Origin of the sequence: Amycolatopsis sp. NPDC051373, assembly GCF_040689465.1 — a bacterium.
GTDB lineage: Bacteria > Actinomycetota > Actinomycetes > Mycobacteriales > Pseudonocardiaceae > Amycolatopsis.
The window spans coordinates 44,348-99,409 of sequence record NZ_JBFBAE010000028.1 but is presented as its reverse complement, the minus strand read 5'-3'; the positions used below and the strand labels follow the sequence as shown (position 1 = coordinate 99,409).

At 71.2% G+C, this 55,062-nt stretch carries 59 protein-coding genes and 2 pseudogenes (1 of these 61 running past the window's edge); 31 read left to right on the top strand and 30 right to left on the bottom strand.

What is annotated here, in order from left to right; translation table 11 throughout:
• Together AB0383_RS39175 and AB0383_RS39170 are read left to right on the top strand one after the other, a co-directional pair.
• On the top strand, positions 1-474 hold the 3' portion of the coding sequence (locus AB0383_RS39175; RefSeq protein WP_366189978.1) for a DUF4041 domain-containing protein. 426 nt of this gene lie to the left of the window's left edge; 474 of the gene's 900 nt are visible here — the last part of the coding sequence; the start codon falls outside the window, past its left edge; it ends in the stop codon at positions 472-474.
• 57 nt (positions 475-531) lie between these two features.
• A complete protein-coding gene (locus AB0383_RS39170; protein WP_366189977.1) occupies positions 532-888 on the top strand; it encodes a GIY-YIG nuclease family protein in 357 nt (118 codons plus the stop codon).
• A gap of 125 nt (positions 889-1,013) precedes the next feature.
• Here the strand turns inward: AB0383_RS39170 and helR are convergent, their stop codons facing one another.
• Positions 1,014-3,218 (bottom strand): RNA polymerase recycling motor ATPase HelR, encoded by a 2,205-nt coding sequence (gene helR / locus AB0383_RS39165; protein ID WP_366189976.1) that lies wholly within the window; start codon positions 3,216-3,218, stop codon positions 1,014-1,016.
• Between the two features lie 417 nt (positions 3,219-3,635).
• On the opposite strand from helR, the gene AB0383_RS39160 reads away from it, so the two are divergent.
• The gene (locus AB0383_RS39160; protein WP_366189975.1) at positions 3,636-3,863 is read left to right on the top strand and encodes a hypothetical protein; all 228 of its coding nucleotides are present in this window, start codon (positions 3,636-3,638) and stop codon (positions 3,861-3,863) included.
• Between the two features lie 385 nt (positions 3,864-4,248).
• Here the strand turns inward: AB0383_RS39160 and AB0383_RS39155 are convergent, their stop codons facing one another.
• Both AB0383_RS39155 and AB0383_RS39150 read right to left on the bottom strand, forming a co-directional pair.
• Positions 4,249-5,637, bottom strand: coding sequence for a lysine 2,3-aminomutase (locus AB0383_RS39155; RefSeq protein WP_364180111.1), 1,389 nt, complete (start codon positions 5,635-5,637; stop codon positions 4,249-4,251).
• A 135-nt stretch (positions 5,638-5,772) separates the two neighbouring features.
• The gene (locus AB0383_RS39150; RefSeq protein WP_364180113.1) at positions 5,773-7,191 is read right to left on the bottom strand and encodes an FAD-binding oxidoreductase; all 1,419 of its coding nucleotides are present in this window, start codon (positions 7,189-7,191) and stop codon (positions 5,773-5,775) included.
• 214 nt (positions 7,192-7,405) lie between these two features.
• Here AB0383_RS39150 and AB0383_RS39145 point away from each other — a divergent pair, with 214 nt between their 5' ends.
• The 4 genes from AB0383_RS39145 (at position 7,406) to AB0383_RS39130 (ending at position 11,739) form a co-directional block, all read left to right on the top strand.
• A complete protein-coding gene (locus tag AB0383_RS39145) occupies positions 7,406-9,022 on the top strand; it encodes an amidohydrolase (protein WP_366189974.1) in 1,617 nt (538 codons plus the stop codon).
• A 10-nt stretch (positions 9,023-9,032) separates the two neighbouring features.
• A complete protein-coding gene (gene lnt, locus AB0383_RS39140; protein ID WP_364180116.1) occupies positions 9,033-10,658 on the top strand; it encodes an apolipoprotein N-acyltransferase in 1,626 nt (541 codons plus the stop codon).
• Positions 10,659-10,681: 23 nt separating this feature from the next.
• The gene (locus AB0383_RS39135; RefSeq protein WP_364180118.1) at positions 10,682-11,449 is read left to right on the top strand and encodes a polyprenol monophosphomannose synthase; all 768 of its coding nucleotides are present in this window, start codon (positions 10,682-10,684) and stop codon (positions 11,447-11,449) included.
• Between the two features lie 74 nt (positions 11,450-11,523).
• Positions 11,524-11,739 carry a hypothetical protein gene (locus AB0383_RS39130; RefSeq protein WP_366189973.1) on the top strand — a complete coding sequence of 72 codons (216 nt, stop codon included), beginning with the start codon at positions 11,524-11,526 and terminating at the stop codon, positions 11,737-11,739.
• An 89-nt stretch (positions 11,740-11,828) separates the two neighbouring features.
• On the opposite strand, the gene AB0383_RS39125 is transcribed toward AB0383_RS39130, so the two are convergent.
• The 3 genes from AB0383_RS39125 to AB0383_RS39115 all read right to left on the bottom strand — a co-directional run bounded on the left by AB0383_RS39125 (position 11,829) and on the right by AB0383_RS39115 (position 14,584).
• Positions 11,829-12,176, bottom strand: a complete 348-nt coding sequence (locus AB0383_RS39125) for an RNA polymerase-binding protein RbpA (protein WP_091613651.1) — start codon at positions 12,174-12,176, stop codon at positions 11,829-11,831.
• 226 nt (positions 12,177-12,402) lie between these two features.
• Complete coding sequence (locus AB0383_RS39120) at positions 12,403-13,149, bottom strand: thymidine kinase (protein WP_364180122.1); 747 nt, start codon at positions 13,147-13,149, stop codon at positions 12,403-12,405.
• Between the two features lie 34 nt (positions 13,150-13,183).
• Positions 13,184-14,584, bottom strand: coding sequence for an MFS transporter (locus AB0383_RS39115; RefSeq protein WP_364180124.1), 1,401 nt, complete (start codon positions 14,582-14,584; stop codon positions 13,184-13,186).
• Between the two features lie 247 nt (positions 14,585-14,831).
• On the opposite strand from AB0383_RS39115, the gene AB0383_RS39110 reads away from it, so the two are divergent.
• The gene (locus tag AB0383_RS39110; protein ID WP_364180126.1) at positions 14,832-15,533 is read left to right on the top strand and encodes a transglycosylase family protein; all 702 of its coding nucleotides are present in this window, start codon (positions 14,832-14,834) and stop codon (positions 15,531-15,533) included.
• 9 nt (positions 15,534-15,542) lie between these two features.
• On the opposite strand, the gene AB0383_RS39105 is transcribed toward AB0383_RS39110, so the two are convergent.
• The gene (locus AB0383_RS39105) at positions 15,543-16,328 is read right to left on the bottom strand and encodes a glycerophosphodiester phosphodiesterase (protein ID WP_366189972.1); all 786 of its coding nucleotides are present in this window, start codon (positions 16,326-16,328) and stop codon (positions 15,543-15,545) included.
• Positions 16,329-16,418: 90 nt separating this feature from the next.
• Between AB0383_RS39105 and AB0383_RS39100 the strand changes: the two genes are divergently transcribed.
• Together AB0383_RS39100 and AB0383_RS39095 are read left to right on the top strand one after the other, a co-directional pair.
• On the top strand, positions 16,419-16,775 hold the full coding sequence (locus tag AB0383_RS39100; protein ID WP_364180209.1) for a hypothetical protein: 357 nt from the start codon (positions 16,419-16,421) through the stop codon (positions 16,773-16,775).
• Between the two features lie 126 nt (positions 16,776-16,901).
• Positions 16,902-18,494 carry an AMP-binding protein gene (locus AB0383_RS39095; protein WP_366189971.1) on the top strand — a complete coding sequence of 531 codons (1,593 nt, stop codon included), beginning with the start codon at positions 16,902-16,904 and terminating at the stop codon, positions 18,492-18,494.
• 4 nt (positions 18,495-18,498) lie between these two features.
• On the opposite strand, the pseudogene AB0383_RS39090 reads toward AB0383_RS39095, so the two are convergent.
• The 3 genes and pseudogenes from AB0383_RS39090 to AB0383_RS39080 all read right to left on the bottom strand — a co-directional run bounded on the left by AB0383_RS39090 (position 18,499) and on the right by AB0383_RS39080 (position 20,931).
• Positions 18,499-19,493, bottom strand: a pseudogene (locus AB0383_RS39090) (tyrosine-type recombinase/integrase).
• A gap of 574 nt (positions 19,494-20,067) precedes the next feature.
• Positions 20,068-20,328: a hypothetical protein gene (locus tag AB0383_RS39085; RefSeq protein ID WP_366189970.1), complete on the bottom strand. Its 261-nt coding sequence runs from the start codon at positions 20,326-20,328 to the stop codon at positions 20,068-20,070.
• Between the two features lie 225 nt (positions 20,329-20,553).
• Positions 20,554-20,931, bottom strand: a complete 378-nt coding sequence (locus AB0383_RS39080) for a VOC family protein (protein WP_366189969.1) — start codon at positions 20,929-20,931, stop codon at positions 20,554-20,556.
• Positions 20,932-21,064: 133 nt separating this feature from the next.
• Between AB0383_RS39080 and AB0383_RS39075 the strand changes: the two genes are divergently transcribed.
• The 3 genes from AB0383_RS39075 to AB0383_RS39065 are packed head-to-tail and all read left to right on the top strand — an operon-like array spanning position 21,065 to position 23,969.
• Positions 21,065-21,670 carry a TetR/AcrR family transcriptional regulator gene (locus tag AB0383_RS39075; RefSeq protein WP_366189968.1) on the top strand — a complete coding sequence of 202 codons (606 nt, stop codon included), beginning with the start codon at positions 21,065-21,067 and terminating at the stop codon, positions 21,668-21,670.
• Positions 21,654-23,270: an acyl-CoA dehydrogenase family protein gene (locus AB0383_RS39070; protein ID WP_366189967.1), complete on the top strand. Its 1,617-nt coding sequence runs from the start codon at positions 21,654-21,656 to the stop codon at positions 23,268-23,270. The genes AB0383_RS39075 and AB0383_RS39070 overlap by 17 nt, the downstream gene beginning before the upstream one ends.
• A gap of 51 nt (positions 23,271-23,321) precedes the next feature.
• A complete protein-coding gene (locus tag AB0383_RS39065) occupies positions 23,322-23,969 on the top strand; it encodes a class I SAM-dependent methyltransferase (protein WP_366189966.1) in 648 nt (215 codons plus the stop codon).
• 1 nt (position 23,970) lies between these two features.
• Here the strand turns inward: AB0383_RS39065 and AB0383_RS39060 are convergent, their stop codons facing one another.
• Positions 23,971-24,648, bottom strand: coding sequence for an NAD(P)-binding domain-containing protein (locus AB0383_RS39060; protein WP_366189965.1), 678 nt, complete (start codon positions 24,646-24,648; stop codon positions 23,971-23,973).
• 52 nt (positions 24,649-24,700) lie between these two features.
• On the opposite strand from AB0383_RS39060, the gene AB0383_RS39055 reads away from it, so the two are divergent.
• Positions 24,701-25,276, top strand: a complete 576-nt coding sequence (locus tag AB0383_RS39055; protein ID WP_366190011.1) for a DUF4865 family protein — start codon at positions 24,701-24,703, stop codon at positions 25,274-25,276.
• Positions 25,277-25,330: 54 nt separating this feature from the next.
• The gene (locus AB0383_RS39050; RefSeq protein WP_220240729.1) at positions 25,331-26,113 is read left to right on the top strand and encodes an SDR family oxidoreductase; all 783 of its coding nucleotides are present in this window, start codon (positions 25,331-25,333) and stop codon (positions 26,111-26,113) included.
• On the opposite strand, the gene AB0383_RS39045 is transcribed toward AB0383_RS39050, so the two are convergent.
• Positions 26,110-26,754, bottom strand: a complete 645-nt coding sequence (locus AB0383_RS39045) for an SWIM zinc finger family protein (protein ID WP_366189964.1) — start codon at positions 26,752-26,754, stop codon at positions 26,110-26,112. The two genes, AB0383_RS39050 and AB0383_RS39045, sit on opposite strands and share 4 nt — an antisense overlap.
• Complete coding sequence (locus tag AB0383_RS39040) at positions 26,751-29,273, bottom strand: DEAD/DEAH box helicase (RefSeq protein ID WP_366189963.1); 2,523 nt, start codon at positions 29,271-29,273, stop codon at positions 26,751-26,753. The genes AB0383_RS39045 and AB0383_RS39040 overlap by 4 nt, the downstream gene beginning before the upstream one ends.
• Before the next feature lie 82 nt (positions 29,274-29,355).
• On the opposite strand from AB0383_RS39040, the gene AB0383_RS39035 reads away from it, so the two are divergent.
• The 5 genes from AB0383_RS39035 (at position 29,356) to AB0383_RS39015 (ending at position 33,213) form a co-directional block, all read left to right on the top strand.
• Entirely contained in the window at positions 29,356-30,126 is a 771-nt protein-coding gene (locus tag AB0383_RS39035; RefSeq protein ID WP_366189962.1) for a TetR/AcrR family transcriptional regulator, read from the top strand.
• Positions 30,127-30,235: 109 nt separating this feature from the next.
• Entirely contained in the window at positions 30,236-31,570 is a 1,335-nt protein-coding gene (locus AB0383_RS39030; RefSeq protein WP_366189961.1) for an RNA polymerase sigma factor, read from the top strand.
• Positions 31,567-32,373, top strand: coding sequence for an alpha/beta hydrolase (locus AB0383_RS39025; protein ID WP_364180156.1), 807 nt, complete (start codon positions 31,567-31,569; stop codon positions 32,371-32,373). Before AB0383_RS39030 ends, AB0383_RS39025 begins: the two co-directional genes overlap by 4 nt.
• A gap of 10 nt (positions 32,374-32,383) precedes the next feature.
• Positions 32,384-32,704, top strand: coding sequence for a YciI family protein (locus AB0383_RS39020; protein ID WP_366189960.1), 321 nt, complete (start codon positions 32,384-32,386; stop codon positions 32,702-32,704).
• 20 nt (positions 32,705-32,724) lie between these two features.
• Positions 32,725-33,213 (top strand): GyrI-like domain-containing protein, encoded by a 489-nt coding sequence (locus AB0383_RS39015; protein ID WP_366189959.1) that lies wholly within the window; start codon positions 32,725-32,727, stop codon positions 33,211-33,213.
• A gap of 33 nt (positions 33,214-33,246) precedes the next feature.
• On the opposite strand, the gene AB0383_RS39010 is transcribed toward AB0383_RS39015, so the two are convergent.
• Complete coding sequence (locus AB0383_RS39010) at positions 33,247-33,726, bottom strand: anthrone oxygenase family protein (protein WP_366189958.1); 480 nt, start codon at positions 33,724-33,726, stop codon at positions 33,247-33,249.
• Positions 33,727-33,888: 162 nt separating this feature from the next.
• A complete protein-coding gene (locus AB0383_RS39005; protein ID WP_366189957.1) occupies positions 33,889-34,134 on the bottom strand; it encodes a hypothetical protein in 246 nt (81 codons plus the stop codon).
• 253 nt (positions 34,135-34,387) lie between these two features.
• Here AB0383_RS39005 and AB0383_RS39000 point away from each other — a divergent pair, with 253 nt between their 5' ends.
• Positions 34,388-35,329, top strand: coding sequence for an AraC family transcriptional regulator (locus AB0383_RS39000; protein ID WP_366189956.1), 942 nt, complete (start codon positions 34,388-34,390; stop codon positions 35,327-35,329).
• A 45-nt stretch (positions 35,330-35,374) separates the two neighbouring features.
• Here AB0383_RS39000 and AB0383_RS38995 read toward each other — a convergent pair whose 3' ends face one another.
• Positions 35,375-35,971, bottom strand: coding sequence for an ATP-dependent Clp protease proteolytic subunit (locus AB0383_RS38995; RefSeq protein ID WP_364180162.1), 597 nt, complete (start codon positions 35,969-35,971; stop codon positions 35,375-35,377).
• Between the two features lie 178 nt (positions 35,972-36,149).
• On the opposite strand from AB0383_RS38995, the gene AB0383_RS38990 reads away from it, so the two are divergent.
• On the top strand, positions 36,150-36,635 hold the full coding sequence (locus tag AB0383_RS38990; protein ID WP_364180163.1) for a MarR family winged helix-turn-helix transcriptional regulator: 486 nt from the start codon (positions 36,150-36,152) through the stop codon (positions 36,633-36,635).
• Between the two features lie 98 nt (positions 36,636-36,733).
• Complete coding sequence (locus AB0383_RS38985) at positions 36,734-37,576, top strand: TIGR03621 family F420-dependent LLM class oxidoreductase (RefSeq protein WP_364180165.1); 843 nt, start codon at positions 36,734-36,736, stop codon at positions 37,574-37,576.
• Here AB0383_RS38985 and AB0383_RS38980 read toward each other — a convergent pair.
• Both AB0383_RS38980 and AB0383_RS38975 read right to left on the bottom strand, forming a co-directional pair.
• Positions 37,560-38,099 (bottom strand): FAD-dependent monooxygenase, encoded by a 540-nt coding sequence (locus tag AB0383_RS38980; RefSeq protein ID WP_366189955.1) that lies wholly within the window; start codon positions 38,097-38,099, stop codon positions 37,560-37,562. The genes AB0383_RS38985 and AB0383_RS38980 overlap by 17 nt on opposite strands.
• Positions 38,030-38,326 (bottom strand): hypothetical protein, encoded by a 297-nt coding sequence (locus AB0383_RS38975; protein WP_366189954.1) that lies wholly within the window; start codon positions 38,324-38,326, stop codon positions 38,030-38,032. Before AB0383_RS38975 ends, AB0383_RS38980 begins: the two co-directional genes overlap by 70 nt.
• Positions 38,327-38,769: 443 nt before the next feature.
• On the opposite strand from AB0383_RS38975, the gene AB0383_RS38970 reads away from it, so the two are divergent.
• Positions 38,770-39,462: a TetR/AcrR family transcriptional regulator C-terminal domain-containing protein gene (locus AB0383_RS38970; RefSeq protein ID WP_366189953.1), complete on the top strand. Its 693-nt coding sequence runs from the start codon at positions 38,770-38,772 to the stop codon at positions 39,460-39,462.
• Positions 39,463-39,478: 16 nt separating this feature from the next.
• Positions 39,479-40,228 (top strand): hypothetical protein, encoded by a 750-nt coding sequence (locus tag AB0383_RS38965; RefSeq protein ID WP_366189952.1) that lies wholly within the window; start codon positions 39,479-39,481, stop codon positions 40,226-40,228.
• Between the two features lie 32 nt (positions 40,229-40,260).
• Here AB0383_RS38965 and AB0383_RS38960 read toward each other — a convergent pair whose 3' ends face one another.
• Together AB0383_RS38960 and AB0383_RS38955 are read right to left on the bottom strand one after the other, a co-directional pair.
• On the bottom strand, positions 40,261-41,682 hold the full coding sequence (locus AB0383_RS38960) for a selenium-binding protein SBP56-related protein (RefSeq protein WP_366189951.1): 1,422 nt from the start codon (positions 41,680-41,682) through the stop codon (positions 40,261-40,263).
• A 281-nt stretch (positions 41,683-41,963) separates the two neighbouring features.
• Complete coding sequence (locus AB0383_RS38955) at positions 41,964-43,055, bottom strand: response regulator receiver protein (RefSeq protein WP_366189950.1); 1,092 nt, start codon at positions 43,053-43,055, stop codon at positions 41,964-41,966.
• 148 nt (positions 43,056-43,203) lie between these two features.
• On the opposite strand from AB0383_RS38955, the gene AB0383_RS38950 reads away from it, so the two are divergent.
• A complete protein-coding gene (locus AB0383_RS38950) occupies positions 43,204-44,454 on the top strand; it encodes a tyrosine-type recombinase/integrase (RefSeq protein WP_366189949.1) in 1,251 nt (416 codons plus the stop codon).
• A 26-nt stretch (positions 44,455-44,480) separates the two neighbouring features.
• Here AB0383_RS38950 and AB0383_RS38945 read toward each other — a convergent pair whose 3' ends face one another.
• The gene (locus tag AB0383_RS38945; protein ID WP_366189948.1) at positions 44,481-45,068 is read right to left on the bottom strand and encodes an SRPBCC family protein; all 588 of its coding nucleotides are present in this window, start codon (positions 45,066-45,068) and stop codon (positions 44,481-44,483) included.
• 272 nt (positions 45,069-45,340) lie between these two features.
• On the opposite strand from AB0383_RS38945, the gene AB0383_RS38940 reads away from it, so the two are divergent.
• The 3 genes from AB0383_RS38940 (at position 45,341) to AB0383_RS38930 (ending at position 47,164) form a co-directional block, all read left to right on the top strand.
• A complete protein-coding gene (locus AB0383_RS38940) occupies positions 45,341-45,526 on the top strand; it encodes a hypothetical protein (protein ID WP_364180178.1) in 186 nt (61 codons plus the stop codon).
• A gap of 124 nt (positions 45,527-45,650) precedes the next feature.
• Positions 45,651-46,454, top strand: coding sequence for a pentapeptide repeat-containing protein (locus tag AB0383_RS38935; RefSeq protein ID WP_364180180.1), 804 nt, complete (start codon positions 45,651-45,653; stop codon positions 46,452-46,454).
• A gap of 185 nt (positions 46,455-46,639) precedes the next feature.
• Positions 46,640-47,164: a CGNR zinc finger domain-containing protein gene (locus AB0383_RS38930; protein WP_366189947.1), complete on the top strand. Its 525-nt coding sequence runs from the start codon at positions 46,640-46,642 to the stop codon at positions 47,162-47,164.
• A gap of 1 nt (position 47,165) precedes the next feature.
• Here the strand turns inward: AB0383_RS38930 and AB0383_RS38925 are convergent, their stop codons facing one another.
• Complete coding sequence (locus AB0383_RS38925) at positions 47,166-48,053, bottom strand: trypsin-like serine protease (RefSeq protein ID WP_366189946.1); 888 nt, start codon at positions 48,051-48,053, stop codon at positions 47,166-47,168.
• 125 nt (positions 48,054-48,178) lie between these two features.
• On the opposite strand from AB0383_RS38925, the gene AB0383_RS38920 reads away from it, so the two are divergent.
• Positions 48,179-48,997, top strand: coding sequence for an SGNH/GDSL hydrolase family protein (locus AB0383_RS38920; RefSeq protein ID WP_366189945.1), 819 nt, complete (start codon positions 48,179-48,181; stop codon positions 48,995-48,997).
• Here the strand turns inward: AB0383_RS38920 and AB0383_RS38915 are convergent.
• The 8 genes and pseudogenes from AB0383_RS38915 to AB0383_RS38880 form a co-directional block, all read right to left on the bottom strand.
• A complete protein-coding gene (locus AB0383_RS38915) occupies positions 48,965-49,570 on the bottom strand; it encodes a TetR/AcrR family transcriptional regulator (RefSeq protein WP_366189944.1) in 606 nt (201 codons plus the stop codon). The genes AB0383_RS38920 and AB0383_RS38915 overlap by 33 nt on opposite strands.
• Before the next feature lie 21 nt (positions 49,571-49,591).
• The gene (locus AB0383_RS38910; protein WP_366189943.1) at positions 49,592-50,044 is read right to left on the bottom strand and encodes an SRPBCC domain-containing protein; all 453 of its coding nucleotides are present in this window, start codon (positions 50,042-50,044) and stop codon (positions 49,592-49,594) included.
• The gene (locus AB0383_RS38905; RefSeq protein WP_366190010.1) at positions 50,041-50,358 is read right to left on the bottom strand and encodes a metalloregulator ArsR/SmtB family transcription factor; all 318 of its coding nucleotides are present in this window, start codon (positions 50,356-50,358) and stop codon (positions 50,041-50,043) included. The genes AB0383_RS38910 and AB0383_RS38905 overlap by 4 nt, the downstream gene beginning before the upstream one ends.
• Positions 50,359-50,363: 5 nt before the next feature.
• Positions 50,364-50,750, bottom strand: coding sequence for a VOC family protein (locus AB0383_RS38900; protein ID WP_366189942.1), 387 nt, complete (start codon positions 50,748-50,750; stop codon positions 50,364-50,366).
• Positions 50,751-50,874: 124 nt separating this feature from the next.
• Positions 50,875-51,132 (bottom strand): annotated as a pseudogene (locus AB0383_RS38895) (DNA polymerase III subunit beta); the annotation flags it as partial.
• Between the two features lie 94 nt (positions 51,133-51,226).
• Positions 51,227-52,384, bottom strand: coding sequence for a sigma-70 family RNA polymerase sigma factor (locus AB0383_RS38890; RefSeq protein ID WP_364180192.1), 1,158 nt, complete (start codon positions 52,382-52,384; stop codon positions 51,227-51,229).
• Entirely contained in the window at positions 52,381-52,788 is a 408-nt protein-coding gene (locus tag AB0383_RS38885; RefSeq protein WP_364180194.1) for a YciI family protein, read from the bottom strand. Before AB0383_RS38885 ends, AB0383_RS38890 begins: the two co-directional genes overlap by 4 nt.
• Positions 52,789-52,898: 110 nt before the next feature.
• Complete coding sequence (locus tag AB0383_RS38880; protein ID WP_364180196.1) at positions 52,899-53,396, bottom strand: pyridoxamine 5'-phosphate oxidase family protein; 498 nt, start codon at positions 53,394-53,396, stop codon at positions 52,899-52,901.
• Between the two features lie 254 nt (positions 53,397-53,650).
• Here AB0383_RS38880 and AB0383_RS38875 point away from each other — a divergent pair, with 254 nt between their 5' ends.
• A complete protein-coding gene (locus AB0383_RS38875; protein WP_364180198.1) occupies positions 53,651-54,997 on the top strand; it encodes an MFS transporter in 1,347 nt (448 codons plus the stop codon).
• Positions 54,998-55,062: the final 65 nt, after the last annotated feature.

The following is a 55,062-nucleotide window of genomic DNA, read 5'->3' as shown; positions in this document are numbered from 1 at the left end:
GAAGCATCGAACAGCTTCCACTACAACAACTCGCTGTCCCAGGGACGCAAGTTCGTCGGAGATCTGTCGAAGCTCATGGTCCGCGCGTACAACGCGGAAGCCGAGAACTGCGTGCGCGTGCTCAAAGCCGGCAATCTCGCGTCCGCCGTCAAGCGGCTGGAGACCGCTGTCCGGACGATCGAGAAGCTCGGGGCGATGGCGTCGATCCGGGTCAACCCCGCCTACCACGCGATGCAGATCCGGGAACTCGAGCTCACCGCCGATTACTTGGCGAAGAAGCAGCAGGAGAAGGAAGACGAACGCGAGCGACGTGCGGCTCTGAGGGAAGAGCAGAAGGCGTTGCAGGAATACCGTCGCGAGCAGGAACGGCTGCTCAAGGAGCAGCGGCACTACCGCAACGCCATCGCGGCCCTGCGGGCGAAGGGAGATCTGCAGGGGATGGCCGATCTCGAGCGCAAGCTTGCCGAAATCTAGGCCGCGCTGAGTGGCATCGAGGAACGGCAGGCCAACATTCGCGCGGGCTACGTCTACGTGATCAGCAACATCGGCTCGTTCGGCCCTGACGTCGTCAAGATCGGGATGACCCGCCGGCTCGAGCCGATGGACCGAGTGCGCGAGCTCGGCGACGCGTCGGTGCCCTTCCGCTTCGACGTGCACGCGCTGTTCTTCTCCCACGACGAGGTGGGGATCGAGCAGCAGCTCCACGCCAAGCTGGAGGCCCGGCGGCTCAACCGGGTCAACCGGCGGCGGGAGTACTTCCGGTGCACCCCGGCGGAGGTCAAGGCACTCCTGCACGACCTCGCCGGGAACCTGCGCGACTACCGGGACGAACCCGAGGCGTTCGAATACCGCCAGAGCCTGGGTGAGATCGCCTCGCCCGCCGCATGAGGCGAGGTCGTCGACCGCTGAGGGGGCTGGTGGGCCGCACCGGTGACGGTGTGGTGCACCAGCCCCCTCAGCAGTGCTTCGCCGAGGTCTCGCATTTCCGCGTCAGACTCTTCGAACATCCACCGTCAACGCCCGGCCGTGGCAGGCGTCGCCGTTTCGGTGAGCCCCGTCAGCGCCGCCGGCAACGGGCCGCGGTGTAGGACGCCGAGGCGCTGCGTCGCGCGCGTGAGCGCCACATACAGCTCGGCAGCGCCACGGGGGCCGTCCTCGAGGATGCGAGCCGGGTCCACAACGAGCACGGCGTCGAACTCCAGCCCCTTGGTCTCCGCGGCCGGCACCGCGCCGGGTACGTCCGCGGGCCCGATGACGACGCTGGTGCCTTCGCGTCCGGCTTCGTCACGTACGAAATCCTCCACCGCGGCGGGCAGTTCGGCCTCGGTGACGTGCCGGGACCACGGCTGGACCCCGTTGGCGCGGACCGACTCCGGCGGGCGGATCCCCGGGGCGAACCCGGCGAGCACGGCGGCCGCGACGCTCATGATCTCCGCCGGCGTGCGGTAGTTGACCGTGAGGGAGCGGTAGGCCCAGCGGTCGCTCACGTAGCGGTCCAGCATAAAGGCCCACGACGTCGCCCCGGCTGCCGACCGGCGTTGCGCGAGGTCGCCGACGACGGTGAAGGAGCGGCCCGGGCAGCGGCGCATCAGCACGCGCCAGTCCATTTCGGACAGTTCCTGGGCCTCGTCGACCACCACGTGCCGGTAGGTCCAGTCGCGGTCGGAGGTGGCGCGTTCGACGAGGTCGCGGGTGTCGCGCGCCACGAACCGGTCGGCGAGGTCCTCGGCGTAGAGCAGGTCCTTGGCGAGCAGGCCGACGTCGTCGTTGAGGTCCTCGCGTTCGATGAGCGAGTCGAGCACGTCGGCGGCGTAGGCGGCCTGGTTCTTGCGCTCCCGCTCGGCCGCCTGCTCGGCCCGGGCGTCGGCGGCCTTGTCGCGGCCTAGCAGGTCGACGAGTTCGTCGAGCAGCGGCACGTCCGACACCGTCCATGCTTCGCCGTCTTCGCGCAGCAGTCCCGCGTCGGCGCCGGCCGCGCGCAGCCGTTCCGGTGACTCGTACAGTGACGCGAGCAGGCCCTGTGGGGTGAGGATGGGCCACAGCTCGTCGACGGCGGCGACGAACCGGGGGTTGCCGGCGAGGTCTTTGAGGAGGGTGCGCTTGAGGTCATCGCGCGCCTCGCGGTCGTCGCGGCCCAGCCAGCCGTGGCCGATGCGGGTGATCGCGCGCTCGGTGAGCACGTAGGTGACGATCTCGGTGAACACGCCGCGCGCCTCGTTGTGCGGCAGCCCGCTCGCGCGCGCCTCCTCGATGGCCCACTGCGCGGTCTCGGCGTCGATCCGCACGGTGACGTCGCCGACCGTGACCGGCACCGGCTCCTGCGGCGTCCGCTGCCGGTCGGCGATCGCGGCCGCGAGCACGTCGAGGATCTTCAGCTCGCCCTTCAGCCGCGCCGCCTCCGGCCAGTCCTCGGCGGTCACGTGCAGGCCGGGCACGAAGCCGCCGGTGGTCGTGAACACCACGTCGGTCTCGCCCAGTGACGGCAGCACGCGCCCGATGTGGTGCAGAAACGCCGGGTTCGGCCCGACGACGAGCGCGCCATGACGTTCCATCCGCTCCCGCTGCGTGTAGAGCAGATAGGCGACGCGGTGCAGCGCCACCACCGTCTTCCCGGTGCCCGGGCCGCCTTCGATCACCAGCACGCCCGGGTGGTCGAGACGGATGATCTCGTCCTGCTCGGCCTGGATCGTCGCCACGATGTCGCGCATGCCCTCACCGCGCGGCGCGTTGACGGCCGCCAGCAGCGCCGCGTCGGCGTCACCGTGCTCGCCGGCGGTGGGCCGGCCGAGCACCTCGTCGGTGAACTCGGGGACCCGCCGCCCGCGCGTGTGGAACTGGCGGCGCCGGCGCACGTTCTCCGGGTTCGCCCCGGTCGCGGTGTAGAACGGGCGCGCCGCCGGCGCCCGCCAGTCCAGCAGCACGGGCCGGTACTCGTCCTCCTCGTCGAACAATCCGATGCGGCCGATGTAGGACACGTCGTCGTCGAGCGTGTCCAGCCGGCCGAAACACAGGCCGTTGTCCACCACGTCCAGCCGCCGCACCTCCCTGCTCAGCGCACGCACGCGCACGTCGCGCTCCATCGGCGTTCCGCCGTTTTCCCCCAGCGCCGCTTCGTACTCGCCCTTCACCCGCGCTCGCTCCCCGTCGAGGCGCGTGTAAAGCGCGGCGATGTGGGCGCGCTCGGACCGCAATTCCTGTTCGTACCCCTCAGCTGACACAGGTCCCCTTCACCGCTCTCGCCGCCACCTCGTTTTCGCAGGTCGCGGCTTCAGGGTGGTGATTGTGCGGCATCACCCGGGTCTTGCCACAAGCCCTGGGGTGCGTTATACGTTGATAGTGGCGGGGGAGCGTGTGCTTTTTTCCCGCCTTTCCCGGCCTCGAGAACTTCTCGAACAGGTGAGCCGGATCTTCCTCTTCGTGTTCACGCCCTGCCCGGCGTCCACGGCGTCTACTACGACCCCACCACCCGCCTGCTCTGGGCCGCCGGCAACTGCGACCTCGCCGGCCTCGACGTCGGCGGCACCCCGGCGGCGCCGAAGCTCCGGAAGATCGCGGACACGCCCCTGCCCGTCCGCCCCACCTCCTACGGCCACGACGTCCACCCGGTCCGCGGCAACGTGGCTCGATCCGCGTCCGTGCCCGCCAGCGTGGTCGGTGAATGGGGGACGGGCGAGGGGGCCGACGTAGTGGTCGACGTGAGCGCGGCGCGCCACATCCTCCCTGACGGCGGCTGGCCCTCGGTGTACGTCCAGGTGCGCCACGCCGGGACCGCGGCAGCGTCCGGGGTGCGGTTCAGCGGGACGTTGCCACCCGAGCTGCAGGAGACCGGCAGCATGACCACGAACCAGTGGGACTGCTGGTGAGGGGCGCGCACCACCACGTGTGCGTTCGTCGGCGACCTCGCCGCCGGTGCGGAGCCCTACGGGCTGAGCCTGTTCGACGGGAAGTACTCCGAGCAGGTCCCGGCGAAGGAGTACTACGCGGAGGTCGAGGTCCAGACCAGCCGGTGGCGCTTCACCACGCCGGACGCCGGGGACGACCGCGTCGACTCGGACTTCACGCCGAACGGCGAGAACCAGTACTACCGGACCGCTCGCACCGAGCCGCTCACGGTCACCGACGGCGGCACGGTGCAGGTCGACGTCGGCGTGGTCGCCGTGGCCGCGGGCAGCTGAGTTCCGGTAGCGGCCGGACGGTGGTGGGTGTCGCGCGGAACCCGTCGCGACGCCCACCACCGCGTCGAGCGCCTCAGCCGTTCTGCTCGGCCCACCACTTCCGCCCGCTCTCCGACAGCGTTGAAATCGGGTCGTAGTACGGGTACCGCCGCCGCAAGGCCTCCGGGTCCGCGTGCTCGATGCCGGTGCGGTAGTTCTTCGTCCAGTAGGAGACGCCGCGGTCGCGGTCGTAGTCGGCGAGCTGGTGGACCCAGCGTTTGCCGACGTAGGGGACGTCGCAGACGATGCGGGGGGTGGCGTAGCCCGGGAGGTAGCCCATGATGGCGTGCTGCAGGTCCTGGGCTTCCCACACGGCGACGCGCCAGTGTTCGGCGTTGGGGATCATGTCGCACATGTAGAAGTAGTACGGCAGGATGTTCGCCTCGCCCTGCAACGCGAAGCACAGGTCCAGCAGTGCGGCGGGGGTGGCGTTGACGCCGCGCATCAGCACGCCCTGGTTGCGCACGTCGCGCACGCCCACCTCGAGCGCGGTGCGCGCGGCTTCGGCGACCAGGGGCGTGACGGACTGCGCGTGGTTGACGTGCGTGTGGATGGCGAGGTTCACCCCGCGCCGCTGGGCGGTGACGGCGACGCGCTCGAGGCCCTCGATCACCTTCGGCTGCAGCCAGTGTTGCGGCAGCGCGGCCAGCGCCTTGGTGGCGAGGCGGATGTCGCGGACGGTCTCGATGTCCATCAGGCGCATGAGGAACGACTCGAGCTGCGGCCACGGCACGTTGGCGACATCGCCGCCGGACACCACGACGTCGCGCACGCCCGGGGTGCGCTTGAGGTAGTCGATCATCGCGTCCTGGCGGTCGACCGGCTTGAGCGTGAGCTTGTGCTTCTCGACCTGCTCCGTCGAGTTCCCGACCAGGTCCATGCGCGTGCAGTGCCCGCAGTACTGGGGGCACGTCGAGATCATCTCCGCGAGCACCTTGGTCGGGTACCGGTGCGTGAGACCCTCGACGACCCACATCTCGGCCTCGTGCAGCGAGTCGCGCTCCGAGTGCGGGTGGTTGGGCCACGCGAGGTCGCGGTCGGTGCGCACGGGCAGCATGTAGCGGCGGATCGGGTCGGCGTAGAACGCCTCGGTGACCTTCGCCGGGTCGCTGCCGGCGGAGGGAGCCATCGTGTTGAGCATCTGCGGGGGCAGCAGCATCGACATCGTGGCCATTTCACGCTGGTCCGCGAGCAGGTCCTCGTAGAACCGCTCCTCCAGCAGATCACCCATCAGCGCGCGCAGCTGCTTGACGTTGCGGACGCAGTGCACCCGCTGCCACTGCGCGTCGCGCCACTCGGCGTCGGTCACGTGGTGCCAGCCGGGGAAGCGGCGCCAGTCCGGTTCCACCAGCGCGGTGCGCGCGTACTCGTACGGCTGGTCGTGGGCGGCGGGAGGCGGCACAGGTTCCTGGATCGCAGTCATCTGTACTCCAGTCATTCGTGCTTCAAGTCGTCCGGAACGCGTTAAATTATCCTGCCATAACGTTCTCACGGCGTAAATCTTCTTGCACGGTGACTGTGCGTGCCGCAGCGGTCGAGACCGCTGCGGCACGCGTGCTCAGGCGGCCGGACGGATGTTGTGGTTCACGCGGAAGAGGTTGCCCGGGTCGTAGACCTGCTTCACCGCGGCGAGCCGGTCGTAGCGCTCCGGGCCGTAGATCGCGCGCACCGCGGCCGCCGACGAGCCCTCGTCGGCCGAGAGGAAGTTCGGCGACTGCCGCTCGATCGTCCACGGCTCCAGCGCGCCGACAACTTCGTCGAGGGCCGCGCGCAGCTCCTCAGCACGTTCGGTGCCGCCGACGCCGAGCGCGAACACCAGGAACGGCACGCCGCGCACGGGCACCGCGTTGGGCGCCGCGGGCTCGCGGTCCAGCGCGCCGCCGAGGGCGCGCAGCTCCACACCCAGCAGCGGGCAGCCCGAGTCCGGCCCGGTGAGCTCGACGAGCGCGTCGATCGTCTCGACGGTGACCTCGCGCAGGCTGGCGGTGCGGTCGTAGTACGGGAGCGGGTCGGCCGGGTCGAGGTGGATCTCGCCGATCGAGCTGAACGGCTTGTCTTCCACCAGGTCCAGCAGCACCGGGGCGACGTCGCGCAGCGGCGCGAGGAGCCGTTCGGCGGCCTCGGGCGAGCCGAGGTGGGCGAAGCGCAGGTGCACCACGAACGCGCCGCGCAGCACGTCGGGCAGCTCGGGCGCCGGCGGCAGCCGCTGCACCATCACCGAGGTCGTGGCTTCCTCCGGCAGCAGCGGCACCCACTGGCGCCACGCGTGCAGCACCGCGGCCAGGTCCTCGCCCGCGTAATAGAGGCCGCCACCGTAGAAGCGGGTGACGGGGAAGAGGTCGAACTCGAGCGCGGTGACCACGCCGAAGTTGCCCTTCCCGCCGCGCAGTGCCCAGAACAGGTCGCGCTCGGTCTCGGCCGTCACGGTCCGGTGCGCGCCGTCGGCGGTCACGACCTCGATGAGCCGCACGTGGTCGGCGGCGTAGCCGCGGGTCCGTCCGATCACGGGGCTGAGGCCGCCGCCCAGCGTGTAGCCGACGACGCCGACGCCCGGAGCGGACCCGGCAAGCGGTGCCAGCCCGTGCTCGGCCGCCGCGTCGAGGACCTGCTGCCAGCGGGCGCCGGCCTCGACCCGCGCGGTGCGCTGCCGCGGGTCCACGGTCACGCCGGTCATGCGGCTCGTGGTGATCAGCACCGCGTCCCGCGCCTGGGCCACGACCTGGTGAGCCGTGGCCTTGATCGTTACGGGCAGTGATCGGCGCCGCGCGAACCGGACGGCGTTCTGCACGTCGGCGGCCGAGGCCGCAGCGACGACGAGCGCGGGTTCGAGCGGGTTGTTGAAGTTGAAGGCGGCGCATTCGGCGGCGTATCCGGGCTCGCCCGGCAGCAGCACCTCGCCTTCGGTCACAGCGACGAGGTCGGTGATGTCTTCGGCCTGGATGAGCCCGGTCACCGGGCTCGCGACGATCTGGTGCATCGAAGTCCCCTGTCTCCCGCCCGGCCGGTCACCCGCACCGCGCGTCCCCTTCGGCGGCCACCTGGCGGCGGCGCTCCCTCACGGACCAAGCACGTGCCGACCGGCCCAACCCGTTCAGGTGACCTGGCTCACAGGAGCGAACCCGTGTTCACACGGAGTGAGGAAAACCGACCCCGGGCGGTCGGCGCACGCAACGCGGGGGAGACTCGACACCGTGACGAACGACAGCACGACGCTCCTGCTCGGCGGCAGGATCTACACCCCGTCTTCCCCTGACGCGACGGCGCTGGCCGTGTCCGGCGGCACCGTGGTCTGGGTCGGCCAGGACGCCCCTGCCCGCGCGCTGCACCCGGACGCGACGGTGGTCGACCTCGACGGCGCGTTCGTCGCACCCGCGTTCGTCGACGCCCACGTGCACGCCACCGCCACCGGCCTGCACCTGACCGGCCTCGACCTCACGCGCGTGCGCGGCGCCGACGAGCTGCTGGCCGCCGTCCGCACCGCCGTCGCGGCCGCGCCGGGCCAGGTGCTGCTCGCGCACGGCTGGGACGAGTCGGCCTGGACCGACCCGCGCCTGCCCAGCCGCGCCGAGCTCGACGCCGCCGCCGGCGCCACGCCCGTCTACCTCAGCCGCGTCGATGTGCACTCCGCGCTGGTGTCCACCGCGCTGATCGACCTCGCGCACGAGGCCCGCGTCGGCGAAGGCTTCTCCGCCGACGGGCCGCTCACCCGCGACGCCCACCACAAGGTCCGCGCGGCCGCGCGCGCCGCGATCACGCCGCAGCAGCGCACCGCGGCGCAGCGCGCGTTCCTCGCCGAAGCCGCCGCGCGCGGCATCGTCGGCGTGCACGAGTGCGGCGGCCCGGACATCGCCGGCCTGGACGACTTCACCGGCCTGCTCACCCTCGCCGCCGAACCCGGCCTGCCCGAGGTCGTCGGCTACTGGGGCGAGCTCGGCGGCCTCGACACGGCTCGTGCCCTCGGTGCGCACGGCGTGGCGGGCGACCTGTTCGTCGACGGCGCGCTCGGCTCCCGCACCGCCGCGCTGAGCAGCCCGTACGCCGATGAGCCGGGCACGTCCGGTGCCCTCTACACCGACGCCGCAGGTATCGGCGAGCACCTCGCCGCGTGCACCGAGGCCGGACTGCAGGCCGGTTTCCACGTGATCGGCGACGCGGCCGTCGTGGAGGTCGTCGAAGGCTTCCGGCTGGCCGAGAAGGAGGTGGGCCAGCGCGCGCTCGCCGCCCGCCACCACCGGCTCGAGCACCTGGAGATGGTCACCGCCGACCAGGCCCGCGCCCTCGCCGGCTGGGGTGTCGTCGCCTCGGCGCAGCCGCTGTTCGACGACGCGTGGGGCGGCGACGCCGGCATGTATGCCGAGCGCCTCGGCGCCGACCGCGCCGCCGGGCTCAACCCGTTCGCCACGCTCGCCGCCGAGGGTGTGGTGCTCGCTTTCGGCTCCGACTCCCCGGTGACTGCGCTCGACCCGTGGGCCGCCGTCCGCGCGGCCGTGCACCACCACACCCCGGCCGCCCGGCTCTCCGCGCGCGCCGCCTTCACCGCTCACACTCGCGCGGGCCACCGCGCCGCCGGCGTCAACGACGGCGTGACCGGCAGTCTCGTGCCTGGCGCACCGGCGCACTACGCGATCTGGGACGCGACCGACCTCGTCGTCGCCACGGCCGACACCCGCGTGCAGCGCTGGTCCACCGATCCGCGCTCCGGTGTGCCGCCGCTGCCGCGCCTCGACCCGGGCGCGCCGCTGCCGAAGTGCCTGCGGACGGTGCGCGCAGGCACGGTCATCTACGACCAGTTCACCTCGGCCTCCTAGAGTTCGGGGCGTGGCAGTGACTGTCGCGGACCCCGGACCGGGCGCTCCGCACGAAACGACCTCCAAGCGGCGGAAACGACCGCGGTTCTCGCGCGCGTGGCTGCTGCGGCTCGTCGCCGCCGGCGCCACGGGCTACCTGTACTACCTCAGCTTCGCGCCGAGACCGCTGTGGTGGCTCGCGCCGATCGCGTTCGCCGGCTTCGCGCTCGTCCTTCGTGGACGGTCGCTGCGCGGCGCGTTCGGCTACGGCTTCGTCTACGGCGTCGTGTTCTTCCTGGCGTTGCTGGTGTGGCTGCAGGACTTCCTCGGCCGGGAGTTCGGGCCGTGGCCGTGGCTGGGGCTGTCGTGCGCGCTGTCGCTCTACTTCGGACTCGCCGGGGTCTTGATCCGGGTCGTGTCCCGGCTGCCGCTGGCGCCGCTGTGGGGGGCGCTGGTGTTCGTCGCACTGGAGACGCCGAGGGCGTGGTTCCCGCTCGGCGGCTTCCCCTGGGGCCGCGTCGCGTTCAGCCAGCCCGAAGGCGCGTACCTGTCGCTGGCGTCCGTCGGCGGCGCGCCGCTCGTCGGACTCGCCGTGGTGCTCAGCGGCTTCGGCCTCGCCGCGCTGGCCGCGCGAGGGTGGGAACAGCGCAAGCTGCGCGACCGCCGGCTCATCGCGCCGCTGGTGCTCACGTTCCTGCCGGTCGTCGCCGGGCTGGCCGTGTGGCCGACGGTCGGCACCGACGCGCAGGACGGCTCGCTCACCGTCGCCGCCGTGCAGGGCAACGCGCCCGACATCGGCATCGCGCTCGAAGGCCAGCGTGACGTGCTGCGCCAGAACCACCTCGAGGAGAGCGCGAAGCTGCTCGCGCAGATCCAGGCGGGCAAGGTGCCCAAGCCCGATCTGCTCGTGTGGCCCGAGACCGCCACCGCGGTCGACGGCGACGACCCGGCGGTGGACCAGATGGTGAACTCCTACGGCGTGCCCGCCATCATCGGCGCGCTCTACCGCCTGCCCGACGGGACCGCCCAGAACTCCGCGATCGTGTGGGACCCGAAGACGGGGCAGGGCCAGCGCTACGCCAAGCAGCAGCTGGTGCCCTTCGGCGAGTACGTGCCCGCCCGCGACATCGCGCGCCTGGTGACCCCGTTCGTCGACGACACCGCCGACATGCGCACGGGCGACGGCAGCAACGCGGCCCTGTCGGTCGCGGGCACCAAGGTCGGCGTGTTCATCTGCTACGAGACCGCGTTCGACTACCCCGCGCGCGAAGCGACCGACGACGGTGGCGAGCTGCTCGTCGTACCGACCAACAACGCGTGGTACGGGCCGGGGGAGATGAGCTACCAGCAGCTGGCGATGTCGCGGCTGCGCGCGGTCGAACACGGGCGCGCCGTGGTGGTCTCGGCGACGTCCGGGGTGAGCGCCCTGGTGGCCCCCGACGGGACGATCACCAGCTCAACCGGCCTTTTCACGGCAGACGCCCTGGTCGGCCGCATGCCGCTGCGGACGCAGACTACGCTGTCGGATCGACTCGGTGCGTGGACGGAGTACGGACTGCTGGCACTGGCGATCGCCGGTGTCGCCGGCGGGTTCGTACTCCGTTTTCGCACCCGGCGCGCGAGCGCCGGCACGACAGCAGGGGACGCGGCGGGCTGAACCGCCGGATTCGGAGGAGACGGATGGCGCAGGCGCCGCGGGGGGCCGAAGGTATCGAGCCGGTGCTGGTGGTGATCCCGACCTACAACGAACGGGAGAACCTGGGCCCGGTTCTGGACCGGCTCCACAAGGCACTCCCGGACGTCCACGTGCTCGTCGTCGACGACGGCAGCCCGGACGGCACCGGTGAGCTCGCCGACGAGCGGGCCGCCGCCGACGAGCGCGTCCACGTGCTCCACCGCACGGAGAAGGCGGGGCTGGGCAAGGCCTACATCGCCGGGTTCCGCTGGGGCCTAGCGCAGGGCTACGCCACCTTCGTCGAGATGGACGCCGACGGCTCGCACGCCCCGGAGGACCTGCCGCGGATCCTGGACGCGGTCGCGGACACCGACCTGTCCATCGGCTCGCGCTACGTGCCCGGCGGCAGCACAGTCAACTGGCCGCTGAGCCGGCAACTGCTCTCCCGCGGCGCGAACATCTACTCCCGCATCGCCCTGGGCCTCAAGGTCTCCGACATGACGGCCGGCTTCCGCGCCTACCGCCGGCCGGTGCTGGAGAAGCTCGAGCTCGACGAGATCGCCTCCCACGGCTACTGCTTCCAGATCGACCTCACCCGCCGCACCGCCGACGCGGGCTTCGACATCGTCGAGGTCCCCATCACCTTCACCGACCGCGAGATCGGCCAATCGAAGATGAGCGGCGACATCATGCGCGAGGCCTTCTTCCGCGTCGCGGAGTGGGGCGTGAAGCGGCGCCTGGAGCAGGTCAAGCGCCTGCTCGGCCGGCACTGACGTACTGAGTTCCCGTAAGAGTCCGCCGTCCTGATCCGGGGTGGCGGACTCTCGCATTTCCGACGGAACCGGTGTTGGACCTGCAGATCGATCAGGTCACGATCGGGGCCGAGACCGAGGCGACCGCCATCGACCTGGAGCTGATGCGGATGGTCCGCTACGGCCGTCCAGTCGACGCTCTCGATCCCGGCCACACCGCGCTCGTCACCCTCCGAGGCCCGGGAACCCACCTTCTCCGGCCAGCCACACGGGCCGGCTGGCCGGTGATCCAGGGGATCAATCCGCCGTAGTCGCCCCGGACATACGAAAGGCCCCCGTGGAGGAGGTCACGGGGGCCGATCGATCGGGGGATGGGTGGGAGCCAGCTACTGGCCGAGACTCACGCGGACCGGCTGGTCCGGCGTCCCTTGAGCTCGGCGAGACGTTCGTTCAGCAGGTCCTCGAGCTCGGGAATGGAGCGGCGCTCCAGAAGCATGTCCCAGTGGGTCCTGGGGGGCTTGGTCTTCTTCTGCTCGGGCTGCCCGCCGTCGACGATCTCGCTCTCGCTGCCGTGCAGGCGGCATTCCCAGACGGTCGGGATCTCGGCGTCGTCGGAGAACGGCACCTCGAACTCGTGGTTCTTGGGGCACGCGTAGCGCACGGTGCGGCGCGGGGCGAGGTCGTGATTGCGGTCGGTCTCGTAGCTGACCGCTCCCAGCCGGCTTCCACGGAGAACACGGTCGGCCATGATGGGGGTCCTTTCAGTCAGCTCCGGGTGGAGCCAGGGTGTTGCTCACCCTATGCAACGAACGAGGCGTTCGGGGGATTCCCCGGTAACCATGTCGTTGCTCACGATGAGCTGTGTCACCCTTCGGCATCAGCTTCCTCTACTGGGACAGGTTTCGCGCTCCGGCGTGACGCAGACACCGCCTTCCAAGTGCGGATATCCCCCAGTTGGGCTACTGGTGCTCCGTTCACGACAACCGTAACTGACCGTGGTGGGCCGTCACGGGACCCAAGTCACCCAACCGGAAGTGTCGGCGGCACAATACCTGATAACGGACCGTAGTGAATTCAGCATCGGAACGTGCCGAAGCTGAAGATTCAACTACAGGCTGTTCGGTATCTGCTACTACAACGGTGTCACCCTCGCGGAGTATTTCGTCGTTCCGTACGCGCGCGTTGAACCGGCCCGGGAGCCCGCACCAGCACAGCACCTCGACCTGCACCGGCTGCAGCTCGTCGGCCAGTTCGAACAGCCGGCCCGCACCGGGGAACAGGCGGCTGCGGAAGTCGGTGGCGATGCCGAAGCAGTACACGTCGATGCCGGCCTCGTCGGCCAGCTCCGCCAGCTGGTCGACCTGCGCGGAGGAGAGGAACTGCGCCTCGTCGACGATGATGTAGTCCACGTGCTGCCCGTCGGCCCAGCGCTCGCGCACCAGGTCCCGCACGTCCGTGCCCGCCGCGACCTCCGTGGCGAGGCGCGTGATCCCGATCCGGCTGCTGATCTGCGGCGCCCCGGACCGGTCGTGGCGCACCAGCACCAGCCCACGCCGGCCCTGCCGAGCGTGGTTGTGGTCGATCTGCAGGGCCAGCGTCGACTTCCCGCAGTCCATCGGGCCATAGCAGAACTTCAGGCGGCCGCCCCGGGCGCGCGCGGCGGGGACCGGGGACAGCGCGTCGGTGGGATCGTCGGGCACGGCTTCTTCGAGGGCAGTCACGACGATCGACCCTATCCGGCCCCGGCCCGCTCGCTCACAGCACGGCGGGCGGACGGTTCCCGGCCGCCACGATCGCGCGCCGCACCGGCACCAGCGCCACGAACACAAACCCGAGGACGAAGAAGACCACCAGCGCGACGATCGCCAGCCGGAACGACCCCGTCGCCTGCCCGACGCCGGCGAACACCAGCGGACCCAGCCACGACGTGCCCTTCTCACCCACCACGTAGAGCGAGTAGTACTGCGCGTCCTTGCCGGCCGGGATCATCTGGCTGAACAGCGATCGCGACAACGCGTTCGTGCCGCCCAGCACCAGCCCGATCCCCACCGCCACCGCGTAGAACTGCAGCGGCTGCTCCGGCTGGATGAAGTACGCACCCACCAGCACCACCACCCACAGCACCAGGCTGCCCAGGATCGTCCGCTTCGCGCCCAGCCGGCGCGCGACCAGCCCGTGCAGCACCCCGCCCACGTAGGCGAGGAACTGGATCACCAGCACCGTGATGATCAGCACCTCGTCGGAGAAGCGCAGCTCGTCCTTCCCGTACTGCGCCGACACCGCCACCACCGTGGAGATTCCGTCGGCGAAGAGCAGGTAGCTGCCCAGGAACGCCAGCGTCAGCGGGAACGCCTTCGCCTCCACCGCCGTCCGCCGCAGCTCCCGGAACCCGGCCCGCAGCACCGACACGCCACGCTCGACCGCCACCGGTGTGTGGACGCGGGGGAGCGCGCGCAGCACCGGGATGGTGAACACCGCCCACCACAGGCCGGAGGTCAGGAAGCAGATCCGCACCGCCGTGCCCGTGTCCACACCCAGCGCGTCGCGGCTGAGGTAGAACGCCAGCTGCAACGCGAGCGCGAGCCCACCGCCCAGGTACCCGAACGCCCAGCCCTTCGCGGACACGTCGTCACGCTCGTCGGGCTCGGCGATGTCGACCAGGAACGAGTAGTAGACGACCAGCGAACCGCCGTAGCCGATGTTCGCGACGATGAACAGCGCCGCACCCAGCTGCCAGTCGGAGCCGGCCATGAAGAACATCAGCGCCGACGCCACCGCGCCGAGCCACGCGAACCAGCCCAGGATCCGCCGCTTGTTCCGGCTGCGGTCGGCCACCGCGCCCGCGATCGGCAGGACCAGCACCTGCACCACGGTCGCCACCGACAGCAGGTAACCCCACGTCGAACCGGCAGGGAAATGCAGCCCGAACAACGACACGTCGCAGTTGTGGAGCTTGTCGTCCACACCGGACGCGTCGAGGCACGCCTTGTCCCCGTTAAGGGTGATGTTCTGCTTCGCGTCCGCCGCCGCGACAGTGCTCATGTAGAGCGCGCCGAACACGGTCGTAACCGACGAATAGAACGGCGAATTGGCCCAGTCGTAGAAGTACCAGCCCCACCGTTCCCGCTTCTTGTCACGGGTCTCGGCCAGCGTCATCCACGGCTCCTCAGCGGTCGCGAATCTCCAGGTCAGGCGGCAGACTACTGGGGCGGCCGCCGGCGAAACCGCCGAACGGGTAAACCGTGTCCGGTTCGTCGCTTGCCGATCATCCGCACTGCGTCGAACGGCTCCCGAAATAGCGTGGCAAGCGTGTCGCTCACGTGATTCTTTACCGTTTTGTGTGAGACTGGTGTGCGTGTTGTGACTCTTGTGGTCAATGGGTCACGTGCTTACTGTGCAAACCATGACCGACCGCGTTCGCACTGCTCACCGCGGTGCCGTGAGGATCCTGCTCCTCGCGGCCGCCGTCCTGGGGCTGCAGCTCGCCGTCGCCGGCGCCGCGTCCGCGGACCCCGCTTCGAGCGCCTGGGCCAAGCTGCGCATGTGCGAGTCCAGCGGCCGCTACACGATCAACACCGGCAACGGCTACTACGGCGCCTACCAGTTCGACCTGCCCACCTGGCGCAGCGTCGGCGGCCAGGGTCGGCCCGACCAGGCCAGCCCCCGCGAACAGGACTACCGCGCGCTCTACCTCTACCGCATGCGCGGCTGGCAGCCCTGGCAGTGCGGCGGGATGCTCAAACTCGTCGGCGACGCCGACGCGCGCAGCAAACGCATCCCGTCGTACGACGAATCCGCCTACATGGGCGGCATCGGCCTGCCCGCCCCGCCGGCCCCGAAGCCCCAGCCCGCACCGCCCGCGCCGCCCGGCGGAATGCCCGCCTGGCCCGGCCTCGTCTACGCCTACGGCGACTGCGCACCCGCGCTCAAAACGTTCCAGCTGCGCATGAACGCCTTCGGCTACGGCTTCAGCGGCACCGGCTGCTACTACGACAAGACCAAAACCGCCGTTCTCGACCTGCAGCGCGCCAACGGCATCAAAGACTCCGGCCGCCTCGGCCCGCTCACGTGGAAAGCCGCCTGGCAGGGCAAACGCCCCCGGTAGAAACCCGGCTCAACCGGCCTGCTGCCACACACCCCGCTCGACCAGCACGTCGCGCAGCAGGTCCGGCCGGTCCGTCACGATCCCGTGCACACCCAGGTCCAGCAGCTCCCGCATCTGCGCCGGATCGTCGATCGTCCACGTGTGGACCTCGAACCCCGCCCGCTCCGCCACCTTCACGAACGAACGGTCCACCACCGTCAGCGGCCCCTGCTTCACCGGCACCTGCGCCAGACACCCGCCAGCAAACCGGCCCAGCGGCAACGGCGGCACCCACCCGTTGGCCCACACCATCAGCACCGACCGCGGCCCCATCGCCGTGCACAGCTTCGGCCCCGCCAGCCGCCGCAGCCGCGCCAGCCGCGAGTCCGAAAAGGACGCCGCCGCCACCCGGTCGATCGCACCCGTGCGCTCCAGCACCCGCACGAACGGCTCCACCGCGCTGTTCGCCTTCACGTCCACGTTGAACCGCGCCTGCGGCAGCTCCTCCAGCACGTCCTCCAACCGCGACAACGTCGCCCGCCCACCGACCTTGACGCCCTTCACCTGCTCCCACGTCTGCGTCGCGATCGACCCGCCACCGTCGGTCGTGCGGTCCAGCGTGTCGTCGTGATGCACCACCACCACACCGTCCGACGTCGCGTGCACATCCGTCTCGACGTACCGGTAACCCTCCTCGACCGCGCGCTTGAACGCCGGCAGCGAGTTCTCCATCCCCTCCAGCTCGTCGAGGTGCCACCCGCGGTGGGCGAACGCACGGGGGATTGGATCGGCCAGATACGGAAACGGTGGGCGCATCCCCACAGTGTGCGCCACCGGCATGGCCTCGGCATGAGAACACGATGGCCAGCTAGGGTCTGGCGGGTGAGGGAACTGGCCGAGCACCCGATGACCGGCGACGAATTGGTCGTACCGCGCCGCAGCAACGCACCCAAGCACTGCGGCTGGTGCGGCCGTCGCCTGCCCGAAGGCGGCAACGTCGGCCGCCGCCGCCGGTACTGCGGGCAGTCCTGCCGCCAGCGCGCCTACGAACGCCGCACCGCCCTGCAACGCAGCGGCCTGCCCGAAGACGCCGTCGTGCTCTCCGACACCGAGATCGCCGCCCTGCAGGACCGCCTCTTCCAGCTGCGCTGCGCCGCCGAGGACATCGCCACCGCCACCCATGACGGCGCCGACGCCGACGAGCTCCGCCGCCTCGCCGAAGAAATCGTGCACGCCGCGAAAGACCTCGAGCAGCTCCGCTGAGAATTCAAGCGGATCCGCCGGGATTTCAAGCGCCTCCACCGGCTCGCGCGGCAGACTAGAGTCCGGAATGTCCCCGGGGGACTGCCGGCAGCGAAGCCGCGCGCCGGCCGAGCGAGGGAGACGCCCATGACGAAGGCCGCGTTCACACCCGCCACCGAACTCGACGCCGTCCGCGAGCTCACCGTCGGCGACCTGCTCCGCGAAGCCGCCGACCGAGCCCCGGACGCACCCGCCCTCGTCGAAGGCCTGCCCGACCCCACGGCGCGCCGCCGCTGGACCTACGGCGAGCTCCTCGGCGAAGCCGAAGACGCCGCCCGCGCCCTGCTCGGCCGCTTCGAACCCGGCGAACGCGTGGCCGCCTGGGCCAACAACATCCCCGAATGGGTCCTACTCGAGATGGCCACCGCCCTCGCCGGCCTGACGCTCGTCACCGTCAACCCCGCCCTGCGCGAAGCCGAACTCCGCCACGTCCTCGGCCAGTCCGGCGCCTCCGGCGTGTTCCTCGTCGGCGAATACCGCGGCACCCCCATGGCCGCCATCCTCGACCACGTCCGCCACGACCTGCCCGACCTGCGCGAAACCATCCGGTTCGAAGACTGGCGCGCCTTCCGCGCCTCCGGGCTGCCCACCCAGGCCCTGCCCACCGTCGAACCCGGCGACCCCGCCCAGATCCAGTACACCTCCGGCACCACCGGCACCCCCAAAGGCGCCGTGCTCCACCACCGGGGCATCACCAACAACGCCCTGCTCTCCTACGCCCGCACGCTGGACATGCGACCCGGCGAGAACTTCGTCAACCCCATGCCCCTGTTCCACACCGCCGGCTGCGTGCTCGCCACCCTCGCCCCGATCGCCACCCTCGGCACCCAGGTCCTGATGCCCTGGTTCGACCCGGCGCTGCAGCTCGCCCTCCTCGAACAGGAGAGGGGAGTGGTCTTCGGCGGCGTGCCCACCATGCTGCTCGCCCTGCTCGGCCACCCCGACTTCCCCAAAACCGACCTCAGCTCCGTCCGCTACGCCCTCAGCGGCGGCGCCACCGTGCCACCCGCCCTCGTCCGCCGCATCGAGGCCACCCTCGGCGTCCCGATGTCCATCATCTACGCCCAGACCGAAGCCTCACCCGGCATCACCATGACCACCCCCGACGACAGCGCCGACGACCGCGCCGAAACCCTCGGCCGCGCCCTGCCCGCCTGCGCCGTGAAGATCGTCGACCCCCTCACCGGCGAAACCGCCGCCACGGGGGAGACCGGCGAGCTCTGCACCCGCGGCTACCACGTGATGACCGGCTACCACGCCATGCCCGAGCAGACCGCCGCCGCCATCAACCCCGAAGGCTGGCTCCACACCGGCGACCTCGCCCGTATGGACGACCGCGGCTACGTCACCATCGAAGGCCGCGTGAAAGAGATGATCATCCGCGGGGGAGAGAACATCTACCCCCGCGAGATCGAACACGTCCTGCTCGACCACCCCGCCGTCGCCGACGTCGCCGTGGTCGGCATTCCCGACCCGGAGTGGGGCGAACAAGTCGGCGCCTTCGTGCTCCTGCGGCCCGGCGCGGACGCCGGCGAGGAAGAACTGTTCGCCCACGTCCGCAAACACCTCGCACCGCACAAGACACCCAAGGTGTGGCAGTTCGTCACCGAGTTTCCGCTCACGGGCTCCGGCAAGATCCGCAAACACCTGCTCCGCGATCAGTACATGGCCACCCACTGATCCCTCAGCCCGCATCACCCGCGCCCAGCCCGTCCAGCGCGCGGTACGTCCGGTTGCTCGCCGCCGCGGCCCGCTGCTCCCGGCCCGTCGCCTCGATGTAGTTCTGGCTCGTGGCCAGGCTCGCGTGCCCCAGCAACGCCATGATCTCCGACGCCGTCGCCCCGTCCTCCGCCAAGCGCGTCGCGAACGTATGCCGCAACGCGTGCAGGTTCGCGCCCGCCGGCACCCGGTCGTGCAACCCGGCCCACCGATAACACGACTTCACCAGGTACTCCAGCGCCCCACGCCCGATCGGCTCGCCCGCCCGATCGCCAGCAACGGCTCCGCCGCCGGAAACCGCAACTGGGGAAACCGCCGCCGGCACGACTTCCCGTAGTCCTCGATCAGCTTCGCCAGCACCGGCTGCACCGGGATCGACCGATCCCGGCTGCCCTTGCCCGAGACGTGCAACCGCAGCTCACCGTCCCGGCCCACCACCGAACGCGGCGTCAGCGCCCGCATCTCCGCCGCGCGCAACCCCGCCACCAGCCCGAGCGCCAGCACCAGCACGTCGCGCTCCGGCCACGGATCCCGCGCGCGCCGCGCACCGTCGGCCGCCGCGGCGAGCAACCGCTCCGGGGTTTCCTCACCCCGCAACGGTTTCGGCACCAGCGGGGGAGTCTTCGGCCGGGCGACTGCACCCATCGGGTTGCCCGCCAGCAGCCCGTCGGACACGCAGAACGTGAGGAACTGGTTCCACGTCGACCACGCCCGCAGCACCGAGCTCTTCGCGTGCCCGTCGGCGAACGCGCCGAACGCCGTCCTCAGCGCCGGCGCCGTCAAGTACTCGACATCCAGCTCCTCGGGCGCGAGGCCCAGCTCCTGGAGCAGGAGAGTGGTGATCCCGGCCAGATCACGACGGTAGGCGGCAGTGGTGTGCGGCGAGTCCTTGCGCGGCCGCCGTGCCGCGAAGAACGCTTGCTGTGCCTCGGAAACCAGCATCTGGATCTTGTACAGCACAGCACCGACAGTTCTGTCGTCCGGATGCTCGTCCGGTATGCTGCATAATGGCGATTATGCATGAAACATGAGCGTGGCGGGGCTGAATCCCCTTGGGGGACAACGGTTCTCTCAGTCTCGCGTCCTCGGCTCGTATGGCCGGTTTGGTGAGTCTTCGACTGCGTGGTGCGGTGTTGTCGAGGGATCGTTCATCTGTTCGAGTGGTTGTCTGAGGTCGTTCCAGGGGCCCGTGCTGAGAGCCGATCGACTGTCGATGCTTCGGTACGCGTGTTGGTTGCGTACTTTCAATGTCCCGCCAGTCGCGTTCAATTCGTCACGGTGACGAATTGAACGGGTGTTCCGGTGTCGTGTTGGCGCCTGAACTCGGGGATCTCCGCCGAAGTCTCCGGACGGCCTCCAGGCGGTTTGCTCAGAACCCGTCCCGTGGTGGACGTTCGGTCGGGTGCGGATCGCGGCGCTCCGGCAGGCTTCCCGGGATGCGCTCTCGTTCGCGGTGTCAAACCGCTGGAGTCAGCCTCCTGAAGCCCCTCTCCGGGCTTCCTTCAGCAGGTCGGCCAAGTGCCGATAATGTACATTATGTCAACTTGGTCGGCGGAGCCTTCTCCTCCGGACCTGAGACCGGTGCGGCCGCGCCGGACGCGCGGCGAGGTCGGGTCCGTGACCGACCCGCCCAGTAGACCCATCCGAAGATCATCAAGAGATCGATGGCCGCGATGACGATGCCGACACCGAAGTCGATCTCGTCGGGTCGGTGCCGCGTGTACTTGCTCGGCGGCGTGAACTGCGCGGCGGTCCACCGGTCGGTGTAGCCGGTCGCGGTCGCCTGCACTTGCACGCCACGCGTCTGGAGGACGAATCCGTCGACCGCGGTGAGCCCGCCATGAAGATCATCACGACGTGGATGCCGGCGATGAAAATGCTCAGCAGGACGAACACCCCGGATCGCGCCAGGATCGCCGGGATCACGAGGATCAGGGCGGCACTGATCCAGATCAGCAGAGTGCCCCCGCTGCCGTGGAACACGACCAGCGTGAGCGGCTCCGGCTGGGTCTCCCCTGGCTTACTGCTTCGCGAGCATATCCACGTAGTGCGGGTTGGACATGATGCCGAGAACGTTGCCGAACGGGTCGACGACCGAGGCGGTGACGAACCCGTGGCCGCGCTCGCGCAGGCCGTCGTGTTCGGTGGCGCCCAGGGTGATGAGGCGGTCGAGTGCGGCGGGCAGGTCGTCGACGTGCCAGTACAGGATCGCGCCGGCGGGACCGTCGGGCGCCGGGGGCAGGTACTGGCGGTCGATGATGCCGAGTTCGGCTTCGCGGTCGCCGAGGCGGTATTCGATGTAGCCGGGTCGGGCGAAGTACGGCTCGATGCCGAGCACGGCCGTGTACCAGGCCTGGGCGGCGGAGAGATCGTCGGCGGAGAAGTTCAGGGTGGCCATTCCACGCAACATGGTGTGGTCCTTTCATCCGGATCCCCAGCCAAGCACGCCCCACTCCCCTTGGGTCGCCGACTTTTTTGGTGTGCGCCGGCCTGGTTGACTGAAGTAATGAATCAATGCTTCACTTCTTGACGTGCCCTACCGCAGGACCCCCAAGGTGCAGGAGCGCCTCGACGCGCTGCGCGACTCGATCGTCGCCGCGGCGGTCGAGCAGCTGGCCGAGCACGGCTACGCGGGCTGTTCCGTGGCGGCCGTTGCGGAGCGGGCCGGGGTCGCCGTCGGCACGGTGTACCGCCACTTCCCCACCAAGGCCGAGCTGGTCGTGCGGGTGTTCCGCCAGGTGGTGACGCGGGAGGTCGAGGCGGTGCGGGAGGCGTCGGCGGGGCCGGGTGAGCCGGCGGAGCGGGTGGCGGCGGTGTTCGAGACCTTCGCGGCGCGCGCGTTGAAGGCGCCGCGGCTGGCGTATGCGCTGCTGGCCGAGCCGGTGGACGCGCTCATCGACGCGGAGCGCCTGGAGTTCCGGCGCGCTTTCCGGGACGTGGTGGCCGAGCACGTGGCCGCCGGGGTGCGTTCGGGTGTGTTGCCCGCGCAGGATTCCGTGCTGACCGCGGCGGCGCTGGTGGGTGCCGCGGCGGAGGTGTTGATCGGGCCGCTGCGAGGCGGTGCGGTGAGTGATGTAGTCGAGTTGCGGACGTTCGTCGTCCGGTCTTTGGGAGGTTCCGATGTCCGCCACTCATGAGGTCACCAACCAGGCGCCGCCGTTGGTCTACGACGTCGCGAAGGATCCGGCGCTGCTCGAGTCGCTGGATCGCGCGGACGCGGGCTGGGCGGCGGAGGAGGTCCATGAGCTGGGCCGGCTCGCCGGGAGCGAGCAGGCGCAGGAGTGGGGCCGGATCGTCAACGAGAACGAGCCGGTGCTGCGCACGCACGACCGGTACGGGAACCGGATCGACGAGGTGGAGTACCACCCGTACTGGCACGAGCTGATGACCGTCGCCGTGTCGCACGGGTTGCAGGGCGCGCCGTGGCGTGACGAGCGGGCCGGGGCGCACGCGGCGCGGGCGGCGAAGCTGTACGTGTGGGGTCAGGTGGAGGCCGGGCACACGTGCCCGATTTCGATGACCTATGCGGCGGTTCCGGCGTTGCGGGCCAACGCGGAGCTGGCGGCGCTGTACGAGCCGCTGCTGGCGGCGACGGAGTACGACTTCGGGCTGCGGGAGCCGAGCACCAAGCGCGGGCTGATCGCGGGCATGTCGATGACGGAGAAGCAGGGCGGCTCCGACGTGCGGGCCAACACCACGACCGCACGACCGGTCGCCGATGGTTCCTACCGGCTGGTGGGCCACAAGTGGTTCACCTCGGCGCCGATGTCGGACGTGTTCCTCACGCTGGCGCAGGCGCCCGGCGGACTGTCGTGTTTCCTGCTCCCCCGTGTGCTGCCCGACGGCAGCCGCAACCCGATCCGTCTGCAGCGGCTGAAGGACAAGCTGGGTAATCGGTCGAACGCGTCGTCGGAGATCGAGTACGAGGACGCGGTGGGCTGGCTCGTCGGCGAGGAGGGCCGAGGGGTCCGCACGATCATCGAGATGGTGAACAACACGCGGCTCGACTGCGCGCTCGGCAGTGCGTCGGGGATGCGGCTGGGTGCGGTGCGGGCGGTGCACCACGCGACGCACCGGCACGCGTTCGGCAAGGCGCTGGTGGATCAGCCGTTGATGGCGAACGTGCTGGCCGACCTCGTGGTGGAGTCCGACGCGGCGGCGACCGTGGCGATGCGGCTCGCGGCGGCGGGCGACCGGCCCGACGACGCGCAGGAGCAGGCGTTCCGGCGCCTCGGGCTGGCGGTCACGAAGTACTGGGTGTGCAAGCGGGCGCCGATGCACGCGGCAGAGGCGCTGGAGTGCTTCGGCGGCAATGGTTATGTCGAGGCGTCCGGGATGCCGCGGCTTTACCGCGAGGCGCCGCTGATGTCTATCTGGGAGGGTTCGGGCAACGTGGCGGCGCTCGACGCGTTGCGTGCGATGGGCCGTCAGCCGGAGTCGGTGGCGGCGTTCTTCGGCGAGGTCGAGCAGGCCGCCGGTGCGGATGCGCGCCTCGACGACGCCGTGGACCGGTTGAAGAAGGAACTGTCCGATCTGGACGACGTGGAGTTCCGCGCGCGGCGCGTGGTGGAGTCGATGGCGTTGGTGCTGCAGGGTTCCCTGCTCGTGCGCCATGGTGACCAGGCCGTTGCCGACGCGTTCTGCGCGTCGCGCGTCGCTGGTGACTGGGGCATCGCGTTCGGCACGCTGCCGGCGGGCACGGACAATTCGGCGATCATCGACCGCGCGCGGGTATAGGCGGCGCATTCGGCGGACACGGGGCCGGTCGGCGCGCTAGCGTGCGTGGTCATGACCGCCTCCGAAACCGACTTCGTGTCCGCCACCCGCACCGCTTACGACACCGTCGCGGCGTCCTACGCCGACTTGTCGAAGGACGACCTCGCCGCGAGTCCGTGGGATCGCGCGATGCTGGATACCTTCACCGAGCTCGTCGGCGCCGGTGCGCGCGTCGGAGATCTCGGGTGTGGTCCGGGCCGGGTCACGGGGTACCTGGCGGGGCGCGGCCTGGCCGCGTTCGGGATCGACCTGTCCCCCGGCATGGTCGAGGTCGCGCGCGAGGCGTACCCGGACCTGGAGTTCGAGGTCGGGTCGATGGCCGCGCTGCCGCTGGCCGACGCGTCGCTGGCGGGTGCGCTCGCGTGGTACTCGCTGATCCACACGCCGCCGGAGCAGCTGCCGGTGCTGGTCGCGGAGCTCGCGCGCGTGGTCGCGCCGGGCGGGCGGCTGCTGACCGCGTTTCAGGTGGGGGCCGAGCGCCGGCATCTCACCCACGGCTACGGCCACGACATCTCCCTCGACGCCTACCGCCTCGACCCGGATTTCATTGCCGGGCTGCTCACCGACGCCGGGTTCACGGTGGAGGCGCGGCTGGTCCGCGCACGGGCGCCGCACGAGAAGACGCCGCAGGCGTATCTGCTGGCGCGTAAGGAAAGCTGAGTTATTCGCGCAGCCGGGCCAGGACCGCGTCGAGGCCGCGGCGCACCGAGCCGGGCACGCCGTCGTGGCGCAACGCGGTCATCAGCTGCTGGTTGATCCCGCCCGGTGTGGTGTGTTTAGCGGTCAGTTCGGTGAGCGACGCGATGCCCAGCGACTGGCCCAGCTGCGCGAACAGGTGAGTCACGTAGGCGTCGGCGGCGCTGAAGGCGTCGAGCGTCGGCTCGTCGGGCGGGACGAGCACCCCGCCGAGGGGCTCGAACAGGTCCCGGGCGACGGGGTGGTCCGGGAACAGCGCGGTGAGGCTGTGCAGGCGCGCGGCCTGGGGCAGCGGAATGGTCCGTACGACGTGCTCGGCCGGTGCGGTCCACTCCCGCAGCGACGCCAACGGCACCCCGGCCACGGCGCTGAGCACCACGTGGTCCGGCCGGAACTCCAGCTCTGCCAGCACTTCCCGCGCCACGGAGGGCCGGACCGCGAGCACGAGCACCGAGGCCGCGTCGAGCACGTCCTGGTTGTTCGCGCAGACAGCCGCGTTCGGGAACCGCCCGGCCAGCTCGTGTGCGATCTGCCGCCCGCGCGGGGAGAGGAACACGGCGGGCGGGTCGGCCACATCCGCGCTCAGCCCTTCGACGATCGCGGCCGTGATCTCCCCTGCTCCCACAAACCCGTACGCCCGCATGCCCCGCCCTCCTAGTGTGGACCTCGACGATCGGAGGTCGCCCGTGCACGCCATGCACTACGAGATCACCCTGGCCGCCGACTACGACATGCAGATCATCCACCGCAGGGTGCGCGAGCGCGGGCCGTTGCTGGACGAGTTCCCCGGGCTGGGGCTCAAGGCGTACGGGGTGCGTGAGCGCGGCGTCGACGGCTCGCAGCTCAACCAGTACTCCCCCTTCTACCTCTGGCACGACCCAGCCGGGATGCACTCGTTCCTGTGGGAGGGCGGGTTCCGCGGGATCGTGGACGACTTCGAGCGCCCGCCCGTGCAGCACTGGACCGTGCTGGCGTTCGAGGAGGGACCGGCGTTCGGCACGACACCTCGCGCCGCGGGCAAACGCACGGAAACCCTGCCGCGCGAGGTCCTTCCGGGTGACGTGATCACGCCGGCGCTGGCCGATCTGTCGTTGCACTCGCGGCGCGACGATGTCCATTCCGCGGCGCTCGTGATCGACCCGCGCGGCTGGGAGCTGGTGCGCTACACGCTGTGGGCCGAGGACGCATCGGACGAAGACCCCGTGCGGTACCGGATCGGGCACGTGTCGATGCCGGAACTGGCGAAACTGCGCCGTGGCAGGCAGTGGTGAACTCGGTATGGTGACAGCGAGATCGCGGAGCCGAAGCCAACACTACGGAGATCGATGACTCGCTTGCACGATCGCCGGATCCTCGTGACGGGTGCCGGTTCCGGCATCGGCCGCGCCACGACGCTGCGTCTGCTGTCGGAGGGGGCGCGGGTGGTGGCCACCGACGTGTCCGCCGAGACCATCGCGGGCACCGCCGAGCTGGCCGGCGACCCGCGCCTCGAGACCTTCGTGATGGACGTCGCCGACGAGCAGTCGGTGGTGAAGGGCACCGCGGCCGCGGTCGAGCACCTCGGCGGGCTCGATGTGCTCGTCAACGCCGCCGGGATTCTGCAGGCCTCTCACACGCACGAGACGTCGCTGGAGTTCTGGAACCGGATCGTCGCGGTGAATCTCACCGGCACGTTCCTGGTCACGCGCGAGGCGTTGCCCGCGTTGATCGCCACCGGGAAGAGCGTGGTGATCAACTTCAGCTCCACGTCCGCGGCCTTCGCGCACCCCTACATGGCGGCGTACGCGGCGAGCAAGGGCGGGATCCAGGCGTTCACCCACTCGCTGGCGCTGGAGTACAGCAAGCAGGGCGTGCGCGCGGTCAGCGTCGCGCCGGGCAGCGTGAAGAGCGGCATCACCGACAACGCGGGCACCTGGATGCCGCAGGACGTCGACTGGGCGCTGTTCGGCAAGCTCCTGCCGATCCTGCCGACGGATCTCGCGACGCCGGTCGGCAACCCGGTCGGTCGCCCGGAGTCGGTCGCCGGTGTCGTGGCGATGCTGGCCTCCGACGACGGCGAGTTCATCACCGGCACCGAGATCCGCATCGACGGCGGCACACACGCCTAGCGCGGCACCGGGCTGAACTCGGCCAGATCCGGCAGAGGCGGCACCACCCGCGTGTACGCGTCGGCGACGAGGATGCCGTCGGCGGGGCGGGTGGTGCGCTGCCCGAGCTCGTCGAGGACCTCGCGTTCGGTGCGGCCGCGGGCGAGCAGCAGCACGAACGGGTCGGCGTCGAGCAGCCACGACACCTGGAACGACAGCGCGGCCGCGTGCCGGCACGGCAGCTCGAAGCCGGGGCAGTCGCAGTCCGGGTCGAGGTCGCCGATCCCCGGCAGCAGTGGCACGTCGTCGGCCAGCTCCGGTGGCAGGTGCCGGTCGAGCAGCGCGGCGAGGTTCCCGGCTCGGTCGGCTGCGCGGCCGAGCAGGAGGTCCCAGTCCGCTGTGGACAGTTGGGCCAGGTGCACGCTCGTGCGGAACGGACCGCCGTCGGTGTCGTCCACGGTCGCGGCGATCCGGCCGGGGCTCACGGTGATCGGCCCGACCAGTCCCGCCACGGCGTAACCACGGCCGCGCCGCAGCTGCCGCAGATCCAGGGCCGTGTCCTCCATGGCCTGTAGCCACGCACGGCCCCACCACGTGCGCGCGAACGGACCCCGGCCCTCGCGAGCGGGGAACGCCGCGAACCCCCGGACGCGGTCGGTCATGCCGGCCTCCTCAACTGCACGAGCTCGGCGAGCTCGGCGTCCGTCAGCTCGGTGAACGCCGCTTCCCCACCGGCGAGCACAGCGTCGGCGAGCGCGCGCTTCTCGCGCAGCAGCGCGGCGATGCGGTCCTCCACGGTGCCCTCGGCGACGAGCCGGTGCACCTGCACCGGCCGCGTCTGCCCGATCCGGTACGCGCGGTCGGTCGCCTGGTCCTCGACGGCCGGGTTCCACCAGCGGTCATAGTGCACGACGTGGTCGGCGCGGGTGAGCGTCAAGCCCGTCCCAGCCGCCTTCAGCGACAGCAGGAACACCGGCACGGCACCGTCCTGGAACCGGCGGACCAGCTCCTCCCGCTGAGGAACGGGGGTGCCGCCGTGCAGGAGCTGGCTGGGGATTTTACGACCCGCGAGGTGGCGTTGCAGCAGCCGCGCCATCACCACGTACTGGGTGAACACGAGCACCGCGCCGTCTTCGGCGAGGATCGTGTCGAGCAGCTCGTCCAGCAGTTCCAGCTTGCCGGACCGGCCGGACAGGGGCGCCTCGTCGCCTTCGGCCAGGTAGTGGGCCGGGTGGTTGCAGATCTGCTTGAGCGCGGTGAGCAGCTTGACGATGCGGCCGCGGCGCGCCATCCCGTCGCTCGCCCCCACCTCGGCCAGCAGCTCCTGCACGGCCGCCTCGTACAGCGCGGCCTGTTCCGACGTCAGCGCCACGGGCCGGTCGGTCTCGGTCTTCGCGGGCAGCTCGGGCGCGATCCCCGGATCGGATTTGCGCCGCCGCAGCAGGAACGGCCGCAGCAGCCGGGAAAGCCGCTCGGCCCCTGCCGCATCGCTGCCCGACTCGACGGGTTTCGCCCAGCGGGCGCGGAATTCGGTGAGCGTGCCGAGCAGGCCCGGCGTGGTCCAGTCCAGGATCGCCCACAGCTCGGACAGCGTGTTCTCCACCGGCGTGCCCGTCAGCGCCACCCGCGCGGACGATCGCAGCGTGCGCAGCGCTTTCGCCGTGCCTGAGCGGTGGTTCTTCACGTGCTGGGCCTCGTCGGCCACCACCAGGTCCCACGCCACCGCGGCCAGCGGCGCCGGGTCCGCGCGCAGCGTGCCGTAGGTGGTGAGCACGAACCCGTGCAGGTCGTCGAGGGAGCGGGCGCCGCCGTGGAACCGCCGCACGGCCACGCCCGGGGCGAAGCGGTGGATCTCGGCCTCCCACGTGCCCAGCAACGACGCCGGGCATACCACCAGTGTCGGGCCGGCGTCGCGATGCAGGTGCAAGGCGATGAGGGTAAGTGTCTTGCCCAGGCCCATGTCGTCGGCGAGGCAGCCGCCCAGGCCGAGTGAGGTGACGGTGTCGAGCCAGTGCAGGCCGCGCAGCTGGTAGTCGCGCAGGGTCGCCGTCAGTCCCGGCGGCTGCGGCGCCGGGCCGGGCAGCTCGGCGAGCCGGGACCGCACTGTGGCGAGCCAGCCGTCGGTGACGAGCTCGACCTCGGTACCGTCCGCTTCGGTTGTCCCGGCCAGCACGGCGGCCAGCGCGTCGACGGGTGTGAGGGGCTTCAGCGCCCGCTCCCGCGCGCGGCTCGCGGACGCCGGGTCGAGCAGTACCCACCGCTCGCGCAGCCGCACGACGGGCCGGTGGGCCTGCGCGAGCACGTCCAGCTCGGCCGCCGACAGCTGCGCGCCGCCGAGGGCGAGCTGCCAGTCGAGCTCCAGCGCGCGGCCGCCGCCGAAGAACGCCGGCACGTCGTCCGGCGCGGCACCCGGGCGGACGACCGCGCGGGCCGTGAGCCCCGCCAGCTCCGCGGGCCAGTGGACGGCGACGCCGAGCTCGGCCAGCCGGCCGGCGGCGTCACCGAGCAGCTCGCGGATGTCTTCGTCGAGCAGCGCCACCTCGGCGGGCACGGGCGCGGCCAGCAGCGGGCCGAGCGGCGGCCACACCTCGGCGCAGCGCCGCAGCACGAGCAGCACCTCGTGCCGGGCCGCCTCGGCACCCGTCCGCCACAGTTCCTCTGCGTCCACCAGTGTGTCGCCGTGGACCTGCACCACGGCGCGGAACCGGCTGCCGTCGAGGTCGTCCGATTCGAGCCGCAGCGACACCCGCGTGGCGGCGGTGAGGCCGGCGACGTCACGCAGGAACCGCAGCAGCACAGGGAACGGCTCGGGCAGCCGGGCCGGGTCGCCGGGCAGCGGGGTGGCGTGGGCGTGCGGGGGCATCGCGGCGGCGAGCCGGCGCAGCCACTGTTCTTCCTCCGGTGCCAGCGGTCCCGTCCACCCGGCCTCGGCCAAGCGCGTGCCCGCCTGCGCGGCGACCGACCAGAACTCGGCCGACGCGTCGCCGGAGACCTCCCGCAGCAGCGCGACGGCGTCGGCAATCGGCACCCGCCGCGCCGGAACCGTGCGCAGGCCGCCGCGCAGGACGACGTCGACCGTTCCTGGCTCGCCCGGTCCCACGGGTGTGGTGCCGTCGGGGTGCCAGAACACGACGAAACCCGGCTCGACCACCACGGCCTCCCCCGGCGATGCGCTCCCCACGACTCCCCTTCCCGTCGGTCTCGTACGCCGTCCGCCGACATTACCAGAACTCTGTACAACGTACGATAAAATGCAGGGCAGAATGACGCGGATGAGCACGGAGTACACCGGTGGCGGCGACCCGCGGCGCACGATCGAGCTGCTCTGGGGCGTCCCCGGACCGCCTCGGCGCGGGCCGAAACCCAAGCTCACCGTGGCCGACGTCGTCGCCACCGCGACGCGGCTGGCCGACGCCGACGGGCTCGAGGCCGTGACGATGCGCCGCGTCGCCGACGAGCTCGGCGTCGCCCCGATGTCGCTCTACACCTACGTGCCAGGGCACGCCGAGCTGATCGACCTGATGCTCGACGACGCCCACGGCGAGCTCACCGCCGAACTGCCGTCGACCGGCTGGCGCGACGCCCTCACGGCCGTGGCCGAGGACCTGTGGCGCCTCTACCACCGCCATCCGTGGCTGCTGCAGATCACCACCGCCCGCCCGCCGCTCGGGCCCAACACCTTCGCCAAGTACGAACGCGAACTCAGCGCGCTCGACGGCCTCGACCTCGACGAGCTGGAGCTCGACGCCGTCGTCAGCCTCGTCATCGGGCTCGTGCAGGGCACCGCGCGCGGCTCCATCGACGCCGTGCGGCTCGCGCGCCGCAGCGGCCTGACCGACGCCGAGTGGTGGGAACGCAGCGCGCCCGTCCTCGCCGAAATCCCCGACGCCGATGCCACGAACTTCCCACGCGCGAGCCGCGTCGGCACCGCGGCCGGCCAGGCGAACAACGCCGCGTCCAACCCCGAGCATCACTTCCGCTTCGGCCTCGCCCGCATCCTCGACGGGGTGACGCTGCTCGTCGAGCGCCGCTGAAGGCCTGGAGACTGTCGGTCCCCCGGCTTAGGTTCGCATCCGGGTGTCGGTTTCGCCCCGGTCCGCTCGTCGAGCGGGTATGAGCGAGCCGGTACCGGAGGGAGCACGGGTGGACGAGCACGGGCGAGACGCCGCGGTGGAGGCCGCCGTCGCGCGGGCGTTCCGGGAAGAGTGGTCGCTGGTCGTGGCCACCCTCATCCGGGTCACCGGCGACTGGGACCTCGCCGAGGAGTGCGCCCAGGACGCCTTCACCCTCGCCGTGCGCACCTGGCCGCGCGACGGCATCCCGGCCAAACCCGGGGCCTGGCTCACCACCGCCGCCCGCAACCGAGCCGTCGACCGGATCCGCCGCGACGCCGTCGGCGCGGGCAAGCTCCGGGAGGCCGCGCGCATGATCGTCCCCGACGAACCACCGACCGACGACGGCACCGTGCCCGACGACCGCCTCCGCCTCATCTTCACCTGCTGCCACCCGGCGCTCGCCGTCGAAGCGCAGGTCGCGCTCGCGCTGCGCACCCTCGCCGGGCTCAGCACGGCCGAGATCGCCCGCGCGTTCCTCGTCCCGGAGGCCACGATGTCGCAGCGGCTCGTGCGGGTGAAACGCAAGATCCGCAGCGCGGGCATCCCCTACCGCGTACCGCCCGCGCACCTGCTGCCCGAACGCACCGCGGCCGTGCTCGGCGTGCTGTACCTGCTGTTCAACGAGGGCTACACCGCCAGCGCCGGACCCGACCTGCAACGCCCCGACCTCGCCGCCGAAGCGATCCGCCTCGCCCGCGTGCTCGCGCACCTGATGCCCGACGAACCCGAGGCCACCGGCCTGCTCGCACTCCTGCTGCTGCAGCACGCCCGCCGCGCCACCCGCGTCGCCGACGGCGGAGAGCTCGTACCGCTGGAGGAACAGGACCGCGGCCGCTGGGACGCCGCCGCGATCACCGAGGGCACCACCCTGCTGGAAGGCGCGCTGCGTCGCCGCAGCCCCGGGCCGTACCAGGTGCAGGCCGCGATCGCCGCGTGTCACGCCACGGCCGCGCGCGCCGCCGACACCGACTGGGCCCAGATCGCCGGCCTCTACCGCGAGCTGCGCCGCCACCTGCCCACCCCCGTCGTGGAGCTGAACCACGCGGTCGCCGCGGGGATGGCGTTCGGGCCCGGAACCGGGCTCGCGCTCGCCGACGAGCTCACCGCCCGCGGCACGCTGGCCGGCTACCACCTGCTACCCGCCACCCGCGCCGACTTCCTCCGCCGTCTCGGCCGCACCGCCGAAGCCCACGCCGCGTACACCGACGCGTTCGACCTCGCCCGCACCGACGCCGAGCGCAGCTACCTGCGACGCAGGCTCGCCGAAACATCTCCCGGGAATTCCGGAGCCGCAGTGTCGGTCCCGGCGCCCCCCGTTCGTCGGAGAGACGAACCGACCCGTGAACCGGAAGGACCGCGATGATCACCAAGACCCTGCGAGTACCCGGCGCCGAGCTGACCTACGACGTCGACGGGAACGGCCCCGTGCTGCTGCTCGTGCCCGGCGGCCCCGCCGACGCCACGGCGTTCACCGGCCTGCGCCCGCACCTGACCGACCACTACACCGTGGTCACCTTCGACCCGCGCGGCATCTCGCGCAGCCCGATCGCCGGCGAACCCGGCAGCGACCTCGTCGGTGAGCACGCCGACGACGTGCACCGCCTGCTCACCGAGCTCGGCGGCGGGCCCGCCCACGTGTTCGCCAACAGCGGCGGCGCCATCACGATGCTGGAGCACACCCAGCGCCACCCGGCCGAGGTGGCGACCTTGGTCGCGCACGAGCCGCCGGTCAGCCGCTACCTCGGCGAGATGCTCGCCGACTTCCCCGACATCCCGGCGATCTACCGCGAGCAGGGCGTCGAGGCCGCGCTCGGCGCGTTCATGGCGGCGTCCGGGTTCGACGTGCCGCCGCCACCGGCGAACCCGACGGCCGAGGAAATCGAGCAGGGCAAACGGATGCAGGGCAATTTCGCCTTCTTCTTCGGCCACCTCATGGCCGCGGTCGGCGCCTGGGAACCCGACCTCGACGCCCTGCGCGCCACCGACACCCGCCTCGTTGTCGCCGTCGGCAAGGCCGCGGCAGGCACCCCCGCCCACACCGCCGGGCTCGAACTGGCCCGCGCACTCGGGCGGGAGGCCGTGGAATTCCCCGGCGACCACGGCGGATTCGCCGGCGAGCCCGGCCCCTTCGCCGCCCGCCTGACCGAAGTCCTCACCCACGCCTAGGAGGCAGCTCATGCGTTACCTGCTCATGATCGCCGGCGAAGAACCCACCGAGGAACAGAAGATCGCCGGCTGCGGCGGCTGGACCGACGACCTGCTCGCCCGCGGCATCCTCGTCGGCGGTGGCGGCCTGCACCCGCCCGCCACGGCCACGACCGTGCGCGTACGCGGCGGCGACATCCTGCTGACCGACGGCCCGTTCACCGAGAGCAAGGAACAGATCGGCGGCTTCGTCATGATCGACTGCGCCGACCTCGACGAGGCCGTCGACATCGCCTCCCGCCACCCCGCCGCCGCGTACGGCACCATCGAAGTCCGCCCCATGCTGGGCTGACCCGACCACGAGGAGAACCCATGCCGTCCCTGGTGGACCGCCAAGACCAGCCCTACGTCGGCTACCGCGCGACCGTCGGCTTCGACGGGCTGCGCGAGGTCGCGCACCGCATCGCCGCCATCGTCGGCGCCCTCGCCGAACGCGGGGTCACGCCGGCCGGTGCGCCGTTCTTCCGCTACCTCGTGATCGGCCCGGACATGGCGAACCTGACGGTGGAAGCCGGCGTGCCCGTCGCCGCGCCAGTCGAGCTGGGCGAGGAGTACCTCAACGACGTCGTGCCCGGCGGGAAATACGTGATGGCCACCCACCACGGGGCGCCGGACGGACTCGTCGCCGCCACCGCCGAAGTCCTCACCTGGGGCGCGGCCGAAGGCGTGCACTGGGACCGCACCCAGGCCGCCGACGGCGATCACTGGACCGGGCGCCTCGAGGTCTACCGCACCGACCCGCGCGTGGAACCCGACGCCACGAAGTGGGAGACCGACCTGTACTTCCGCCTCGCCGACTGACCCGCGCGCCGCGGGACCGGCTCCGGCACCGCGTCAGCCGGTCCCGCGGGCCAGCCACCCGCCCAGCAGGCACGCGAACCCGGCCGTCGAGGCGAAGGCACCCAACAGGTTCCATCGGACCCAGCTCGTCTCGAACTGCCCGCGCAGCTCGGCGAGCGAAGCCATGCCGCGGTCCAGCGCGTTGTTCATCGGGATGTTCTTCACGGCCGAGATCACGATCATCGCCAGCAGCAGCGCGAAGCCGGCGATCAGCCACGGCAGCGCCCCACGTCCGCCGGCCACCAGGTCCAACACCACAGCGGCCGTGGCCAGCAGGGGCGCGCCGAGGAACGTGAGCAGGAACCAGCCGTTGACGATCGCGATGTTGATCTCGCGCATCGCCGTCACGAACGTGTGGTCGTCGGCCCGCGCCAGGCCCGGCATCACCGACACCGCGTAGGAGTAGAACAACCCCGCGATCAGCCCCGCCGCGACGATCGCGACCACGAGGACCACTCCGGACGCTGTGGACATCACGTGCTCCTGTGTTTTTGGCCCCGGCTCCGCCGGGGCGTGCGAGATCGCCTCTGAGCGCTGGGGTCGGGTGAGCGGGCACGAACTCCTCCGCCGAAACCGGACGATAGCGGACATCCCGCCCGATCGCGGCGGAGATTTCCCCGGCCACGTCGCCGAACGTCAGCAGCCGCGACTGGTCAGCTCCAGCGTGCGGCCGTCGAGCGCACCCGTGGTCAGCGCCTCGGCCGCGATGTCGGCGACGTCGTCGGTGTCCACGAACGGCTCCGTGGTCTGCCCGGCAGGCAGTGCGATCTCGCCCGCCGGCACCGGCTCGAGGAAGAAGTGCTCGCTGAAGTTCTGGAAGAACCAGCTCGCCCGCAGCACCGTCCACGCCGCACCCGACTCCCGCACCACCTGCTCACTCATCACCTGCTCACTCACGTCTCTTCACCCGACCCACCCGCGAGATCGCTCAAAGGCGATCTCGCACGCCCCGGCGGAGCCGGGGCAGAAAACACCACCGCGCGCAGTCAGCCGCTGCGTCACCCGGCGCCCCGTCTTACCCGTACCGCCCAGAACCAGAGTTGTGTTTGTCATGCCAGCCAGTGAAGCGCCCGCAGATGAGACTCTCCATGGTTCATCAGCTCAATCGCATGTTCCAGCGTCTACACTGCTGCGCATGGATCCGCTCGCAGCGCTGCTCGATGGGCCCCGCGCGCACGGGGCCTTCCTGCTCCGCTCGGTCCTGACGCCGCCGTGGTCGCTGCGCATCGAAGACGAGGCACCGCTGACAATCGTGGCGGTGGTGACCGGTGAGGCGTGGCTCGTGCCCGACCACGGTGACGCCACGCACCTGGAGGCGGGGGACATCGCGATCGCCCTCGGCCCGGATCCGTACCTGTTCGCCGACGACCCGGCCACTCCGCCGCAGGCGGTGATCCTGCCCGGCCAGGAGTGCCGCACTCCCGACGGCGAGCACCTCATCGACCTCGTCGACGTCGGCGTCCGCACCTGGGGCACCCCCGCCGGTGGCACCACCGTGCTGCTCACCGGGACGTATCCGCGGGTGGGCGAGGTGTCGCGACGGCTGCTCGCCGCTCTGCCCCAGACCCTGCTGGTTCGCGCGGCCGACTGGGACAGCCCGCTCGTGCCGCTGCTCGCGACCGAGATCGGCAGAGACGTGCCCGGCCAGGAAGCCGTCCTCGACCGGCTGTTGGACCTGCTGCTCATCGCCGCGCTGCGCACCTGGTTCGCCCGCCCCGGCTCAGCGGCGCCCGCCTGGTACCGCGCCCACGACGACCCCGTGGCCGGCCGCGCGCTGCGGCTGCTGCAGGACCAGCCCGCCCACCCCTGGACCGTCGCCGAGCTCGCCGCCGGCACCGGCGTCTCCCGTGCCGCCCTGGCGCGGCGCTTCACCGCCACCGTCGGCGAGCCCCCGATGGCCTACCTCGCCGCGTGGCGCCTCGCGCTGGCCGCCGACCTGCTGCGCCAGCAACCCGACGCGACGATCGGCGCCATCGCCCGCCGGGTCGGCTACGGCAGCGCGTTCGCGTTGAGCGCCGCGTTCAAACGCGAATACGGCCGCAGCCCCCAGCAGTACCGCACGCGCGTCCCGGCGTGAGGACGTCGGGACGCGCGTGCCCGAGTGTCCGTCGGGAAGGGCCAGTCAGGCCGTCGCCACCCGCTCCGCGCCCACGATGTGGTCCACGAACCCGTAGGCCAGCGCCTCCTCGGCGTCGAACCACCGGTCGCGGTCGGCGTCGGCGGTGATGCGTTCCACCGGCTGCCCCGTCTGGGCCGCCGTGAGTTCCGCGATCCGCCGTTTCATCTTCCCGAACACCTCCGCCTGGATCGCGATGTCCGTCGCCGCCCCCGAGATCCCCGCCGAGGGCTGGTGCATCACGATCCGCGTGTTCGGCAGCAGGTGCCGCTTGCCCGGCGTGCCCGACGAGAGCAGGAACTGCCCCATCGACGCCACGAACCCCAGTCCCCACGTCGCCACGTCCGGCTTCACCAGCTGCATCGTGTCGTAGATCGCCATCCCCGCCGTGACCGAGCCGCCGGGCGAGTTGAGGTAGAAGGTGATGTCCTTTTCGGAGTCGTCCGCGGCGAGCAGCAACAGCTGTGCCGTGATCCGGTTCGCCACCTCGTCGGTCACCTCGGTGCCCAGGAACACGATCCGGTCGCGCAGCAACTGCTCGTACACCGACTCGTTCGGCTGCTGCCCCGCCGCGTGCATCGCGGGAACCACCGTCAGCGTCATCGTCTTCTCCTTCTCCGTGCGAGATCCCTGTCCGCCCCGAACGTAGGAGCGCGGACGAGGCCGTGGGGACGGCGTTCGCTCACGGCGTGCGCGGTTCGCTCCCGGCGATCACCCGAGGTAGCTGCGCGAAGCAGTCACTTCCCGCGTCGCGACCACGGGCCGCCGTTACGCTCTGCCCATGCAGAACACCGGGGACGACCGCGTCCCCACCCTGTTGCGCAGCCGGCCCAGCTGGCTCGTCACCCAGCTCGCCACACAGGTCACGCGGCTGGTGGGCGACGCGTTCGACGCCGCCGGGTTCCGCCGCTACCACTACGCGCTGCTCGCCGCCCTCGACGAGTTCGGCCCCGCGAGCCAGGCCGCGCTCGGACGGCGCTGCCGCATCGACCGCAGCTACGTTGTCGAGGCCGTCGGCGAGCTGGAGACCGCCGGCTTGGTACTGCGCGCACCCGACCCGGCCGACCGGCGCCGCAACGTCGTCACCCTCACTGGCGAAGGCCGCACCCACCTCGCCGCGATGACGAAAGCCCTCGACGACGTACAGGACGAGCTCACCGCGCCCCTGCCCGCGGCCGAGCGCGAGCAGTTCGTCCACCAGCTCGGGCGGGTCCTCGACCACCTGCGCGAACCCCGCGTCACCGGTAAGGGTCGCGAAACCTCGTGATCTCGATCATGGCGGTGAACGGGACTAGCGTGGCGTACGTGTGAGCCGGAGGCCGTACCGGCTTTCTCCGTTCGTCCGCATGCGAAGGATCCGCCCCTATGACTACTCGCCCGTTCCGCTTCGGGGTCTCCCTGCTCAACGTCGGCTCCCGCACGGACTGGCGCGCCCGTGCCCGCGAGGTGCAGGACCGCGGCTACGACGTGCTCCAGGTGCCCGACCACCTCGGGATGCCCTCGCCCTTCCCCGCGCTGGTCGCGGCGGCCGACGTCACGAGCATCCGGCTGGGCACCTACGTGCTCAACGCCGGCATCCTCAGCCCTGCCTACCTCGCGCGCGACGTTGCCGACGTGCAGCGCCTCACCGACGGCCGGCTCGAGCTCGGTCTCGGCACCGGCTACATGCCGAACGAGTTCGAGGCCGTCGGCGTGCCGATGGGCTCCGGCGGTGAGCGCATCCGCAAGCTGGAGTCCACGCTCAAGGCCACACGCGAGCTGCTGGCCGCGGAAACCGGCGCGACGGTGCCGCCGATCATGCTGTCCGGCTCGGGCGACCGCATGGTGGCACTCGGCGGCCGCGAAGCCGACATCTTCAGCTTCTCGATCATGGCCGGCGTGACCGCAGGCACCGCCCCGGAAGACGCGTTCGCCCACCGCGTGCAGGTGCTGCGCGACGCCGCCGGCGACCGCTTCGGCGACATCGAGCTGAACCTGTTCGTCGCCGCCGTCGGCGACAGCGTCGAGGCGCTCGACCTCGGCGTCATCCGTCAGGCCAGCGGCCTGCCCGACGAACAGCTCGCCGAGCTGCCCGGTGTGCTCGTGGGCTCGCCACGCGAGATCGCGGAGCGGCTCGAGCGGTACCGCGAAACGTTCGGCACCACCTACATCAGCGTGCTCGAACCGCACCTCGCCGCGTTCGCCGAGGTCATCAAGCACCTGAGCTGACGTCCACGGCGCACAGGGACCGCATCAGCTCCAGCACCCCCTGGGCGCCGCGCGGCGACAGGAACTTCGCCAGGTTCGCCGCCGAGTCCCGCGCCTCCTCGGCGGCGCGGGCGAACATCTCCTCCTCGAAGCCGCGCACGTCTTCTGCCGACGCGAGCGCCAAGGCGAGCCGGGCGCCGTCGAGCATCGCCAGGTTCGCGGCCGCGCCGGCGAACGGCGGCATCAGGTGCGCCGCGTCGCCCAGCAACGTCACTCCCGGAACCGGATCCCATTTCAAGCCGACCGGCAGCGCCGTGATCGGCAGCGGCGTGATCGGTCCTTCGGCCGCGGCGACCAGCTGCAGGAACTCCGGGGCCCAGCCCGCGTAGAGGTCCTGCAGCTGGATCCGGGCGATCGCCGGGTCGTCGAATGCGATGCCCGAGGTTGCGAACCAGTCCTCCTCACCGCGCATCGTCAGGTGCACCCGGGCGCTGCCGTCGCCGTTGCGCTGCGCGGACAGCGTGCGGTTGGGGCCGATCGCCATGAACTGTCGCGCCCGACCAGCACCGAGAGCGCGGGATGGGCGAGGTCGATGTCCGGGATCACGAGCTCGATCGCGTTCACGCCCGTGTGCGCCGGTTCGGCAGGGGTGACGAGCGGACGCACGCGGGAACGGGCGCCGTTCGCGCCGACGAGGAGGTCACAGTCGGCGGCGCTGCCGTCGGCCAGGTGCAGGCGGTGTCCGTGGGCGAGCGACGTGATGTCCTCCACGGCGCGTCCCCAGTGGACGGTCTCGGGCGGCAGGGCGTCGAGCAGCAGCTTGCGCAGCGCGGGACGGTCGGCTTCCGGGCGGCCGAACGCGTCGTCGGGCGTGTCCTCGCGCAGCAGCGGGGTGCCGGTGTGGTCGTGGAGCGCCAGGTCCTGGCCCTCCGGGCCGGGCGATGGCGCGGAACCCGGCCGTCAGCCCCGCTTCGCGCAGCGCGAGCTGGCCGCCGGCGAGGTGCAGGTCGAGCGTGCCGCCCTGGATGCGAGCGGTCGGGCCGGTGTCGCGTTCGTAGACGTCGGCGTGGATGCCGTGGACGTGCAGGACCCGGGCGAGCGTCAGGCCACCGAGGCCCCCTCCGGCGATGGCGATACGAGGCATGAGAACTCCGATCGATACGGTGTATTTCTAAAATACGCTGTATCAGCAAGTGCGGTGTATCGTTACCGCGATGAGCGAACTGGTGTGGGAACGGCCCGAGCCGCCGGCCAGATCGGCGCCGACCCCGCTGAGCCGGGAGCGGATCGTCGCCGCGGCCTGTGCACTCGCCGACGCCGAAGGGCTGGAAGCCGTGTCGCTGCGCAAGGTCGGGGCCGCGCTCGGCGCCGGGCCGATGCGCCTCTACGGCTACCTCTCCACCAAGGACGAACTGCTCGACCTCATGGCCGACGCCGTCTATGGCGAGCTGCCCCTGCCCGAGCCCGGCACCGACCGTCGCACGGGCCTGCGGGCGCTAGCCCACGCGGTTCGCACGGCGGCACACCGGCACGAATGGTTCGCCGACCTGCTCGGCGGGCGTCCCGGGCTCGGCCCGAACGCGCTGGCCTACCTCGAAGCCTCGCTCGCCACCGCCGACGAAGGCGACATCGACGACGCGCTCGTCGCGGTGCACGCCGTGCACTCCTACGTGACCGGCGCCGTCCGCAGCGAGATCACCGAGCTGCGCCGCGAACGCAAGTCCGGCCAGGACGAAGCACAGTGGCAACGCGCGTCCGCTCCCTACCTGCGGCGCATGCTCGCGACCGGCCGCTACCCCACCCTCGCCCGCGCCGTCGACCTCGGCTCCCACCCCGACCCGGACACCGCGTTCGACGCCGGCCTCGCCCGCGTTCTCGACGGCCTCGGTGGCCCGGTTACCGCTTAAGCGGCAAGATCGCGGCGTGATCCCCGAACTCGGCCCGACGACCCGCGTCATGCACGCGATGGAACAGCTGTGGGCCGAAATCCGCCACCGCAACCCCGACGTGCCCGAGGCCATCCTCGTCCTGGCGTCCGGCACGATGGGCACCACCACCGAGATCCACGGCCACTTCGCCCGCTCCCGCTGGCACGTCGGCCCCGGCGAGGATCCGCGCGCCGAGTTCTTCCTCGGTGCCGAAGGCCTGCGCCGCCCCGCCACCGACATCCTGGCCACCACGCTGCACGAAGCCGCCCACGGTCTCGCCGCCACGCGCGACATCGTGGACGTGAGCGACGGGCGGTACCACAACAAGCGGTTCGCGGCGCTCGCCCACGAGCTGGGTGTACGGGCCGAGCAGGCGGATCGGATCGGGTGGTCGGCCACCACCGCCTTGCCCGAGACAATCGAGGCCTACGCGGATTCGCTGCACGCTCTCGAAAGGGCGTTGACGGTGTGGCGGCACACCGAGCAGGAGGTTGCGGTCCGTGCGCAGGCTCCGCAGCCGCTGCCCACGGATGCCGACCAGCCCGATGTCGTCGTGCCGGCACCGACTCCAGTCGTGATCGCGCCGGTGGACGGCCGCGGTGCTCACCGCGGCGGGCCGAACTACGTGGCCGCGGTATGCGGGTGCGACAAGCCGCGCCGCATCCGCGCGGCCCGGTCGATCCTCGAGCTGGGGCCGATCACCTGCAGTCTCTGCGCGTCCCCCTTCACCGAAACCGCGAACTGACCGACTCGGCCGGTCGCGGTCGGATGCTCAGGTCAACGGAAACAGTACGAGTCCGACGAGGCGTCGCCGCCCTCCAACCGGACCTGGTGCGGGCGCAGGCCACGGAAGTCGTCGCCGTGCAGGAAACACTTCCCGTCGACGCGCAGCCCGCCGACGGCGGGATCGGTCTCGAGCTTCGCCATCCAGGCCCCGACGCCGTCCGGGTAGAACTGGTCGTCCCAGGCGCCGTAGAGGGAGTTGGTGACGTAGATCCGGCGACCGTCGCGGCTCACCTCGACCATCTGGGGGCCACCCGAGAGCTGCAGCGACGGCGCGGCCGGATGCGGGAGCCGGCCGGTGATGCCCCCGAGGCGCACCGAACCGGTCTCCCGCGGCCGGGCGGGGTCGCTGACGTCGAACTGCTTGAGCTCGCCGATGCCCCAGCACGACACGTACAGGAACCGGTCGTCCACGCTGAGGCCGATGTCGGTGATCAGGGGCGGCACGGCACCGAACGGCCGCAGCGCCGGTGGCAGGTCCGCGGCGTCGGCGGGCTCGGCAGGCACGGTGATCACCTTGTCCACCGCCCAGGTGTCGCCGTCGAGGTGCCAGCGCCACACGGACGCCGACAGGTCCTCGGTGGACACCACCACGCCGACGAACCCCCATGTGGCGTCGGGGTCGTGTGCCGGGCGCACCTCGAGCACCATCTGGTGCTGCTCGCCGAGGTCGACGCTCTGGAGGTGGCGGCCCTCGGCCAGGTCCCAGAAGTGCAGTGCGTGCCCGTACTTGTGGCCCAGCAGCAGCTCCGGATTGATGCCGTCCTCGATCATGGCGGGGGTGCCCCACTCGCTGCTGATCAGGACGTTGCGGTTGAGGTGCCACCACGCGTCGTAGGCCAGGTACTGCGGGCCCCGCTCGGTCTCCCACGCGCGGACCACGTCGAACGTGTCGTGATCGAGCAGCGCGATGCCGCCCGGACCGCCCGAGCCTTCCCCGGCGCCGAGACACGACACGTACACGCCGTCCGGCCCGCAGTGGGAGGTGTGCGGACGGGAGTATCCCGCCTTCTCGGCCAGCTCGGCCGCGGTCACCGTCTTGTGCAGGACAGGCTGGCGCGGATCGGGCTGGGTGTCGAACACGTGGATGTTCGACGAACGGATCCCGGGCAGCAGCAGGAATCGGCGGCGCAGGCCGTCGGGGTCGTGCCCGGTGTGCGCGAACGCGCTACTGCACGCGTTCCATCCAAAGTGGTGCAGCTCATCGCCGATGGTTGGCAGCTCCGACCAGCCGACCACGCTGCCGTACGTGCCCGAGTCGGGATCCACGTCGACCGTCGCCAGGGCGTCCGGTTTGGCGGCCGTCCGGTCGAATGCCACGACGTACGCGAGCTTCTCCGGCGGGGCCGCGATCGCGTCGCCGGGGCTGCGGTAGAAGGTCGGATCGGTCTGCGACTGTGCTGACTGCCCGGTCATCACGTTCTCCCTCCCCTGTCCGATTCCCGCGGCCAATGTCCCGCGCGTGCCGTCGTGGCCGCAAGGCACGAACGCGCACGTCAGACGACGCGTGCGACGGCTCTGCCGGAACTGCGGGCGACCGCCTGCTCGGTGCGCGACCGGCGCACGACGACCGCCTTCCTCTGCTGCTCAAGGGAAAACGGCTCCGAACGCCGCCCACGGCAGGTGCGCGAACCGTCAGTCACCCCGGCCGGCACGGCGTGGTCTCACGGCGGCCGAAGCGGCGTGCGGTTGAAACTTCACGGCCCGGGCGGAGGGGTCTCCCCGGGCAGATCGAGCAGTTCCGCCAGCAGATCCGCGCGCAGGTCGGCGTTCTCGGTGGGAGCCGCCAGCGCGAGCCTGTGCACGCGCTCGAGCCGGGACCGCAAGCCGGCGTGGTGCTCCGCGGCCCGGGTGAGCTGCTCCTCGGCCGCGTCCAGCCGGCCGGCCAGGACAGCGGACCGGCTGCGCGCCTCCGCGACGGCTTCGGCCGAGGCGGCGGATTCCGTGCGCTGGTGCTGATGAGCAGCGTCCAGACGTCGCTCCAGGTCTCCGAGGTGGGCCCGGGCGGTGGTGAGTGCCTCGTTGGCCTGGTCGAGCCGGCCGGTGAGGTCCCGCCGGACCTCCTCTTCGCGCGCGCGTGCCTGCGCCAGGCTGGTGAGCGCCGCGTCGCGTTCGGTGGCGCGGACGGCGAGCTGCTCGGAGCGTTGAGCGAGCTCCGCGGCGAGGGCGTCGGCGCGGGCGCGTTCGGTGCGGGTGTCGCCGGCGGCGCGCTCGGCGCGTTCGGCGGCGGCGGTGGCGGAGGCTTCGGCGCGGGCCTGGTCGAGCTCGGCCGCCTTGCGGGCTTTCACCGCTGCCGCGGCCATTTCGTCGGCGGCTTTCGCCAGGTCGGCCTGTTCCTGGGCGTGGGCCTGGGCGGCGGCGGTGGCTTGTTCGCCTTCCACTGCGCGAGCTTCGGCGGCTTGGCGGAGGCCGTCCGCTTCGGTGGCACGGGCTTCCGCGGTTTCGGCGCGGGTGAGGGCGGAGGTCACCTCGTCCTGGGCGCGGGCGGCGACGCTGTCGAGGGCGTTGCGCAGGGTCTGCAGCGGCCCACCCAGCTCCGTGGCGGCGCGGACGAACTGCGCGGCCGCGTCGGTGAGGCCGGCGTGGGAGACCGAATCGCCCAGTGCTTCGCGCAGCGCTTGGTCGGCGGCGGCGAGTTGTTTGCACGTGCGGTCCCCGGGCCAGCGGCGGTCCGGGCAGAACTCGAACGGCCGGCCCCCACGCGGTCCCGGCGGCGGCAACGGCGCCCGGCACTGCCGGAACCCACACAGCGCGGCCGTCCGGTCCTCGATCACAGCTCCCTCAGTCACCCCTGAAGCGTATCTGATTGGTTATATAACTTCTAACCGAGGTTGTAGTTATCTAACTTAATACCTAGGTCAGCTACAGAAGAGAGCTTTTGTTGCTAAGCTGCCAGAGAAAATGATCGATTGACGGAGAGTGACGGCATCAGCAGCTGTGAGTGAGATCGTGAGCCTCGAAACCGGCTCGAAAACTGGGTACCCCCTCTCGGCCGATCACGACGTCTGGCCGGGCGTCGAAGACCCCGCCGCGCTGCTCGACGCGATCGCGGACTGGCTCGCCGGCTACGGAAACCAGGCCACCCGCCGCACCTACGCCGAAGGACTCGGTCTCCCCGTCACCGCGGCCGACCTCGCCGAGTGGGCCGAACCGGGGCGCCACCTCGACACCTGGCGGACGGCCGTCCTCCACTACGCCGACGCCCTCCGCCTCACCCCGAGCCCGAGCCCGAGCTCCGCCTCCGCTCCCCCGCCCGCACCGCGCGGCCGGCTGCGCGCGCACCACTGGTTCCGCTGGTGCGTCACGCGCGGCCTCGATCCGATGGCCGCCACCTCGGCCGACGTCAAGAGCTGGCTCGACACCCTTGCCACCGCCGACGCCGCCCCCGCGACGCGCGACCGGATGCTCGCGACCGTCAAATCGCTCTACGGCTACCTCGCCGACACGGGCCTCGTCACCGGAAACCCCGCCGCCCTCAACCGCCGCCGGCTCGGCCTCGCCACGGCCGCGAGCAGCACGTCCGGCACCGTCACCCTCACCACACGGCAGGTCCGTGCCCTCTACACCGCCGCCGGCACACCCCGGCGCGGCGCCAGTCCGTTGGACACGGCGCGCGCGGTGGCCGTGGTCGCGCTCTTCACGCTCGGGCTGCGCGTGAGCGAACTGTGTGGGCTGGACCGCTCCGACCTGCACGTCACCCGCGGCCGCCGCGCGCTGCGCGTGCTCGGCAAGGGCGGCAAGACGCGCGTGGTCTACCTCAGCGTCCCGGCGGAGAACGCGCTCATGAGCTACCTCTCCGCCCGCGACACCGCGGCCGCCTCACGCGAGACCACCGTCGAACGCCGGACCCAAGCGCGCCACGCCCCGCCGTCACCGCTACTGCAGACCCGCACCGGCAACCGCTACCAACGCCAGGCGATCTGGCAGCTGCTCCGCCGCATCACCGCCACCGGCGGCACCGACCTCGAACCCGTCGCCGGCGCCATGCACCCCCACGCGCTGCGCCACTTCTACGTCACCACCGCCGTCGAAGCGGGCGCCCAACTGGTCCACGTGCAGGCCGACGTCGGTCACAGCAGCATCGACACCACCCAGCAGACTTACGACCACGCCGCCCGCGCCCCGGAACGCAGCGCTGTCGACCTCGTCGCGAGCAGCTGGTTCCCCGACGACACCGGCGCCGACTGAGGTCCGGTCACGGCGCTGAGGTCTTGTCACGGCGCTGTGGTCAGGCCTCCGGCGAGCCGGCGGCGCGGTGCCCGGTGGCGGCAGATTTCCCGTTCGGCGATCCAAGCGAGCCGATCGAGCCTCGCGCGCATGTTGGCGTTGAGGTCGGCCTCCAGATCTCGAACGCCGAAGAACACCCGCAGAATCACGTGCAGGCCTCGCGGCACGGATTCAACGACCTCGTAGGACTCGATCGCCGCGGTACCGGTCGCGTCCGGGCGGAACACGTACCTCCACCGGATGCCGCCACCGCCGCGTTCGGTCCGGCGGATGCTGAACTCCCGTGCCGGATCCGCGACTTCGACGACCGGTTTGTTCGACCAGGTGAACCAGCGCCGCTTGTTGCGCGCGAGGAACTCGGCGCCCACCGCCGCACCACTCGCGCCGTCGAGCCAACGGCACTCGATCACCTCCGGGCTCCACTCGGGCGTCCGGGTCACGTCCGACACCAGGTCGTAGAGCGTCCGAGGGTCGGCTTCGACATGCCGACGCACCTCGTCGCGGGTGAGCCGTACATCGTCCCCTCCCAGGAGCAGATGCTTCTCACCGCCGATCGATCCGGCCTCTCGACGCACGTCGCTCTCCGCACTTCGCCGCCCTCAGGGCGGCGCGAGCGGCTGCGGCTGCAAGCGATCGAGGAGATCCTCGACGCGGCGCTCGAGGTCGTGACCGAGAAGGGTGCCACCGCGCTCAACTTGTCGGAGGTGGCGAGGCGGGTCGGGCTGCGCCCTCCCGGCGGTGCCCGGGTTCGAACCGTCGCCGCAGGCGTACCGTCCCAGCCTGGCCGTGCAGGAGTTGACCATGCCGGGCATTCACGGCTGCCGTCGATCGCCATGAGCTGCATCCGGTGGCCGCGTCGGAACGGGGCGTCGGTCTGTTCATCGCCCTCGGTGCCGGCGTCGGCTCGCTCCAGCTGGGCAACGATCAGCACGCCGGCTTCGTCGAGGGCCGGTACGCCCTCCTGGTCGAGCCGGCCCTCGACATGTTCGCCGCATACTTCTCGCCGGACAAACCAGCCGGCTGGACGTCCTGACAGTCTCGGCCATCCAACCGGGGATCACAGCAGGCCGAAGGCCTGCCAGTCGCCGTGCCGGTGGTCCAGAGCGCCAACAGCGGCGCCGATACCCTGGTGAGAACCCCGCCGGCCAGGAGAACACTTGTCCCACCACGATTCGCTCACTGCCGACTGCGGCAGCTGCTTCGGGCTGTGCTGCGTCGCCCTCACCTTCACGCGTTCCGCGGACTTCGCGATGAACAAGGCGGCCGGCGATCCGTGCCCCAACCTGGAACCGGAGTTCGGCTGCGGCATCCACGATCGCCTGCGGGACAAGGGGTTCTCCGGCTGCACCGTCTACGACTGCTTCGGCGCCGGGCAGAAGATCTCGCAGATCACCTTTGCCGGGCGCGACTGGCGCAGCGAACCGGCTGGCGCGAAGCGGATGTTCGCCGCGCTGCCCGTGATGCGCCAGCTGCACGAACTGCTCTGGTACCTCACCGAAGCCCGGTCCCTGGCTGTCACGCGGGAGCTGCACGCCGGTCTCGACGCCGCGCTCGCCGAGACCGAACAACTCACGCTGAGCGACCCCGACACCCTGCTCGCGCTGGACGTCGCCGAGCAACGCGCCCGCGTGGACGTGCTGCTGCAGGCCACGAGCCGGCTCGTGCGGGACGGGGTGCGCGGCAAGAAGAAGGACCGCCGGGGTGCCGATCTCATGGGGGCCAAGCTCGCGAACGCGGACCTGCGGGGCGCGAACCTGCGCGGGGCCTACCTCATCGCCGCGGACCTGCGCGGCGCCGATCTTCGCCAGGCCGACCTGATCGGGGCGGACCTGCGCGACGCCGACGTCCGCGGCGCGGACCTCACCGCGTGCCTGTTCCTCACGCAGTCGCAGGTCAACGCCGCCCGCGGCGACGCCACGACCCAGCTCACCGAGCGCCTCAGCCGGCCCGCTCACTGGTAGCCCGCGTCGACCCGACCACCACGCCACCGAGCCGTGCGACCCAGCTGCCGCACAGGCAGCGAACGTAGTCGGCACGACTGCCGCGCGAGGCGGGCACGACGGCGGACGGGGGCAGTTCGGCCAGGGGCCAGCCACAACGGGGGCAACGGACTTCATCCATGCCCCGATCGTGCTGTAATGAGTCAGTGCACTTCAACCCTTACGGCGGCTCCGGCGCTCAGGTGGCCGCGGCGCTGGCCACGCTGGCTCGGGACGACAGCGTCTCGGCGGAGGACGTGCTGAGCACCTGCCGGGCCCACGGCATGACGCTGATGGGGCTCACCGACGACGAAGGCGCCCGCATCCTCGACTGGAGCCGGCGGCTGCGTGAGGTCTTCGCCGCGGGCAAAGCGGACCAGGTGGAGCTGGTGAACCGGCTGCTCCTCACCGCGGCGGTGCGCCCGCACATCTCCGGCCACGACGGCAAACCCCCGCACCTGCACTACGCCGGCGAAGACGCCGAGGCCGTGGAACGCGTTCAGGCGCACTCGGCCGGCGGGCTCGCCCACCTTGTGTGCGAAGCGCCTGACCGCTTCGGCCTGTGCGCACGCGAGGGTTGCGGGATCGCCTTCGTCGACACCTCGCGCAACGGCCGCCGCCGCTTCTGCTCGACGCGGTGCGGCACGCGGGTCAACGTCGCCGACCACCGGGCCCGGCAGCTCAGCGCTTGACTCAGCTCATCTGCTCGTGGATCCAGTCAAGGATCGTGTCCACGCGCGCGGTGGTCTCCACACCGGGCTGGGGGCAGTCCGGGCCGTTGTCCTCGATCGCCACGAGCCGGCCCTTCTGGTCGCCCTCGGGGATGAAAAACGGTGAGCCCGAGTCGTCGTGACACGGGCTGTTCTCGACGGTGCGCGCCTCCCGGGGGCTCATGTCGAGCTCGGTGTGGCGGATCTCGCTGACCTCGAAGTGGCCGCGTTTCATGTGGTCGGCCGGCGCGACGACGGTGGCCGAGAGCGAGCCCCAGCCCACGAAGTCGACGTCCTCGCCGACCTTCGGCGGACCGGTCGGCAGCGTCAGCGGCGCGATGTCGGTGATCGGGGCGCTGAGCTTGACCAGCGCGAGGTCGTTGACCGGCGACTGGCGCACGTCCACGGCCTGCACCACGTGCCCGCGGGGGTCGTCGTCGTTGATCTTCCCGACTGCCACCGTCATGTGGTACTGCGGCGTGCCGCCGACGCGGGTGCCGTCGAGGTCGTGGAAGCAGTGCCCGGCCGTGATGATCCAGTCCGGCGCGATCAGGGACCCGCTGCAGCCCCCGCCGCGCACGCCGCCGCCCTCGACGGGGATGTCCTTCGACGTGAGCTTCGCGTTGAACGGCATCACGCTCGGCGGCAAGGCGGGAGCAGTGCTGCTGGGCGCCGGCTTCGGTTGGGCTGACGAGCCCTGGCCGAGCGCGCCCGCCCGCGTGTGCGCGACTTCCGCGTCGGCGGTCCCGGCGGCGGACGCTGCCGGACCCTTCTGGACGGTGACGTAGCCGCCGGCGAGGCCCGCACCTGCAACGATGGCGAGTGCCAGCGCGCCGTGGCGGGAGCGACGGTGACCGGATCGTGACTTCACACTCGCAACAACGGACGGAGAGGCCGAGAAGTTCAGCCATCCGTGGAGAAATCTCAGCGAATCTCGTCACTCTGTGACACCAAAGGTGATCAAGGGACGATTCGGGCTGCATTAGGGTTCTCGTTATGACCTACCGCTTGGTATCCCTGGGCGATTCCTTCACCGAAGGTGTCGGCGACGACGATCCCGCCGCACCGAACGGCGTGCGCGGCTGGGCCGACCGCGTCGCCGAGGTGCTGAGCGTCCGTGAGCCGGACTTCCGCTACGCCAACCTCGCCATCCGCGGGAAGCTGCTGCCGCAGGTGCTCGCCGAGCAGGTCGAGCCGGCGATCGCGATGGAACCGGACCTGATCACGCTCTACGCGGGCGGCAACGACCTCATGCGCCCGAAGGTCGACATCGACGCGCTGACCGACTCCTATGAGCTCGCCGTCGCCCGGCTGCGCGGGACCGGCGCCCGGGTCGTGCTGTTCACCGGCGTCGACGGGGTGGAGGACGCGCTGTTCCGGCAGATGCGCGGGCGCGTCGCGATCTACAACGAGAACGTGCGCGGCATCGCCGCCCGCCACGGCACGCTGCTGGTGGACATGTGGTCGATGCGGCAGCTGCGCGACCGGCGGCTGTGGGCACCGGACCGCCTGCACCTCAACTCCCGGGGCCACCTCGAGATCGCGATCGCGGTACTCGACGTGCTCGGGGTCCCCCACGACCTCACCTCGGGCGAGCTGGGGCCGCGCCCGCACCTGTCGACCCGCGACCGCCGTGAGGAGAACCTGCGCTGGAGTCGCGAGCACGCGTGGCCTTGGGTGCAGCGCCGCCTGCGCGGCGAGTCCTCCGGCGACACGATGAGCCCGAAACGCCCGGTGCTGGAACCGTTCGGATCAGGTGCTCTCGAGTCAGGCGTGCTTGAGTCAAGCACCGACGCGCGGGGCGTGCGCGGCTGACAAGGCCGGGCGCAGGCCGTCGAACAGGATCGCGACCACGCGGTCGCGCAGCGCGCAGTCGGCGCCGATGTGCTCGGCGGCCTTGGCCGTGCCGATGATCACCGGGATCAGCTCGGCCACGGTGAGGTCGGCGCGCACCGCGTCGGCGTCCTGCGCGCGGCGCAGCAGCACCCCGAGCGCCTCCAACAGCCGGGTGGCGACGTCCGAGCCCGCCTTCGGCACGTGGACGCCCGCGGCGCTGAGGGCTTCGAAGTAGGCGTTCTTGGCGCTGGACATCTCGATCCAGCTGGTCAGGAACGTGAAGAACGCGGCGCCGGCGTCGGGTGAGTCCTGCGCGACGACCGCCTCGGCCTCGTCGACGAAGCGGTGCAGCCGCGCGTAGAGCACCGCTTCGAGCAGCGCCTCCTTGGTCGGGAAGTGCCGGAACACCGTGCCGACGCCCACGCCCGCCTCGCGTGCGACCTCTTCGGTCGGGGCGCCCGTGCCTTTTGCCGCGAACACCGTCTCCGCGGCTTCGAGCACTTTGGCCCGGTTGCGCCGGGCGTCGGCGCGCAGCGGTTTGGACTCCGTCACGGTGCCTGATCGTAGCCGGGTTCAGCCGGGCAGCGCGCTGAGCACGCGTTCCAGGGCCCGCGGCACGTGCGAGCGCCAGCCGCCGCCCATGATCCGGCGGGACACGCGCTCGAACTCGTCGTTCGGGTCGAAGCCCTCGTGGCTGAGGAACAGCCGGGTGCCGGTGCCCTCCGGCACGAGCCGCCACGTGACCGTCCACTTCGGACCCCATTTGATGCTCAGCTCGCGTTCGGGGTCGGCCACGAGCACCTCGCACTGCACGGGCCCGCCCGCGAACCCGGCCGCCGGCACCGGCTGCGCGAGCAGCTCGAAGCGGTGTCCCACCACAGGTTTGACGTCGTTGGGCATCGCGAGCCAGCGTTCCAGCAGCTCGGGTTCGGTGAGCGCGCGCCAAACCTTGCGCGCGGCGTGCGGCAGGAACTGGTCGACGTGCACCGCCGTCGGGTCTTCCGGGTTCGGCGCGGTCTCGGTCACAGGTCCTCCTCGTCGAGCAGGTCACGCAGGTTGGTGAGCTTCGTGCGCCAGAACTGCTCGAACGGGTGCAGCCACGTCGTGACTTCCTCCAGCGGCGCGGCTTCGAGGGAGTAGAGCCGGTTGCGCCCGGCGCGTTGCTCGGTGACCAGGCCGGCTTCCCGCAGCACGCGCAGGTGTTCCGACAGACTCGGCCGGCGCATGTCGAAGCGCTCGGCCAGATCGCCGGCGGCCATCGGGCCTTCGAGCAGCAGCCGTAGCACCTCGCGCCGCGCGGGGTGGGCGAGCGCGGCGAAGACGTCGTCGTTGACGGGCACGCCGCTCAGCCCGGCCGGTTGCCGAACGCCGAGGGCTCGAGCAGGCCGACGCCGTTGCCATCGAGGTCCTGGAACGAGGTCGCGCGGCCCCACGGCATCGCCTGCGGCTCGGGGACCTCGATCCCGTTGTCGCGCAACGCCGCCACGTCGGCGTCGAGGTCGGTGGTGTCGAGCTGGAAGTGCAGCGGGCCGGTGAGCGTGAGACCGGAGATCGGGTAGTCGACGAGCACCAGGCCGGTCTGCGCGCCCTTCGGCGCCACCATCACGAACCGTCCGGCCGGGCCGTTGCGATCGACGACGACCTCGAACCCGAGTTTCCCGACGTAGAAGTCGCGGGCTTTCGCCTGGTCGGCCACCGGCACGGTGAGGAACTGGATGCGGGAGACGGTCATGCCGGAAACAATAGGTAGGATAATTCCTACGTGTCAAGCGGCAGGGCGCTGCGCCGGGGTTGGTGGAGACGGTCGGGCACGGATTCGGAGGGCGCAGACCGGTTCGACCGGGTACGCGCCCGGGGGGCAGTGCCTTGGTGATGTCGGCGAGGAGGCGGCCGGAGACCAGGAGGCGGCCACCGTCGGCGATCGTCGCGGGGACACCCACCGTGGCGGAGACCTCGTAGTCGAACCCGGACACCGTGAGCGCGTCGGACTCCCCGTCCGCACCCGCGTCGAGCAGCACACCGCCCAGCACCGGCACCGGAGGCCGGGACGGGAGGCTCCTGGCCACCCAGGCGACGGCGTCGGCAAGCCCGTCGCGCTCGACACGGATCTTCATGCGCGCCGCCGGGTCGGCCGCGGCGCTCGCCGCGTTGCTGCGCGGCGGAAGCTCTACCGCGACATCTGCGCGACCACCTGACCCCGGGCTGCGTTCACTCGCGCAGCCGGGAGTTCAGGCGTGCGGCCTGGCGGGTGAGGTGCTCGCGTTCGGGGAGGTTGGGCGCGGCCGCCGCGGCTTCGGCGTAGAGCCGGGCCGCGGTGGCCGGGTCGCCGTCGCGTTCGTGGAGGTACGCCGACGCGGCGGTGTGGCGGGGCAGGGTGGGGTCGAGCTCCGCGAGCGCGGCCAGGCCCGCGCGGGGGCCGTCGGCCTCCCCGACCGCGACGGCCCGGTTGAGCCGGGCGACCGGGCTGTCGGTGAGGCGCACCAGCTCGTCGTACCACTCGACGATCTGCACCCAGTCGGTCTCTTCGGCAGCCTGCGCATCGGCGTGCAGCGCGGCGATCGCGGCCTGGGCCTGGAACTCGCCCAGCCGGTCGCGCGCCAGCGCTGCCTGCAGAATGTCGACGCCCTCGGCGATCAGGGCCGTGTCCCACTGGCTGCGGTCCTGATCGGCCAGGGGCACGAGCCGGCCGTCGGCGGTGGTCCGGGCCGGGCGGCGGGCGTGGTGCAGCAGCATGAGCGCGAGCAGGCCCGCGACCTCCTCGTGGTCGATCCGGGCGGCGAGCTGGCGCGTGAGCCGGATGGCCTCGGCGGCGAGGTCGACGTCGCCGGAGTAGCCCTCGTTGAAGACCAGGTACAGCACACGCAGCACCGTGCCGACGTCGCCGGCCTGGTTCAGGCGCACGCCCGCCACGGTTTTCTTGGCCCGGGTGATGCGCTGGCCCATCGTCGCCTCGGGCACGAGGTAGGCCTGCGCGATCTGCCGAGTGGTCAGCCCGCCGACCGCGCGCAACGTGAGCGCGACGGCCGAAGCCGGGGTCAGCGACGGGTGGGTGCACAGGAAGTACAGCTGCAGTGTGTCGTCCGCGACCTCGGTCGGGCCGGGTTCGGGCTCCTCGTCGGCGCGCAGCTCGCGGTCGCGCCGCGAGGAGTCGGCGCGCACGGCGTCGAGAAACTTGCGCCACGCGACGGTGACCAGCCAGCCCTTCGGGTCGCGCGGCGGGTCGTGCGGCCACACGCGCACGGCCTCGACCAGGGCTTCCTGCACCGCATCCTCGGCCGCCGCGAAATCCGCTCCGCGCCGGCCGAGGATCCCGATCACCGCCGGTGTGAGGGTCCGCAGCAGGGTTTCGTCCACCGGTGCCGTCATTCGGTGATGGCGGGGCACTCGCCGTAGAACGGGCGTACCTCGAGCCACTCCTGGGTCGGCTTCCCGCCCGCACCCGGTGACGCGGACAGCTCGCCGGCGAGCTCGATCGCGCGCTCGTGGGTCTCGACGTCGATGATCACCCAGCCGGCGATGAGGTCCTTGGTCTCCGCGAACGGCCCGTCGGTGACCGGCGGCCGGCCCTCGCCGCCGGAGCGGACCCACGTGCCTTCCTGCGAGAGCGCCTGGCTGTCCACGAACTCGCCGGTGCTTTCGAGCTTGGCCGCGAAGTCGCGCAAGTACTGCATGTGGGCCGTGACCTCCTCCGGGGTCCACTGGTCCATCGGCACGTCGTTGCCCGCGGCCGGCGCGCCGCGGTAGTGCTTGAGCAGCAGGTACTTGGCCATCGTCGTTCTCCTTGGTGTGGTCCGGCCCATTCTGGCCGGGTTCGGTACGGGGACGCAGCCGTTCGCGGGTTCTCGACATCCCGCGGCGGACCTTTTTCGGGCTGGGGTTTTCAGGCTTGCTGACGCTCGGCGCGCTGCTTGACCAGCTCCTCGACGGCGCTGGGCAACGTGGTCTCGAAGTCGATGAGCTTCGCCCAGGTCGGGGTCACGACGACGCGGACCATTCCGTCGTAGAGCGAGCGGATCTCGGCCTCCCACTCGACCCGCTGTTCGGCGGTCATCTCGTAGCTGCCGTTCATCTGCAGGTACTCCTCGGGGATCCCGTCGACGACGTCGAGCTCGGCGCGGCCTCGGATGAGCAGGATCTTGGGCGGGTGCACCTCGGTGTCGATGGTGAGCGCCACCATCGGGTTGGCCCGCAGCGACGGCAGCTTCGGCGCATTTTTGGTGGTGCACATGACGATCTCGGTGCCGTTCCAGGTGAACCCGATGGGCACGTTGCGCGGCGTCCCGTCCTCGGCGACGTAGGCCAGGCGGGTCAGGTCGCGCGCCAGCAATTCCTGGCTGAGCGGGCGGTTGAGGATCTCGGTGATCTGGCTGCGGTCCACGGGATTCTCCTCGGTGGTGTCGATCCGGGCGGTGGGCTTCGGTCTGTGTTCGCCTCGGGGACGGAGCCGCGCACGGGTTCCCGACATCGCGTCGCGAAGTTTTTCGGAACAATCGCAGACCGTGGTCTTCGGCGGATTACGACCACAAAGAGTGACAGGACGAAACGTCCTTCCCGCATCCTTCGTCAGGAATCGCCGAACCAGTGCAAGTGCCTCACACTATTGAGTGACGCCAGTCAGGAGAGGTGTGCATCATGGTTCTAGGCGACAACGAAGTCACCAAGTCAGTCGCAGCTTCCTCCGGAGACCGTCGAGTCCAGGTGCGCCGGGCGGCGCTCGCCGGGTCGATCGGCACGACGATCGAGTGGTACGACTTCTTCCTGTACAACACTGCTGCAGCACTTGTCTTCCCCCACCTGTTCTTCCCCGAGTCGACCGGCTACGCGGGCGTGATGCAGTCGTTCGCCACCTACGCCGTCGGGTTCGCCGCACGGCCGGTCGGCGCGGCGATCTTCGGGCACTGGGGCGACCGGCTGGGCCGCAAGGCGACGCTGATCGTCACGCTGCTCCTGATGGGCTTGGCGTCGGCGCTGGTGGGAGTACTGCCCGGCACCGCGACGATCGGGATCGCGGCTCCGCTGATCCTGGTGCTGCTGCGCCTGGTGCAGGGCATCGCGATCGGCGGCGAGTGGAGCGGATCGGTACTGCTCGCGATGGAATGGGGTGACCAACGCCGGCGCGGGCTGCTCGGGAGTTTCGCCCAAGTCGGTGTGCCGGTCGGGCTGGTGCTCGGAACCGGCGGCATGACTCTGCTGTCGGCCACGCTGTCGCAGGAGGACTTCGACTCGTGGGGCTGGCGGATCCCGTTCCTGCTGAGCCTGGTGCTCGTGGTCATCGGCCTCGTGATCCGGCTGCGGATCCTCGAGACGCCGATGTTCGCGGGGGTCGTGGCGAACAAGAAGACGTCGAAGGCGCCGGTGAAGGACGCGGTGCGCCACCACTGGCGGGAGATCCTGCTCTCGGCCGGTCTGCGCTTCAGCGAGCAGATGCCGTTCTACCTGTTCACCAGCTTCGTGCTCGTGTATGTGGTGGAGCGCCCGGAGTTCAGCAAGACGTTCGTCCTCAACGCGGTGCTCGTCGGTGCGCTGGTGGAGCTGGTGCTGATCCCCGTGTTCTCGCAGTTCTCCGACCGCATCGGCCGAAAACGGGTGTACCTCACCGGCTCGGTGCTCACGGCGGTGATCGCGTTCCCGTACTTCACGATTCTCAGCCACGGCGGGCACACGCTGATCTTCGTGGCGGTGATCGTGTCGCTGGTCGCGCACGCGATGCAGTACGGGCCGCAGGCCGCGCTGATCGGCGAGAGCTTCCCGACCCACCTGCGCTACGGCGGCGCCGGCCTCGGTTACCAGCTGGCGTCGGTGTTCGCGGGCGGTCCCGCGCCGCTGCTGGCGACGTGGCTGCTGCACCTGACGGGCACGCCGTACTCGGTGTCGATCTACATCGTGCTGTCCGCGGTGGTCACGGTCCTGTGTGTGATCGCACTGCCGGACCGGTCGAAGGCGAACATCGACGACGTGAGCGTCTACGCCCGCCGTTAGCGGCGAAAAGAAGGGGGGCGCCGCACCGGAATTCCGGTGCGGGGCCCCCCAACTTGTAGAGGCCA

Bases quoted from the DNA above. Each gene is read 5' to 3' on its own strand.
- AB0383_RS38980 (WP_366189955.1), bottom strand. From the start codon at position 38,099: ATGGCGATCGGCCCCAACCGCACGCTGTCCGCGCAGCGCAACGGCGAC.
- AB0383_RS38960 (WP_366189951.1), bottom strand. From the start codon at position 41,682: ATGACCGGGCAGTCAGCACAGTCGCAGACCGATCCGACCTTCTACCGC.
- AB0383_RS39045 (WP_366189964.1), bottom strand. From the start codon at position 26,754: ATGACCGACCGCGTCCGGGGGTTCGCGGCGTTCCCCGCTCGCGAGGGC.
- AB0383_RS39000 (WP_366189956.1), top strand. From the start codon at position 34,388: ATGGATCCGCTCGCAGCGCTGCTCGATGGGCCCCGCGCGCACGGGGCC.
- AB0383_RS39100 (WP_364180209.1), top strand. From the start codon at position 16,419: ATGACCGGCGACGAATTGGTCGTACCGCGCCGCAGCAACGCACCCAAG.
- AB0383_RS38890 (WP_364180192.1), bottom strand. From the start codon at position 52,384: ATGACGGCACCGGTGGACGAAACCCTGCTGCGGACCCTCACACCGGCG.
- AB0383_RS39015 (WP_366189959.1), top strand. From the start codon at position 32,725: ATGCCGTCCCTGGTGGACCGCCAAGACCAGCCCTACGTCGGCTACCGC.
- AB0383_RS38900 (WP_366189942.1), bottom strand. From the start codon at position 50,750: ATGACCGTCTCCCGCATCCAGTTCCTCACCGTGCCGGTGGCCGACCAG.
- AB0383_RS39035 (WP_366189962.1), top strand. From the start codon at position 29,356: ATGACGCGGATGAGCACGGAGTACACCGGTGGCGGCGACCCGCGGCGC.
- AB0383_RS39110 (WP_364180126.1), top strand. From the start codon at position 14,832: ATGACCGACCGCGTTCGCACTGCTCACCGCGGTGCCGTGAGGATCCTG.
- AB0383_RS39050 (WP_220240729.1), top strand. From the start codon at position 25,331: ATGACTCGCTTGCACGATCGCCGGATCCTCGTGACGGGTGCCGGTTCC.
- AB0383_RS39135 (WP_364180118.1), top strand. From the start codon at position 10,682: ATGGCGCAGGCGCCGCGGGGGGCCGAAGGTATCGAGCCGGTGCTGGTG.
- AB0383_RS39155 (WP_364180111.1), bottom strand. From the start codon at position 5,637: ATGACTGCGATCCAGGAACCTGTGCCGCCTCCCGCCGCCCACGACCAG.
- AB0383_RS38970 (WP_366189953.1), top strand. From the start codon at position 38,770: ATGAGCGAACTGGTGTGGGAACGGCCCGAGCCGCCGGCCAGATCGGCG.
- AB0383_RS39095 (WP_366189971.1), top strand. From the start codon at position 16,902: ATGACGAAGGCCGCGTTCACACCCGCCACCGAACTCGACGCCGTCCGC.
- AB0383_RS38885 (WP_364180194.1), bottom strand. From the start codon at position 52,788: ATGGCCAAGTACCTGCTGCTCAAGCACTACCGCGGCGCGCCGGCCGCG.
- AB0383_RS39005 (WP_366189957.1), bottom strand. From the start codon at position 34,134: ATGAGTGAGCAGGTGGTGCGGGAGTCGGGTGCGGCGTGGACGGTGCTG.
- AB0383_RS39055 (WP_366190011.1), top strand. From the start codon at position 24,701: ATGCACTACGAGATCACCCTGGCCGCCGACTACGACATGCAGATCATC.
- AB0383_RS39070 (WP_366189967.1), top strand. From the start codon at position 21,654: ATGTCCGCCACTCATGAGGTCACCAACCAGGCGCCGCCGTTGGTCTAC.
- AB0383_RS39025 (WP_364180156.1), top strand. From the start codon at position 31,567: ATGATCACCAAGACCCTGCGAGTACCCGGCGCCGAGCTGACCTACGAC.
- AB0383_RS39115 (WP_364180124.1), bottom strand. From the start codon at position 14,584: ATGACGCTGGCCGAGACCCGTGACAAGAAGCGGGAACGGTGGGGCTGG.
- AB0383_RS39105 (WP_366189972.1), bottom strand. From the start codon at position 16,328: ATGCGCCCACCGTTTCCGTATCTGGCCGATCCAATCCCCCGTGCGTTC.
- AB0383_RS39010 (WP_366189958.1), bottom strand. From the start codon at position 33,726: ATGTCCACAGCGTCCGGAGTGGTCCTCGTGGTCGCGATCGTCGCGGCG.
- AB0383_RS39060 (WP_366189965.1), bottom strand. From the start codon at position 24,648: ATGCGGGCGTACGGGTTTGTGGGAGCAGGGGAGATCACGGCCGCGATC.
- AB0383_RS39020 (WP_366189960.1), top strand. From the start codon at position 32,384: ATGCGTTACCTGCTCATGATCGCCGGCGAAGAACCCACCGAGGAACAG.
- AB0383_RS38990 (WP_364180163.1), top strand. From the start codon at position 36,150: ATGCAGAACACCGGGGACGACCGCGTCCCCACCCTGTTGCGCAGCCGG.
- AB0383_RS39150 (WP_364180113.1), bottom strand. From the start codon at position 7,191: ATGCACCAGATCGTCGCGAGCCCGGTGACCGGGCTCATCCAGGCCGAA.
- AB0383_RS38920 (WP_366189945.1), top strand. From the start codon at position 48,179: ATGACCTACCGCTTGGTATCCCTGGGCGATTCCTTCACCGAAGGTGTC.
- AB0383_RS39065 (WP_366189966.1), top strand. From the start codon at position 23,322: ATGACCGCCTCCGAAACCGACTTCGTGTCCGCCACCCGCACCGCTTAC.
- AB0383_RS39080 (WP_366189969.1), bottom strand. From the start codon at position 20,931: ATGGCCACCCTGAACTTCTCCGCCGACGATCTCTCCGCCGCCCAGGCC.
- AB0383_RS38875 (WP_364180198.1), top strand. From the start codon at position 53,651: ATGGTTCTAGGCGACAACGAAGTCACCAAGTCAGTCGCAGCTTCCTCC.
- AB0383_RS38995 (WP_364180162.1), bottom strand. From the start codon at position 35,971: ATGACGCTGACGGTGGTTCCCGCGATGCACGCGGCGGGGCAGCAGCCG.
- AB0383_RS39125 (WP_091613651.1), bottom strand. From the start codon at position 12,176: ATGGCCGACCGTGTTCTCCGTGGAAGCCGGCTGGGAGCGGTCAGCTAC.
- AB0383_RS38985 (WP_364180165.1), top strand. From the start codon at position 36,734: ATGACTACTCGCCCGTTCCGCTTCGGGGTCTCCCTGCTCAACGTCGGC.